52 protein-coding genes (2 of these 52 cut by a window edge) are annotated in these 57671 nt (G+C 53.2%); 34 read left to right on the forward strand and 18 right to left on the reverse strand.

The genetic code is table 11. From position 1 onward, the window contains the following. Nucleotides 1-169 carry the end of an ECF transporter S component gene (locus tag NXS13_RS04855; protein ID WP_259078151.1) on the forward strand. The gene continues 413 nt to the left of window position 1, outside the view, so 169 of the gene's 582 nt are visible here — the last part of the coding sequence; its start codon lies beyond the left edge, outside the window; it ends in the stop codon at nt 167-169. Between the two features lie 10 nt (nt 170-179). Here NXS13_RS04855 and NXS13_RS04860 read toward each other — a convergent pair whose 3' ends face one another. Next, nucleotides 180-1307, reverse strand: coding sequence for a chloride channel protein (locus NXS13_RS04860; RefSeq protein ID WP_259078148.1), 1128 nt, complete (start codon nt 1305-1307; stop codon nt 180-182). 18 nt (nt 1308-1325) lie between these two features. On the opposite strand from NXS13_RS04860, the gene NXS13_RS04865 reads away from it, so the two are divergent. The 7 genes from NXS13_RS04865 to NXS13_RS04895 all read left to right on the forward strand — a co-directional run bounded on the left by NXS13_RS04865 (nt 1326) and on the right by NXS13_RS04895 (nt 9652). Next, a complete protein-coding gene (locus tag NXS13_RS04865; RefSeq protein WP_259078146.1) occupies nt 1326-2732 on the forward strand; it encodes an ABC transporter ATP-binding protein in 1407 nt (468 codons plus the stop codon). Continuing rightward, nucleotides 2729-3511, forward strand: coding sequence for an energy-coupling factor transporter transmembrane protein EcfT (locus NXS13_RS04870; RefSeq protein WP_259078144.1), 783 nt, complete (start codon nt 2729-2731; stop codon nt 3509-3511). The genes NXS13_RS04865 and NXS13_RS04870 overlap by 4 nt, the downstream gene beginning before the upstream one ends. Next, nucleotides 3508-4026: a hypothetical protein gene (locus NXS13_RS04875; protein WP_259078143.1), complete on the forward strand. Its 519-nt coding sequence runs from the start codon at nt 3508-3510 to the stop codon at nt 4024-4026. Before NXS13_RS04870 ends, NXS13_RS04875 begins: the two co-directional genes overlap by 4 nt. Before the next feature lie 342 nt (nt 4027-4368). Beyond that, nucleotides 4369-5967: an ABC transporter substrate-binding protein gene (locus NXS13_RS04880; RefSeq protein WP_259158303.1), complete on the forward strand. Its 1599-nt coding sequence runs from the start codon at nt 4369-4371 to the stop codon at nt 5965-5967. Between the two features lie 105 nt (nt 5968-6072). Beyond that, nucleotides 6073-6999 (forward strand): ABC transporter permease, encoded by a 927-nt coding sequence (locus NXS13_RS04885; protein ID WP_259078133.1) that lies wholly within the window; start codon nt 6073-6075, stop codon nt 6997-6999. Continuing rightward, nucleotides 6992-7951 carry an ABC transporter permease gene (locus tag NXS13_RS04890; RefSeq protein ID WP_259078131.1) on the forward strand — a complete coding sequence of 320 codons (960 nt, stop codon included), beginning with the start codon at nt 6992-6994 and terminating at the stop codon, nt 7949-7951. Before NXS13_RS04885 ends, NXS13_RS04890 begins: the two co-directional genes overlap by 8 nt. Nucleotides 7952-7963: 12 nt before the next feature. Beyond that, nucleotides 7964-9652: an ABC transporter ATP-binding protein gene (locus tag NXS13_RS04895; RefSeq protein ID WP_259078129.1), complete on the forward strand. Its 1689-nt coding sequence runs from the start codon at nt 7964-7966 to the stop codon at nt 9650-9652. Nucleotides 9653-9706: 54 nt separating this feature from the next. Here NXS13_RS04895 and NXS13_RS04900 read toward each other — a convergent pair whose 3' ends face one another. From NXS13_RS04900 to NXS13_RS04910, 3 genes are all read right to left on the reverse strand, one after another. Then, entirely contained in the window at nt 9707-10531 is an 825-nt protein-coding gene (locus NXS13_RS04900) for a trypsin-like serine protease (RefSeq protein WP_259078127.1), read from the reverse strand. 399 nt (nt 10532-10930) lie between these two features. Further along, nucleotides 10931-11470 carry a DUF402 domain-containing protein gene (locus tag NXS13_RS04905; protein WP_259289443.1) on the reverse strand — a complete coding sequence of 180 codons (540 nt, stop codon included), beginning with the start codon at nt 11468-11470 and terminating at the stop codon, nt 10931-10933. Beyond that, nucleotides 11470-12195: a hypothetical protein gene (locus NXS13_RS04910; protein WP_259289444.1), complete on the reverse strand. Its 726-nt coding sequence runs from the start codon at nt 12193-12195 to the stop codon at nt 11470-11472. The genes NXS13_RS04905 and NXS13_RS04910 overlap by 1 nt, the downstream gene beginning before the upstream one ends. A 349-nt stretch (nt 12196-12544) precedes the next feature. Here NXS13_RS04910 and typA point away from each other — a divergent pair, with 349 nt between their 5' ends. The 8 genes from typA to NXS13_RS04950 all read left to right on the forward strand — a co-directional run bounded on the left by typA (nt 12545) and on the right by NXS13_RS04950 (nt 22791). Continuing rightward, on the forward strand, nt 12545-14458 hold the full coding sequence (gene typA, locus NXS13_RS04915; RefSeq protein ID WP_259078113.1) for a translational GTPase TypA: 1914 nt from the start codon (nt 12545-12547) through the stop codon (nt 14456-14458). 180 nt (nt 14459-14638) lie between these two features. Continuing rightward, nucleotides 14639-17263, forward strand: a complete 2625-nt coding sequence (locus NXS13_RS04920) for a hypothetical protein (RefSeq protein WP_259289445.1) — start codon at nt 14639-14641, stop codon at nt 17261-17263. Nucleotides 17264-17387: 124 nt separating this feature from the next. Beyond that, nucleotides 17388-18992, forward strand: coding sequence for an ABC transporter family substrate-binding protein (locus tag NXS13_RS04925; RefSeq protein ID WP_259289446.1), 1605 nt, complete (start codon nt 17388-17390; stop codon nt 18990-18992). After that, entirely contained in the window at nt 18985-19860 is an 876-nt protein-coding gene (gene mshB, locus NXS13_RS04930; protein ID WP_259158307.1) for an N-acetyl-1-D-myo-inositol-2-amino-2-deoxy-alpha-D-glucopyranoside deacetylase, read from the forward strand. Before NXS13_RS04925 ends, mshB begins: the two co-directional genes overlap by 8 nt. Next, the gene (locus NXS13_RS04935) at nt 19857-20255 is read left to right on the forward strand and encodes a hypothetical protein (protein ID WP_259078102.1); all 399 of its coding nucleotides are present in this window, start codon (nt 19857-19859) and stop codon (nt 20253-20255) included. Before mshB ends, NXS13_RS04935 begins: the two co-directional genes overlap by 4 nt. A gap of 17 nt (nt 20256-20272) precedes the next feature. Continuing rightward, nucleotides 20273-20593, forward strand: a complete 321-nt coding sequence (gene fdxA / locus NXS13_RS04940) for a ferredoxin (RefSeq protein ID WP_259078099.1) — start codon at nt 20273-20275, stop codon at nt 20591-20593. Between the two features lie 111 nt (nt 20594-20704). Then, nucleotides 20705-21805 (forward strand): succinyldiaminopimelate transaminase, encoded by a 1101-nt coding sequence (gene dapC / locus NXS13_RS04945; protein WP_259289447.1) that lies wholly within the window; start codon nt 20705-20707, stop codon nt 21803-21805. A gap of 434 nt (nt 21806-22239) precedes the next feature. Further along, nucleotides 22240-22791 (forward strand): GtrA family protein, encoded by a 552-nt coding sequence (locus tag NXS13_RS04950; protein ID WP_259078444.1) that lies wholly within the window; start codon nt 22240-22242, stop codon nt 22789-22791. 32 nt (nt 22792-22823) lie between these two features. On the opposite strand, the gene dapD is transcribed toward NXS13_RS04950, so the two are convergent. From dapD to NXS13_RS04965, 3 genes are read right to left on the reverse strand one after another with little or no spacing between them, the layout of a single operon-like run. After that, complete coding sequence (gene dapD, locus NXS13_RS04955) at nt 22824-23795, reverse strand: 2,3,4,5-tetrahydropyridine-2,6-dicarboxylate N-succinyltransferase (protein WP_259078096.1); 972 nt, start codon at nt 23793-23795, stop codon at nt 22824-22826. 5 nt (nt 23796-23800) lie between these two features. Continuing rightward, nucleotides 23801-25189, reverse strand: a complete 1389-nt coding sequence (locus tag NXS13_RS04960; RefSeq protein ID WP_259158310.1) for an amino acid permease — start codon at nt 25187-25189, stop codon at nt 23801-23803. Between the two features lie 59 nt (nt 25190-25248). Beyond that, nucleotides 25249-26163: a DapH/DapD/GlmU-related protein gene (locus tag NXS13_RS04965; protein WP_259078093.1), complete on the reverse strand. Its 915-nt coding sequence runs from the start codon at nt 26161-26163 to the stop codon at nt 25249-25251. Between the two features lie 82 nt (nt 26164-26245). Between NXS13_RS04965 and dapE the strand changes: the two genes are divergently transcribed. From dapE to NXS13_RS05000, 7 genes are all read left to right on the forward strand, one after another. Further along, nucleotides 26246-27334 (forward strand): succinyl-diaminopimelate desuccinylase, encoded by a 1089-nt coding sequence (gene dapE / locus NXS13_RS04970; protein ID WP_259078091.1) that lies wholly within the window; start codon nt 26246-26248, stop codon nt 27332-27334. 41 nt (nt 27335-27375) lie between these two features. Beyond that, on the forward strand, nt 27376-28119 hold the full coding sequence (locus NXS13_RS04975) for a TIGR00730 family Rossman fold protein (protein WP_396124736.1): 744 nt from the start codon (nt 27376-27378) through the stop codon (nt 28117-28119). 72 nt (nt 28120-28191) lie between these two features. Continuing rightward, nucleotides 28192-29004, forward strand: a complete 813-nt coding sequence (gene folP / locus NXS13_RS04980) for a dihydropteroate synthase (RefSeq protein WP_259158367.1) — start codon at nt 28192-28194, stop codon at nt 29002-29004. Further along, entirely contained in the window at nt 29001-29717 is a 717-nt protein-coding gene (locus NXS13_RS04985) for a glycosyltransferase (RefSeq protein ID WP_259078089.1), read from the forward strand. Before folP ends, NXS13_RS04985 begins: the two co-directional genes overlap by 4 nt. A gap of 60 nt (nt 29718-29777) precedes the next feature. Then, the gene (locus NXS13_RS04990; protein WP_259289448.1) at nt 29778-30110 is read left to right on the forward strand and encodes a hypothetical protein; all 333 of its coding nucleotides are present in this window, start codon (nt 29778-29780) and stop codon (nt 30108-30110) included. A gap of 108 nt (nt 30111-30218) precedes the next feature. Then, entirely contained in the window at nt 30219-30386 is a 168-nt protein-coding gene (locus NXS13_RS04995; protein ID WP_259078086.1) for a DUF3117 domain-containing protein, read from the forward strand. 85 nt (nt 30387-30471) lie between these two features. Then, the gene (locus NXS13_RS05000) at nt 30472-31335 is read left to right on the forward strand and encodes a methyltransferase domain-containing protein (RefSeq protein ID WP_259078084.1); all 864 of its coding nucleotides are present in this window, start codon (nt 30472-30474) and stop codon (nt 31333-31335) included. Here NXS13_RS05000 and NXS13_RS05005 read toward each other — a convergent pair. Both NXS13_RS05005 and glgA read right to left on the reverse strand, forming a co-directional pair. Then, on the reverse strand, nt 31332-32705 hold the full coding sequence (locus NXS13_RS05005) for a GH32 C-terminal domain-containing protein (RefSeq protein WP_259289449.1): 1374 nt from the start codon (nt 32703-32705) through the stop codon (nt 31332-31334). The two genes, NXS13_RS05000 and NXS13_RS05005, sit on opposite strands and share 4 nt — an antisense overlap. 84 nt (nt 32706-32789) lie before the next feature. Then, nucleotides 32790-33956, reverse strand: a complete 1167-nt coding sequence (gene glgA, locus NXS13_RS05010) for a glycogen synthase (RefSeq protein ID WP_259078082.1) — start codon at nt 33954-33956, stop codon at nt 32790-32792. A 114-nt stretch (nt 33957-34070) separates the two neighbouring features. Here glgA and glgC point away from each other — a divergent pair, with 114 nt between their 5' ends. Continuing rightward, nucleotides 34071-35288, forward strand: a complete 1218-nt coding sequence (gene glgC, locus NXS13_RS05015; protein ID WP_259078080.1) for a glucose-1-phosphate adenylyltransferase — start codon at nt 34071-34073, stop codon at nt 35286-35288. A 63-nt stretch (nt 35289-35351) separates the two neighbouring features. On the opposite strand, the gene NXS13_RS05020 is transcribed toward glgC, so the two are convergent. Then, nucleotides 35352-35987 (reverse strand): O-methyltransferase, encoded by a 636-nt coding sequence (locus tag NXS13_RS05020; RefSeq protein WP_259289450.1) that lies wholly within the window; start codon nt 35985-35987, stop codon nt 35352-35354. A 186-nt stretch (nt 35988-36173) separates the two neighbouring features. Here NXS13_RS05020 and sigE point away from each other — a divergent pair, with 186 nt between their 5' ends. Together sigE and NXS13_RS05030 are read left to right on the forward strand one after the other, a co-directional pair. Then, complete coding sequence (sigE, locus tag NXS13_RS05025; RefSeq protein ID WP_259078073.1) at nt 36174-36791, forward strand: RNA polymerase sigma factor SigE; 618 nt, start codon at nt 36174-36176, stop codon at nt 36789-36791. A gap of 539 nt (nt 36792-37330) precedes the next feature. Beyond that, a complete protein-coding gene (locus NXS13_RS05030) occupies nt 37331-37771 on the forward strand; it encodes a twin-arginine translocase subunit TatB (RefSeq protein WP_259289451.1) in 441 nt (146 codons plus the stop codon). Between the two features lie 33 nt (nt 37772-37804). On the opposite strand, the gene NXS13_RS05035 is transcribed toward NXS13_RS05030, so the two are convergent. The 3 genes from NXS13_RS05035 to NXS13_RS05045 are packed head-to-tail and all read right to left on the reverse strand — an operon-like array spanning nt 37805 to nt 40840. Then, nucleotides 37805-38938, reverse strand: coding sequence for an Mrp/NBP35 family ATP-binding protein (locus NXS13_RS05035; protein ID WP_259078070.1), 1134 nt, complete (start codon nt 38936-38938; stop codon nt 37805-37807). Between the two features lie 32 nt (nt 38939-38970). Beyond that, entirely contained in the window at nt 38971-39543 is a 573-nt protein-coding gene (locus NXS13_RS05040; RefSeq protein WP_259078068.1) for a DUF1003 domain-containing protein, read from the reverse strand. Beyond that, nucleotides 39536-40840, reverse strand: coding sequence for a magnesium transporter MgtE N-terminal domain-containing protein (locus tag NXS13_RS05045; RefSeq protein ID WP_259078066.1), 1305 nt, complete (start codon nt 40838-40840; stop codon nt 39536-39538). Before NXS13_RS05045 ends, NXS13_RS05040 begins: the two co-directional genes overlap by 8 nt. 136 nt (nt 40841-40976) lie before the next feature. On the opposite strand from NXS13_RS05045, the gene NXS13_RS05050 reads away from it, so the two are divergent. After that, a complete protein-coding gene (locus tag NXS13_RS05050) occupies nt 40977-41477 on the forward strand; it encodes a general stress protein (RefSeq protein ID WP_259158315.1) in 501 nt (166 codons plus the stop codon). A gap of 15 nt (nt 41478-41492) precedes the next feature. Further along, on the forward strand, nt 41493-42185 hold the full coding sequence (locus NXS13_RS05055; protein WP_259078056.1) for a hypothetical protein: 693 nt from the start codon (nt 41493-41495) through the stop codon (nt 42183-42185). Between the two features lie 64 nt (nt 42186-42249). Here NXS13_RS05055 and NXS13_RS05060 read toward each other — a convergent pair whose 3' ends face one another. From NXS13_RS05060 to NXS13_RS05080, 5 genes are all read right to left on the reverse strand, one after another. Next, nucleotides 42250-45972, reverse strand: a complete 3723-nt coding sequence (locus NXS13_RS05060) for a multifunctional oxoglutarate decarboxylase/oxoglutarate dehydrogenase thiamine pyrophosphate-binding subunit/dihydrolipoyllysine-residue succinyltransferase subunit (protein WP_396124926.1) — start codon at nt 45970-45972, stop codon at nt 42250-42252. Nucleotides 45973-46071: 99 nt separating this feature from the next. Next, on the reverse strand, nt 46072-50004 hold the full coding sequence (locus NXS13_RS05065; RefSeq protein ID WP_259289452.1) for an ABC transporter ATP-binding protein: 3933 nt from the start codon (nt 50002-50004) through the stop codon (nt 46072-46074). Nucleotides 50005-50045: 41 nt separating this feature from the next. Then, the gene (locus tag NXS13_RS05070; RefSeq protein WP_259078051.1) at nt 50046-50774 is read right to left on the reverse strand and encodes an EcsC family protein; all 729 of its coding nucleotides are present in this window, start codon (nt 50772-50774) and stop codon (nt 50046-50048) included. 236 nt (nt 50775-51010) lie between these two features. Next, nucleotides 51011-51475 (reverse strand): GNAT family N-acetyltransferase, encoded by a 465-nt coding sequence (locus tag NXS13_RS05075; RefSeq protein WP_259078049.1) that lies wholly within the window; start codon nt 51473-51475, stop codon nt 51011-51013. Between the two features lie 281 nt (nt 51476-51756). Then, nucleotides 51757-52617, reverse strand: a complete 861-nt coding sequence (locus NXS13_RS05080; protein WP_259078047.1) for a shikimate 5-dehydrogenase — start codon at nt 52615-52617, stop codon at nt 51757-51759. A 219-nt stretch (nt 52618-52836) separates the two neighbouring features. Here NXS13_RS05080 and NXS13_RS05085 point away from each other — a divergent pair, with 219 nt between their 5' ends. From NXS13_RS05085 to NXS13_RS05110, 6 genes are all read left to right on the forward strand, one after another. Further along, complete coding sequence (locus tag NXS13_RS05085) at nt 52837-53613, forward strand: (2Fe-2S)-binding protein (protein ID WP_259078045.1); 777 nt, start codon at nt 52837-52839, stop codon at nt 53611-53613. Nucleotides 53614-53789: 176 nt separating this feature from the next. After that, entirely contained in the window at nt 53790-54677 is an 888-nt protein-coding gene (locus NXS13_RS05090; protein WP_259158318.1) for a hypothetical protein, read from the forward strand. 50 nt (nt 54678-54727) lie between these two features. Continuing rightward, a complete protein-coding gene (locus NXS13_RS05095) occupies nt 54728-55741 on the forward strand; it encodes a nucleoside hydrolase (protein WP_259078041.1) in 1014 nt (337 codons plus the stop codon). 84 nt (nt 55742-55825) lie between these two features. After that, entirely contained in the window at nt 55826-56593 is a 768-nt protein-coding gene (locus tag NXS13_RS05100; protein WP_396124927.1) for an ECF transporter S component, read from the forward strand. A 5-nt stretch (nt 56594-56598) separates the two neighbouring features. Beyond that, complete coding sequence (locus tag NXS13_RS05105; RefSeq protein ID WP_259078039.1) at nt 56599-57285, forward strand: energy-coupling factor transporter transmembrane protein EcfT; 687 nt, start codon at nt 56599-56601, stop codon at nt 57283-57285. Then, nucleotides 57282-57671: the start of an AAA family ATPase gene (locus NXS13_RS05110; protein ID WP_259078038.1), read on the forward strand. Its footprint extends 639 nt past the window's final position; only the first 390 of its 1029 coding nucleotides appear in the window; it begins with the start codon at nt 57282-57284; its stop codon lies beyond the right edge, outside the window. Before NXS13_RS05105 ends, NXS13_RS05110 begins: the two co-directional genes overlap by 4 nt.

Raw genomic sequence — 57671 nt, forward strand, 5'->3', positions numbered from 1 at the left:
CGGAAACCTTGCCAAGACCTTCGAGTTCAACCTCATTTATTTGGCGTCCATGTCCGTTTCGGGTGCCATTCTCGCGGGCGTTCTGTCCTTCTATCTGGTCAAGGCCCTTGCTGCTACCGGAGCGCTGGATCGTTTCGCTGCAGGACGCGAACGCCAGAATCTCGTCTAGCTGTCCGCCATTAGCTGCTCCGATCCGGGGGAGTGGCTGATCTCGGAGGTCGGGCATATCGCTTCTTAGCGAAGGTTCCTACTGTCACTACAGTAAGGGCACTGAGTGTTATCACTGCGGAGAGTGCTAGTGAAGGTCGACTTAGTTCCAGTACAAAAATAGCCGCGAAAATCCAGCTCTGCTGGCTTATTGCCAAGGCGCAGAAAGCGCCGAATAGGGCCAAAGCCACAGGGCTGGTATTCCACAATGAGGCGGTCATAGCGCCCCCGGCAGCGCCCAAGGCTAAAGCGGGAGTGAGCACTCCGCCCCGAGCGCCCGACGATAGCATTGCTAGCGTTAGTGCAAGTTTGGCGATAATTAATATCAGAGCATATGTGGGGTCGAGACCGAGTAAGGCTTGTTCCACAATGAGCTGCCCGTTACCGGTTACCGGGGGAATATAGGTTGCTGTTATCCACACAGTTGCGCAAGCTAGTGGGATGCTCAGGAGCGTGATGGAGCTGGTGGCACGGAGTGACCTCGAGCCTAATTCACGCAATAACAATCCCAGCGTCATAGCCATCAGTGCGGTGAAAAGATATGCTCCCAGGTCTTCGGTGCTGATTGGAGATTCGGTAACTGAATAGATGGTTCCTACATCAAGAACTAGCCACGAGGTTAGGGTGGCTACGCCAGCCATCAGAGCGCATACCAGAAAATTCCGCACGGTTCGGGTTATAGGGAGCAACAAAAACGCGTAGAGTGCTCCAGCTAGTGGCACATTGTAGACTGCTGCCAAACCACCTCCAGCGGCGCCAGCGATGACGACCCTGTCCATACGTGAGCTCAGCGCGGCTGCTACCTGCCGAGGCGCCTGTTCGCGACCCAATGACGCACCGAGACCAACAAGAAGGAGTTGCATGGTCGCATCGATAAGAGTGGGCACTACTGGCAGCGGCCCTCCAGTAGTTATCGCTGAAGCTACACTAATACTCCAACGGCGGCTGATCATCAGCCACGCACCCGCCGCCACCACCCCGGCGGGAAGAAGCAAGATCGGGTTAAGGCACGCGATATTCTCGATGAGGAGGCTGGTGGCCGCTCCAACCAAACCAGCGGTAACTCCGAAGAAAAGCGCAGATAGTAAAAGTGAGAACATCCTTGAGGACCAGTAGTAGTGAATATACAGATTAAACTCGATCGCTTTAGTTTCCGTCACGCAAGCCGAAAAAAGCCAGCGCTTAACCAATTAAGTCTCAGCATAAAGGCTGGCGAGAAGATCCTGCTACTTGGGGCCTCTGGGTCGGGAAAATCGACCCTTCTGGCAGCCCTAGCCGGGGTACTCGGTGCTGATGAAGGGGATACAAGTGGCCACCTTGAGGTATCAGGGATCGTAGGCATGGTGCTCCAAGATCCAGATTCACAAGTTATCGCCTCCAAGGTCGGAGACGATATTGCCTTTGGATGCGAGAATTTGCAGGTTCCAGCCGAGGAGATTTGGCCTCGAGTGCGCCAGTCCCTCGATATGGTTGGCCTAGATCTTCCCTTAGACCACCCTACGGCTGAGTTATCGGGCGGGCAAAAGCAGCGTCTGGCCTTAGCAGCTGTTCTTGCCATGGGCGCAGATATCATCCTCCTCGATGAGCCCACCGCGAATCTTGACCCCGAGGGAGTGGAGGAGGTCGTGCGTGCTGTCGATCAGGTCATCGCGGAAACCGGCGCCACCCTCATCATTGTCGAACATCGCGTGCACACCTGGGCGCGAACTGTCGATCGAGCGCTCGTGCTTGTCGACGGTATCCTGCAAGCTGATGCACCACTTCACGAAATTTCTACCTCTCATGGGCGCATGCTCGCCGAGCAAGGGGTATGGATGCCAGGACACGACCCACAGCTGCCACCAGCACAAAGCCCCTGCACCTTCGATAAACAGGAATGGGCGATAAAGACCTCAGGTCTCGTCACTGGATGGGATCGTCCACTCTCACAGCGCGATGTTCGTATACGCCTAGGGTCATCAACAGTGATTACCGGCCCTAATGGAGCTGGGAAGTCGACCCTCATGCTCACTCTCGCCGGACTTCTCAAACCCTTGGGTGGAACGATCAGTTTTCATGAGCAAATTGCTCGCGGCCTGAAAAAGCAGCCTATTCAGTGGAGTTCAGAACAACTATCACAACGCATTGGCTGCGTCTTCCAAGACCCAGAGCACCAATTCGTTGCCCGATCCGTGCGCGAAGAACTCCTCGTGGGAGCAGGCAACGGTAAGGGTAAAGATATTAGTCAGGCTGAGTATGATCGAGCCGACGAGATTCTGCAACGCTTACGCTTAGATCACCTTGCTCAGGCTAATCCTTTTACGCTTTCAGGAGGACAGAAGCGACGTCTCTCGGTAGCAACAACCTTGGTCAAATCACCGCAGCTGATTTTCCTCGACGAACCGACTTTCGGCCAAGATCGCAATACTTTCATAGAGCTCGTTACTTTGCTTAGGGAACTAACGGATCACGGAGTCACCGTGGTATCAATTTCTCACGATCGACTTTTCGTTGAGGCGATGGCCGATGAAGAGGTCAAACTATGACAACCACAACCACCAAAAATCACGACACGCTGATTTCACGCTTCAACCCGGTGGCGCGTATCGCAGCTGTGGCGGTATTTACCACTCCCTTACTGCTAAGCGTTGACGTTGTTAGCGCCGCAGTGGCGCTCCTGATCACCTTGATCGCTGCGCCATTTTTGGGAGTGCCGCTACTGACTCTGCTGAAAAATGCCCGTCCCATTCTCTTCCTCACTCCCATCGCAGGTATATCGATGGCGCTATACGGAAGGCCTGAGGGTAGAGAATATTTCTCTTTCTTCTTCGCTCATGTGACCGACAACTCCCTCCAGCTCGCTGCTGCCATTATGGTGCGCGTCCTCGCGGTTGCGCTTCCTGTTTTGGTTATGATGGGTCGAATTGACCCCACGGCTTTAGGGGACTCCTTAACCCAAAACTTAAAACTGCCGCACACTTTTGTGATCGCGGCGGTCGCTGGTGGACGACTGATCAGCCTCTTCCAGCGAGATTTGGAAACGATGCGGCGCTCACGCCGTATTCGAGGCATCGATAATAGAGGGGTGCTGACAACCACGATCGCTTTAACATTCGGACTCCTCGTGCTCGCTCTTAGGCGCGGTGCTAAATTGGCAACCGCTATGGAGGCGCGCGGTTTCGGCCGCTACCCTGAGCGCACCAAGGCCCGTGTCTCCTCATGGAACCCTCGAGATACTCTGCTGCTCGTTGGATGCTTCGTTGCATCTCTTATGAGTCTCGGGGTAGCTATCTATACCGGATCCTTCCATTTTCTTGGCGCATGATTATTCTCATCGATGGTCGCAGTGGATCCGGGAAGACAACCTTAGCTGCCACATTGTCTAGAGTTTTAGATTACGAGGTTATTCACCTAGACGATTTTTACCCGGGATGGGAGGGCCTAGCGGCTGGTCGAGAGATAGTGGCACGATCAATTCTCCAAGCGAACCGCGCCGGCTACTTCCGGTGGAATTGGGAGGAGAATAAGCGCGGGGAGTGGGTACCAGTGGATATGAGCGCCTTGAAAAATCCTCGACGAGGCCTCATTGTTGAAGGGGTCGGTGCCATCAGTCTGGAAGCAATTAAAGCTGCTCGCCGTTTTTGTAGAACGCACCTTATTCTCTTGGAACTCGAGACCGAACAAAGGAAAAAGCGCGCCTTAGACCGTGATCCTGACTATGCCCCTTACTGGGATCTGTGGGCACGCCAAGAGGATGAACACTTCGAGGAGCTGGAGAAGCTCATTGCTACCTCTGCTCATGCCCAGTACTTCTCCAATCTCCAGCGCATACGGGGTTGAGAGAATAGCAGCAATGCCGGCTTCGATTTTAGCAACACGCTTTAATAAGCGGGATAGGGGGAGACGGTTATCGAGGATCCGAGACTCTCTCTAGCGTCACCTAATACCAATCGTTTGAAAGAATTTCGTCGAACAAAGATCGCCGGGGGTAGGGGTAGCATTACCCCTACTCGTTCACGATGTTTTCGCAGCACACAGCGAAATGGAAGGGGGTATAAGCTGAAATTGTTCCCTAGGTAACTTTTGATTGTTTTGCATGAGATAGATCACCCTATAGGGTTGATGATAAGCAACCGACGAAGTACGCTTCGTCTTTTTTATTTTCAACGAAAGGGCTGCTTAATGTCTCTCAAGAAAACTATCGCGGTAGGCGCAGGTACATCACTAGCGTTTATCCTTGCAGCGTGTGCTACCGACGCCGATTCAAACTCCGCATCCGACGATCAAAAGATGAGCGCCACGAATTACATCACCGCTTTTGGTACTGAGCCTCAAAACGCTCTCATCCCGGCGGATACCAGCGAAACTGGTGGAGGCCGAATAGTCGAGCTTATTTACTCGGGTCTGCTCTACTATGACGCGGCGGGTGAAACGCACAACGATATGGCTAAATCCATTGAGCTTGAAGGCGACAAGACCTATGTAGTCACTCTGAAAGACGACATCAGCTTCGCGGACGGCACTCCAGTAACTGCCCAAGATTTCGTGGATACCTGGAGCTATAGTGTGGAAAATTCTCTCCGCAACGCCTTTTTCTTCGAACCCATCAAGGGTTTTGAAGAAGGCAAGCCACTCGAGGGTTTGACAGTAGTTGATGAGAAGACCTTTAAGATCGAGTTGAATCAGCCCGAGTCCGATTTCCCCTCTCGCTTAGGTTACTCTGCTTTCTACCCACTGCCTGCCGTTGCCTTCGATGATATCGAGGCTTTCGGTGAGTCCCCCGCAGGTAATGGTCCGTATAAACTCGCGGAGTGGAATCACAACCAAGACGCCCTTCTTGTTCCTAACGAGAATTACGACGGCCCCCGTAAGGCACTAAATGACGGCATTAAATTTGTCTTCTATGCCTCCCAGGACGCGGCTTATGCTGATTTGCTGTCCGGTAACCTTGATATCTTAGACGCCATCCCCGACACCGCCTTTGCTTCCTTCGAATCCGAATTGGGCGAGCGGGCTGTCAACCAACCTGCGGCTATCTTCCAATCTGTTACCATTCCTTATAGCCTCGAGCACTTCACCGGAGAAGAGGGCGTGCTACGCCGCGAAGCGATCTCGCTGTCGATTAATCGTGAAGAAGTGACCAAAGCTATCTTCGATGGCACTCGCACTCCAGCTACCGATTATTCGTCTCCTGTCATTCCAGGCCACTCCGATTCTCTTAAAGGCTCCGAGGTGCTGGAATACAACCCAGAAAAGGCCAAGGAGCTGTGGGCCAAAGCCGATGAAATCGCACCCTATGAGGGCGAATTTACTATTGCCTACAACTCCGATGGCGGACACCAAGCATGGGTGGACGCGGTAGCTAACCAAATCAAGAATACGCTCGGTATTCAGGCGGTGGGATCCCCGTATCCAGATTTCAAATCCCTGCGTGACGATGTCACCTCTGGCAATGTCACCGGCGCTTACCGCACCGGATGGCAGGCAGATTATCCCTCACTCGCGAACTTCCTGGTTCCACTGTACGCCACGGGTGCATCGTCGAATGATGGCGGATATTCTAATCCCGAGTTCGATGCTCTCCTAACCTTAGGTAATGGGGCAGACACCGTAGAAGACGGACGGTCCTACTTCCTGGAAGCACAGGAAGTCCTGCTCCAAGACTTGCCTGTCCTGCCCCTGTGGTATTCCAACGTCACCGCTGGTTATAGCGAAGAAGTCACAGATGTTGCCTTCGGGTGGAATAGCCAGCCTGTTTACTACATGGTGAAAAAGGCCTAGATACCTTAGAGCTCCTTCGTAGCTCATGATTGTGGCCCCGTGCGTACTCACATGCGCGGGGCCAGAGTCCTTTTATAATACTTCAATTCATAAGGAACTAATCCAATGTTGCGCTATATTGGCCGCCGCGTTCTACAGATGATTCCGGTATTCTTTGGCGCCACCCTGCTGCTCTATGCCTTGGTATTTCTCATGCCTGGCGATCCCGTAGAGGCTTTAGGGGGCGAACGCGGGCTCACTGACGCCGCCCGCGAGAGAATTACCGCCGAATATAATCTGGACAAGCCCTTCATCATCCAATATTTGCTGTATATCAAGGGCGTATTCATGCTCGATTTCGGAACGACCTTCTCCGGACGTCCCGTAGCCGAAGCGATGGCAAATGCCTTTCCCGTCACTATCAAACTGGCCATGATGGCACTGATCTTTGAAGCCGTCCTCGGAGTCCTCTTCGGCGTTGTTGCTGGTATGCGCCGTGGCGGAATTTTCGATTCCACGGTTCTTGTGACCTCACTTATCGTGATTGCAGTGCCTTCCTTCGTCATAGGCTTTCTTTTTCAATTTCTCATCGGCGTCAAGTGGGGGATTCTGCCGCCCACCGTCGGCGCCCGCGAAACCTTTGTCAACCTCCTCATGCCCGCGGCGGTGCTAGGTGCCTTATCCTTCGCTTACGTTGTGCGACTCACGCGACAATCCGTGAGTGAAAACCTCCGCGCAGATTTCGTGCGTACTGCCAGGGCCAAAGGACTTGCCAGCGGTACGGTAACGCGACGTCACGTGCTGCGTAACTCGCTGATACCAGTGGCAACCTTCCTCGGCGCCGACTTAGGCGCGCTCATGGGCGGGGCCATTATCACCGAAGGCATTTTTGGAATCAACGGAGTAGGTGGAGCGATCTATCAAGCAATTTTGAAAGGCGAGCCCACGACTGTCGTTTCCTTTACCACCGTGCTGGTGATCGTATATATCATCGCTAACCTCGCCGTAGATCTTCTCTACGCTGTGCTGGACCCAAGGATTCGCTATGCATAATTCTCATAATCCCCGTACTCTTCCAGGCCAAGAGCGTTTTATTGCTCACACTGATGAGACAGGCCTTGGCGCCGTTGACGCAGTTGCCGATGAATCTGCGCCTACTTCCGTCTGGGGTGAAGCGTGGCGCTACTTGCGCCGGCGACCACTATTTTGGGTCGCGGGGTCCCTTATCCTGATAGCTCTCGCTCTCGCAGCAATCCCACAGCTTTTCACCTCAACGGATCCCACTTTCTGTCAGCTGGCTAACTCACTAGATAGTCCGCGCTCCGGACACCCCTTCGGTTTTGACCGACAGGGCTGTGATATCTATGCCCGCGTTGTCTACGGGGCGCGTGCTTCCGTGGCCGTGGGGGTTTTGACAACCTTGGCTGTCGTTGTGATCGGTACCACGGTGGGCGCCCTAGCCGGCTATTTCGGTGGAATTATTGACGCTATTTTGTCGAGAGTCACCGATATTTTCTATGCAGTACCTCTCGTTCTTGCTGCTATCGTGGTGATGCAAATGTTCAAAGAATATCGTACGATCATCACCGTCGTTTTAGTACTCACCATGTTCGGCTGGACATCAATTGGTCGTATTACCCGCGGTGCCGTTTTGGAAACTAAAAATGAGGAATTCGTGACGGCGGCGCGTGCCGTGGGAGCTTCTCGGTGGAAAATTCTCACCTCACATATCCTCCCCAACGCCGCTGCTCCCATCATTGTCTATGCCACGGTCGCCTTAGGTACCTTTATCGTGGCCGAAGCAACCCTGTCCTTTTTAGGCATAGGATTGCCGCCCACCGTTGTCTCCTGGGGCGGCGATATTGCCAAGGCACAGGCCTCATTGCGCACCCAGCCAATGGTGTTGTTCTATCCGGCTGTGGCCCTCGGGGCTACCGTCTTGAGCTTTATCATGATGGGCGATGTGGTCCGTGATGCACTCGATCCTAAAGCCCGTAATAAGTAGGACAACAAAGAGATGACCCAACCACAACCAACCCTGCCCGCCCCGTTGCTGGAATTGCAGGATCTCAAGATCTCCTTCGAGTCCACCACTGGAACAGTCGAGGCAGTGCGCGGGATCAACCTGACAATCTATCCCGGCCAATCTGTGGCCATTGTGGGAGAATCTGGTTCCGGCAAATCCACGACCGCTATGAGCATCATTGGCCTGCTACCAGGGTCAGGAAAAGTGACTGGCGGTAGCATTACATTTGAAGGTCGCGATATCACGCACCTGTCCGAGAAAGAGCTCAATGAACTCCGAGGTTCCGATATTGGCCTGGTGCCGCAGGACCCCATGAGTAACCTCAACCCAGTATGGCGCGTGGGTACTCAAATCAAAGAGTCGCTCAAAGCAAACAAAGTTGTCCCACAGGCCGAAATGGACGAGCAGGTTGCGGAGCTCTTAAAAGAGGCCGGACTCCCGGATGCGAAACGCCGCGCCAAGCAGTTTCCACACGAATTTTCTGGCGGTATGCGCCAGCGTGCGCTCATAGGCATGGGCCTAGCAGCTCGTCCTAAATTGCTGATTGCTGACGAGCCCACCTCTGCGCTTGACGTAACCGTGCAAAAACGTATCCTCGATCACCTGGGAAATCTCACCAAAGACTTAGGAACCGCCGTACTCTTTATCACCCACGACCTAGGTTTGGCTGCCGAGCGTGCGGAGCACCTCGTGGTTATGCACCGCGGTCGCGTAGTTGAATCAGGTTCTTCTATTGAGATCCTCCAGAACCCGCAGCATCCCTATACGCAGCGTTTAGTGGATGCCGCTCCGTCCCTAGCCTCAGCGCGCATCCAGTCTGCCCAAAAGCGAGGGCTCACTCCAAAGGAGCTGTTAAGGCGAAAGCGCGAGAATGACCACGAGGAGATCATCCGAGTGGAGAATCTCACGCGCGAATTCAAAGTTCGCGGCGCGCGTGGGAGTAAATCGATACTCAAAGCTGTAGATAATGTGAGCTTTGGCTTGAAAAAGGGTACGACCCTCGCCCTCGTAGGAGAGTCGGGCTCTGGGAAGTCGACAGTAGCGAATGTGGTACTCAATCTTTTAGACCCCAGCTCCGGTAAAATCTATTACAAGGGAACTGATCTTTCTACTCTCAACGAGAAGGAACTTTTCGCCATGCGCCGGAAGCTACAGGTGGTTTTCCAAAACCCCTATGGTTCCCTGGACCCCATGTACTCCATCTACCGGTGTATCGAAGAGCCTCTCATCGTGCACAAGGTAGGGAATCGACAGGAGCGGGAAAACAGAGTCGCGGAACTCCTCGACATGGTGGCAATGCCTCGATCGGCTATGCGCAGATATCCAAATGAATTGTCGGGAGGCCAGCGCCAGCGTATCGCCGTTGCTCGCGCACTCGCCCTCAATCCTGAAGTTGTGGTCCTGGACGAGGCTGTATCGGCATTGGATGTGTTGGTCCAGCATCAAATCCTACAATTACTCGCAGATTTGCAGGAAAACCTCGGCTTAAGCTATCTATTTATCACTCATGATCTCGCGGTGGTTCGCCAGACCGCTGATGAGGTGGTTGTCATGAAGAAGGGCAAAGTAGTCGAACAAGGAACCGCCGACCAACTATTCCTTAATCCACAGCAAGAATACACCCGCGATCTTATCGATTCGGTTCCGGGCTTAGGTATCGAACTAGGTGTCGATTTATAAGCCATCGCCTTGGTAGAGAAAAGCCCCTGATAAAAAGGGGCTTTCTTTCCTACTCTAACTACTCAGGATCGCACCTGGGGTGAGTACGCGGATATCGAATTGGTAATTAAGTAAACTCTCGATAGCTGAGATGCCCACCGGGGGGACCGCGGGGAGAGGAACAACAGTAGGCGACTGGCTGGCGTCGATAAGCGGGGCAGGTCGATCGATGATCACCGGAGCTGGGATGCCTGCGTGTCGGCTGATCCACGAACTATGCTCGGCCACTGGGGTAATAAAACCCACCGTGCCAGGTTCGGTCATGGCGGATTGAACACCCGCGAGTGCTCCGCTGTCGTCGAAGAGAGGTCCGCCAGAATCTCCCTGGCTAATACGTCCGCCGGTAAAGTTCGATTCTATAATTGTGACCGTATCTAGGGGCGCTGGAAGACGGTGCACACGCCGGGTGATATGGGCGTCAGCGGTTGTTGCCTGACCATTGGGGTGAGCACCGAAGCCGGTGAGGATGCCATGTTCACCAGGGAGGAGGTGGGATGATGACAGCGGGACCGCTCGCGCTGAGGTAGGGCGATGAAGCCGCAACAGAGCTAGATCATCATGAGGGTGCAGCACTGCCTCAGTGGGATAAAAATTCTCCCCCTTAATTCGGATCAACGAGGGTCCCTGATGCACACAATGCTTGGCGCTAAGTACCCACGTTGGGGCGATTACCGTGCCCGAGCATTGTGAGTGACCGAGCACGACTAAGGCTACCGATTCGTTGGGTATATAACGCCCACCCATGACCGCGTGCGCTTCTGGTACAGATCCAAGGCTAGAGCCAAATAATAGTGATATCCCCAGCATGACAGTGGTACTGAGCAAACGAATAATTTTCATGAGTAAGTATCTGCTATCTCTATCTATAGGGCAAGACAGTGCTACGCCCAGGTTGTCTGTGAAACTAGGGTGCTTTAGGAAACGAGTTCGCGCTCTAGTATTAGGTTGATGGCTTCTTCTCTGTGGCGCCCATAATCACACAGCCGAAAGAGGTAGGCTATCTTTCTCGCACTTTCGCGTGCATGTGGACGCACACGGTAGTGCTTCAACATAGGCCCAGTCGGGGTGTCGTTATGGTTAGGATCATCTTTAGTCTCGTGGAGCCGTGTGGCTCCATGTTTGTGGGGGTGGCTAAAGCTCACTCGGAATCTCGAGCGGTATAACCTTCGAATATCGGTGAGCATAGCTGGGAGTCTACCCGCGAGAGGTTCAGAAGTGAAGGAAGTGACTCCAGGGATCTTAGGAATTCGCAGCAGGGGACAAGGTAACCGCTTTGGCCCATTGAATATCTATCCCCTGGGAGTACATCCACCGTGTTGGATCATCCCCATAGCGGGTTATTCCCTCTACAGCTCTCAGCGTGGACTCGATTGCCATCTCAGCATCATCAGCGGAAATTAGCCCTGCCGACGTCGCGGCGGCGAGCTCATCAATATCAAGAACCTCGATACTATTGCCACGGATCCACATGAGATCCACGTAGAGATCGCGCGTGGTCCACGTATCCGCTTTGATATCTATGTCCACGACGTCGATATAAATATCTTCACGCTTTTTAACCGAGTCTCGGTAGTGAAATTTATTTGCCCGTAGGCCTATTTTTGGCAATAACCACGATTCTAGGTAACCAAACTGAGGGTGATCGGCGCCGCGAGCCATATACAGTCCACATGGAGTCGTGCGGTAGGAATCTACAGCGCGACTAAAACCCTTGGGGTCGATATTGATCTTGGATTCCAGATCAAATACTTCTTCCTTGATGGGATGGAGATCGACCATTATTTAACCTCGAAAGCTACGCTAGTAGGGGCAAAGGTGCAATATGTTGCACTTTCCCCTTCTATCGTGCTCATCCCTCCATCCATTACGGCTACAATGTGCCCGCGTCCCGTTGGAGCAGTGGCAGTTGCGGTCGCTGGCCCCTCTGGGTTGATACCCTTCTGGTCAAGGATGATCTCTCCGCTGGTGAGCGTGCTGAGATTAAACCACCGTACTCGCATATCAGACCGATCCAAGGTGCCAGTTCCTAATGCTGTAAAGACGAAAGCGGTCTCCCCATCAGCCACTCCCGGTAGGGGGAGCGAGGCGGGTCCTGGCACTGCGATGGCACTACCGACTGAGTCTAGCTCTCCTCCTATACAGCTACGGGCAACGGTGGGCCACCCAAACTGGAAGAAGCGGGGACCGTCAGCCGGAAGATCTACACCCGGTTTCCCCTCGCCTTTAAAGAAGCCCACCCCAGCCATGATGGCGGTGCGAAGCATATCCGGCAACGGCGCGGATTGTGCAAAGGTTGCAGCTTGGTCGAGGAGGTGAGCCTTCGGGCGCCCTAGATTATCGATGGGCCAAGCGGGATACTGGCTCAAATCAATCGCTGGAGGCACAGTGATATGTGATTGCGATGATAAGGCGGGCTCCGCGGCGTGAGCGACCGGACCCAAAGCAGCAGGGATGAGAAGGCCTGCGGTGGCAACTAGTAATGATGCAGCTTTTTTTCTGAACATAGTGGGGCCGTCTCCTGCAAGTGCCAAAGGTTGGAAGCGATAGGAAAGGTCGATCGCCTTTCCCGTGACTTAGAATATTGTGTCCGAAGAATCTTTGCTGAGCAGTGTGGGATTCACCCCTAGGCCTCTCAGATAAAGTTCTCAAATCTAATACTTTTCTAGCACAATTGTCCCACTTATAACAGGGATCGGTTGTTTTCCAGTAGCGGATTGAGGTGACTAGAGCGATCGATCATTGCAAAGTAAAGGTGCACGCTGGAACCTAAATGGGGCCGAAAGTAGCCATGATTGGCCGTGGTGGAGTAGGGTTGTACCGTTATTTTTCTTTCCTTTATAGTGGGAGCACCTCTTGAGTCATCCAGAATTTCGCAACGTTGCCATCGTCGCACACGTCGACCACGGCAAAACTACCCTCGTGAACGCCATGCTAGAGCAGTCCGGCGTTTTCGGTGACCGCGGTGAGGTCACCGATCGGGTCATGGATTCGGGTGACCTTGAGAAAGAAAAGGGCATCACCATCCTGGCAAAGAACACTGCCATTCGTCGCAAAGGATTAGGCAAAGACGGCCAAGACCTCGTTATCAACGTTATCGATACACCAGGTCACGCCGATTTCGGCGGTGAGGTCGAACGTGGCCTATCCATGGTTGACGGCGTTGTTCTCCTCGTTGATTCCTCTGAGGGGCCACTACCACAAACTCGCTTCGTGCTCGGCAAAGCGCTCGCCGCCAAAATGCCCGTCATTATCGTGGTCAATAAAACCGATCGCCCCGATGCTCGTATTGACGAAGTTGTGGAAGAGTCTCAGGATCTGCTCCTCGAGCTGGCCTCTTCTCTTGATGATCCCGAGGCTGCGCAGGCTGCCGAGCAGCTGCTCGACCTCCCGGTGCTCTATGCTTCCGGACGTGAAGGCCGCGCCTCTACCAAGAATCCTGGGAATGGAAACGTGCCAGACGCTCCAGACCTTCAAGCACTCTTCGATGTCATCTACGAGGCACTCCCAGAACCATCAGCAACCATCGATGCGCCACTCCAGGCCCACGTGACAAACTTGGATTCATCCTCCTTTTTAGGGCGTATCGGGCTCGTTCGCATTCACTCCGGCCACCTGAAAAAGGGCCAACAGGTGGCGTGGATCCATTACGACGACGAGGGTAACCAGCACGTTAAAACCGTTAAAATCGCAGAACTGTTGCGCACCGTGGGTGTGTCCCGCGAATCCACTAATGATGAGATGGTCGCTGGCGATATCGCGGCGATCTCAGGTATCGACAATATTATGATCGGTGATACCCTCGCCGATATCGAACATCCAGTTGCGCTGCCTCGCATTACCGTCGACGAGCCCGCAATCTCTATGACCATTGGTGTTAATACCTCACCACTAGCTGGTAAAGGCGGAGGCGACAAGCTCACGGCGCGTGTTGTCAAGGCACGCTTGGACCAGGAGCTCATTGGTAACGTATCCATCAAGGTACTGCCCACCGAGCGTCCAGATACCTGGGAGGTGCAGGGGCGTGGCGAAATGGCGCTATCTGTGCTGGTAGAAACCATGCGTCGGGAAGGCTTTGAGCTCACTGTGGGCAAACCCCAGGTTGTGCTGCAGCATATCGATGGCAAAATCTACGAACCCCATGATCATATGGTTATCGACACACCATCAGAGTATCAAGGCGCAGTAACTCAGTTGCTCGCAGCCCGCAAGGGGCAGATGACGTCAATGTCTAACCTGTCGGGCGATTGGGTCCGGATGGAATTCGACGTGCCCTCTCGTGGTCTCATCGGTTTCCGTACCACCTTCCTCACGGAAACCCGTGGTGCAGGCATAGCCAACTCGTACTCGATCGAAGCTCGCCCATGGGCGGGGGAAATCAAGGGTCGCGCCTCGGGCTCCCTCGTGGCCGATCGTTCCGGTCAAATTACAGCTTATGCCCTTCAGCAATTGTCCGATCGCGGCAATTTCTTCGTCGAACCTGGCATGGAAGCCTACGAGGGCATGGTCGTTGGTGCCAATAACCGCGATGAAGATATGGACATCAATATTACCAAGGAAAAGAAACTCACCAATATGCGCTCGGCAACAGCCGACGCTACGGTGACTCTGGCTAAAGCGCACGTGCTATCGCTCGATGAGGCCATGGAGTTCTGTGGTCAAGACGAGTGTGTTGAGGTTACTCCGAATATCTTGCGCGTGCGCAAGGTGAACCTCAATGCTACAGAGCGAGCTCGTTCGCGTTCTCGGGAAAAAAACCGCAATAAGTAGCTTCTCGAACCCCCCTTCCACAGCAGAGTGGAAGGGGGGTTGCTTTGTCTAGACCGATGGCAGGGAGTGGACCTTCACGGGGGTATCCGAGGGTATAGGATTTAGGCAAGGCTAAGTTGCCGAGATATGGTAACTTCGAAAATTTTATCATTTGCCGATCGATCAGGGAGATCTTCTTAGATGCACAATCCAGCCCGTTTGACCGCCCTTGGCCTAACCACAGCCCTCGCGCTGCAAGGCGTTGCAGTCACTCAGCCATCAGTTCTAGCGTTAAGTGTAGTAGCAGCTCAGGCAGCTGAGATTGCATCACTCCCCAGCGATCAGCTGCTGAACCCCCCAGCCGACGCCGCACGTTACGAAGGTGCATTCACGAGCTTCGATACCATCTACCGTGCACGGCAATATCACGCCGATTCGGCTACCGAGTGGAACGAAGACTTCTACGCTTTCGACAGTCCACGCGCTTCCTGGAAGGGACTAGGATGGGCCAAGCAACACGCTCAAATAGCCCTTGCTGCCCGCACTTTCGTGCTTCTGCAAGCCGAGGATTTCCCCGAAGCGCGGGCCCTCGATCTTACAACGCTTGGATACAAAGAAGCGACCGACCTCAAGGCTAAAGAGATCCTCTCAGAGGCGAAGAAAAAGTTTGCGGAACTCAAAGATCAACCGAATGCCGAAGCGTGGTATCAGACCCGTTATACCGACATCGTGAGATCCCTTGCGATCTTAGAAACCTACACAAATGGAATCGTCGAGGTTAAGCGCATTCCAATAGCAGCGGTCATCGACTGGGGCGTACCCGATAAATATCCCACTGACTCGGCTCAACGGGCGAAAAAAGAGGACTTCGCTGACCTCGAGATATACAAGGTAGAGTACAACGAGTCGAAAGCGGATCAGAACTTCGTTACCGAGACCGCAGAAGCGAATGCGCAGACGAATACTGGTGTCCTCGAGGCCGCCCACGGTCCCCTGCAACCAGCCGATAGTGGTGAAGTTGATTTCGACCGACAAAAGTCTGACCTCAAGGAAAAAATAGCCGATACCCTTGAGCGGGCCCAGGCCCTTGCTGATTCTCAAGAATTTGTTAGCAAAGCCGAGGAATTAACAGCTACCGTCGAAGCCATCGATTCCGAGATGAAGCTACAGCAGGCCACCGAAGAAGTCAACGCGTTTGCCCGCTCCGTCGAGAAAGCTGCTAGCGATGAACTCGCTGCACAGAAGCAAGTGTATACAACTAAGTTGCAGGAGGCTCGGGCTCAGATCACCGCGCTCTTAGCAGCGGAGATCGCCGAGAATACGCGCACTCGAATCCTAAATGAACTTGACGAACTTGAACGAGGCGTGGCAGACGCGACCGATCGAGCAGCTCTCGAGAGTTTGAGCAGCGCCATTGAAACCGCCTTATTGAATGTTTCGGTGCACACTCATCGAGCCGAGGCTCTAAGAGAACTAGCTACTACTGATGCTGCTGTACAAGCCATCGGTGATGATGCGATCTCAAACAAAGCCGAGGATATACGCAGCAGGCTACTCGATGCCGTATCTCTCGATGGAGTAACTAGGATCGCCGAGGAGATCGAGCCCTTCAAAGCCGAAGCACAGTCAAGCCTCAATCAAAAAGTAGGAGGAATCCTACGCGAAACCGTAAAAGTAGCCAACGCCACGCAGGTATACGCCCAGGGAGCAGACTCGAGCCTATTGCAGGCTAAAGCACTTCAGGCGACGCAAATGCTGGGCGCACTCTCCCAAGCTGATCTGCCAGAACTTGTGACCAAGAAAGTAGCTGCTAGCGAGCTCAAAGAAAGTGTTCTCGCAATTAAGGTTCGCGTAGAAGAAAACTATCTCGCGACTGCACAAACCTCTTTAACCGAGCGGCTGGAAGCCATCCTTGATAAAGCGACCCAGCTTGACAATCAAACGCTCAAGGGCCAAGCCGCGGATCTCCTCAACCAAGTCGGCTCTTCAACAGTGCACACTATCAAAGACCTAAAATCCAAGGTCACGGCTCTTGAGGCCCAGCTTATCGAGGCCCAGCTTGACGCTGCACGTCAACCATTGATTGTGCGTCTTGAAAGTGCAAAAGCGCAAGCGATCAAACTGAACGCTACCGAAATACTCGCTCAGATTGACACGCTTACCGATGATCTCTCTGCAGCTCAAAACTCAGAGGATCTAGCACCAATCGAAGCAAAGATCATGCAGGTGGAGCAGGATGTTCAGGATTTCTCAGCCAACCTCCGTGCCGAAAAGAGCGCTGCACTTATGAAGCGGTTGGAGGCTGCGAAGTCGGGTGCTGTGGCTGTGGGCGCTGATGCTGTGGTGGAGCAGGCTGAGGCTGTGATGGCTGAGGTTAATGCTGCTGCGAGTGTGGAGGCGCTTGAGCAGTTGGTGGCTCAGGTTGTAGAGGTTGAGCGGGCTGTTGCTGATGCTGTGGCTGAGAAGGTTGATGCTGCTCGTGCTCCGTTGGTGAAGCGGTTGGAGGCTGCGAAGTCGGGTGCTGTGGCTGTGGGCGCTGATGCTGTGGTGGAGCAGGCTGAGGCTGTGATGGCTGAAGTCAATGCAGCAGCATCAGTGAGTGCGGTGAGGGCCCTAGAGTCGCAGGTTAACGCCGTCGAGCGAGCACTTGATTCCTTTAAGAAAGAACAAGAAAAGGAAAAAGAAAAAGACACTCTCAGTACCGGTGCGATCGTAGGCATCGTAACCGCAGTTGTCGCGATACTGGGCGTCTTGCTGGCAGTGCTAGCCCAAGGAATCCCTGGAATCAACGCCTTCCTTGATTCGCTCCCTCTCCCAAGATTCTAAAACCGTATTTTCAATCTAGTGAGCTCTAGTCCTCCCGCAGGGGGCTAGAGCTCTGTTTTCGTAATTGTTTCATACACGGTTGCTTGTTTCGGTTGGAATCAGGCGACCAAGTAGACTTTGTAGTATGAAAGCTTTCGATCTCAGCTGGGGGATACTCCTCGTCGTGTCTCTGGCGGGCTGTTCGGCTTCGCCCGGCCCCCCTCCCGTTGAGGATCCGCTGGCTTCCCAGATATCTGTGGCTACCAGTACGACCACCGGCCAACCCACTCTCCAACAGACAGAACTTGTTATCGGGATCGATCAAGTGCAAACCGGATTTAATCCGCACCTACTTGTCGACGATTCGAGGTTCACCCGAACCCTCGCATCGCTTATTCTCCCCAGCGCATTCGTTGACGGAAAGCGAAATAAAGATCTGCTGACTAACGCCTACGTGCTGCCTGTACACACCTCTGCCACGAAGGCCGACCTCTTAATTCCGCGCGGTGTGGAAGAAAGAACTCAAGGCGATCTTCAGCGCGAGCGACCACTCGCATTTACTGTGCGATACGATATCGCCCCAGAAGCACAATGGAGTGATGGAACTCCAATCACTGTCGCGGATTTTGAATATTTGTGGTCTTCAATCATCGCTACTCCCGCTACCCTTAATCCCAGCGGTTATCGCGCAATTTCTGCTATCCGTTCCGCCAACGGCGGTAAGACGGTCTACGTTGATTTCGCCCAACCCTACGATGAATGGACGTCGTTATTTTCGGCTCTTTTGCCCGCTCACCTTCTACGCGGGGACCCTTTTTCCGAGGTGCTAGCAAGAGGGGTGCCCGCTGCAGCAGGGAAATTTGCGGTTCAGACGATCGATCGGCAGCGGGGTGTTTTTATCCTCAAGCGTAATGATCGGTGGTGGGGGCGTGAGCCCGCGCGCGTTGAAACACTTTCATTCAGAGAAATTCGCAGCACGGCTCAGGGCATAGAGATGCTCAATAGCGGACAAGTTAGTTTTCTGGATCTCAACCCCACCCAGACCTCGCGCGAGGCGTATGAGTTAGTTCCAGGCACCCAAGTGTGGGAACAGTCCGATGAACTGGAACTCGAAATCGTAGCTAATACAAAGCTGCAACCAGTTGTGCGGCAGGAATTGCAGTCCTTAATCGATGCGCCCACTATCGCAAGATTGGCCTACGAGCGCACGAATCACCTTGATATCGACCCTACTGAACGGACGCCGCAAACACTGCATATCAAGCATCTAATCTCGCCGGTGCGAATCGGGGTTGATCCCTCTCAAGAACTAGACTTTAATGCTGCTCAGGCGCTCATGGCTCTTCTACAGGGCCATAACATTACAGCTACGATCGTTCAAGCTGATATGACCACCCTTGTCGGAGCACTGATCCCGCAAGGTAAGGTGGATGTGGTTGTCCACCGCACGAGTGCACAGTTACCCGAGCGCTATGCCTGCCCTGCAAAAGGATTGTTGGGCTCCAATATCTCGGGTTTTTGCGACGGGGAATTGCAACAGCGGATCGATGCCTATTACGCCGGGCGTTACCCCTATGATGAACTCCTCAACGATATTGCTGCAATTGAGCGAAAAGAAACCCTGCGAACGTCCATTGCTCGGGGTACGCGTCTCGAGGTTAAGGGCAGGGGTATTGTAGGTCCTGAACCGATTGAGGGAGACGACCCTCGAGGCACAACATCTTTGGATACCTGGAGAGTATATGATTAACCTGCGCGTCGTCGCAGTGCATGCCCATCCTGACGACGAAGCCATTTGGACCGGCGGGCTCCTAGCTCATCTTGCGGCACACGGTGCAGACGTTGAAGTTATTACCTGCACCCTGGGTGAACAGGGAGAAGTTATCGGCTCTCGCTACCAGAATCTGGTCGCCGCCGACCAATTAGGCGGATTCCGCATTTCTGAACTTAGTGAGTCGTTGACGCATCTAGGAATACGCGGAGAATTTCTCCGGGCCCCGGGATACTGGCGCGATTCCGGGATGGTCGGTGATGCTGCGAATGAACACCCTAGAGCTTTTATCCACTCAGCGGATAAGGCTGTGAAACAACTCATTGAGCAACTGCGCGATCATCCGCCGCAGCTGCTGATCAGCTACGGCCCCGATGGGGGCTACGGTCACCCGGACCATATCCGAGCTCACGAGATCACCGAGGCAGCCGCTCGTTATCTAGATATCCCAGTTTTATGGTGCGTGACCCATCAAGAGCTCCTCGCCGACGGCCTAAAAGTCATATCGGCCCCAGCGGGATGGCGTATGCCTAAGGCCGGAGAGTTGGCCTGTGTCGACTACTCCGATTTTGCGCTGCGGCTCAGCGATGATGTGCTAGCGAGGAAAGTGGGCGCTATGAAAGCCCACGCTACGCAAATTTGGGTGGCTGATGGAAGCAGCTGCGCAACCCGACCAGTTGCGGCCTATGCCCCGCAATCCGATCCAGAGCGAGCGCCCTTCACTTTTTGCTTGTCTAATATGATTGCTCAGCCATTAAGCCGGTATGAGCATTATCAATTTTCTGAGTTCTCCGATCCCCGACGACTACGCGAGATTGTGAGCCTGATAGAGGGTATCGAAAGATGAGCTCCGAGAATCCTCAGCGTTATATCTATTCGAATTTCTCCAAGGCGGAGGCGGCCTTCGGGCTCATGTGGCTCGCACTCGCCTCGCTTTTGTCCGTATTCCTCGAAGTGATTTACCTAGGTGTCTGGATATTCGGGGTCCCGGTGCCTTATACCATCGTGATCGCGTTCTTTTTTAATAGAGTTCTCAGTAATACGGCCCTTTTGTGGTCAAAGAATTTAGCGATCGCTGGGATTCCACTATGGGCTTGGACGATTGGCTATTTCCTCATGCTGATGGCGCCGAACCTAACAGGGGATCAGTTGGTAGGCTCGAGTATTCGGAGTATAGTGTTGATGTTTGCGGGACTAATCGGGGGTTTTCTGCCTTTGATGAAGTCAAGAATGGTTAGTTGAGAAGAAGTTGGAAAGTAATGACTTACACTATTGCCCAGCCATGCGTTGACGTGATGGACAAAGCGTGTGTTGAAGAATGCCCAGTTGACTGCATCTACGAAGGCAAACGCTCGCTTTATATCCACCCAGATGAATGCGTGGACTGCGGGGCTTGTGAACCCGCCTGTCCCGTAGAAGCAATCTTCTATGAAGATGATGTTCCTGATGAATGGATCGACTATAACGAGGCCAATGCCGCCTTCTTCGATGATCTCGGATCACCTGGCGGGGCGATGGGTCTTGGCCCCCAAGACTTCGATCCACCGCTGGTTGAAAAATTGCCTCCACAAAACCAATAGATCGTCCGCTAAGGCCCCTGGGTTCGACCCAGGGGCCTTAGCCTTTCATCCGTTAAACTGTTGAAGTGAGAATTTTCTCGCCCCTACTCTTACCCGATCAAGGATATTCCCATGGCCCGTCAATCACTTGCTGAAGTCCTTCCAGATTTTCCTTGGAATTCATTACTCCCCGCAAAGAAGCGAGCTAGCGCCCATCCTGATGGGCTCATCAACTTATCGGTTGGATCGCCCGTCGATCCTGTGGCTCCCGGTATTCAATTAACCCTTGCTGAATCAGGTCAAGCATCCGGGTATCCTCAGACGGTGGGGACACCCCAGCTACGCGCAGCTATCAAAGAGTCTCTAGCCAGGCGTTATAATATCCCTCAAGTCGAGGGTATTTTGCCTGTCGTGGGTACTAAAGAGGCAATAGCATGGTTGCCCACTCTGCTGGGCTGTCGTGGAAAGATTGTGATTCCGACTGTTGCTTATCCCACCTACGAGGTAGGGGCGCTGCTCGCAGGAGCGCAACCAATACGCAGCGATACTCCGTGGGATGTAGACGACCCTGACACTATTGATTTGATCTTCATTAATTCGCCGTCGAATCCCACTGGCCGTGTGCTTAGCCCTGAGGAACTCCGACAGTTAATCACTTTCGCTAGAGCACACGATATTATTGTGGCCTCTGACGAATGTTACCTAGGGCTCGTGTGGGAAGGCGAGGCCATGTCCATTCTTGATGAGCGGATTTCCCATAACGATCACCGCAATCTCTTGGCCATCCATTCGCTCTCAAAAACATCGAACCTTGCAAGCTACCGCGCCGGGTTTTTAGCGGGAGCGGATAATATCATCGCGGAGCTCACCGAGACTCGCAAACATGCGGGATTGATGGTACCCGGACCCATCCAAGCTGCGATGGTAACTGCGCTTGCCGACGATGACCAAGAAGCTCTGCAAAAACTGCGCTACGCCCGTCGCCGCACAGTCTTGCTTACTGCGCTTCTTCACGCTGGGTTCCAAGTCGAGGAGTCTTCTGCTGGGCTGTACCTGTGGGCCACCCGCAGAGAGGACTGCTGGACAAGTGTCGAATGGTTTGCCGAGCGCGGCATTCTTGTAGCGCCGGGTTCTTTTTATGGCCCTACAGCCACGCCATTCGTCCGTCTTGCTTTAACTGCGACCGATCAGGATATCGACAGTGCTGCGCGGCGCTTAGATATCGCCTCCTAGCCAGTTGTGCCACTCTTATTACATTCATCGGATCGCAAACGTGGAGTCGACCCAGGCTATGGTGCCTGCGTGTGAAGCTATGTGCTGCGAATGCTCTTGAGTAGGAGAATTCTGAGTGCTCTACTGCTTCCGGCAATAAAACTAATTGGGTCTGTTTTTGCAGCTGATGTCCTAGATGCATAAGCGCGCGCTATTAGTGGGGTGGGGAAGTGGAGAGTACCCAAGAATTTCCTATATCCGTGAAATTGTCCGCGCTTTTGTGCAAACGGATATTACCGATGCATCCCGACCTCAGGCCCTTGTGATTACTGGTGTTGATGAGAGATAAACTAACGGCACGTTTTAATTCGCTTAGAAACTTTGCAGCAGAGTAGTATAGGGAAAATCTGTTTTTAACAAAGAATAAGGGAGCGTAACGTCTAGTGGCTATCACTATGAGCGAGGCTGGCTCACATCTTCGGCAATTCCTCCAGTTTGGACTGGTGGGAGGCTCGGGGATCGTAGTCAACCTGGTCGTTGTCTATATAGCCAAGAAATGCGCTGCCTATGGTTTTAATATCAGCGAGCATGATGCCTTTCTGAATCTTTTGGGCAGTCGCTACCACATTCGCTGGTACCACGTCTTTATGACGGTAGCCTTCCTTGTAGCCAATACGTGGAATTATCAACTCAATCGAATGTGGACCTTTAAATCAGACCGGTTATCCAAGTGGTGGAGGGGATTTTTTGCTTTTCTCGCCACCGGCCTTTTGGCATTTCTGGTCAGCCAAGTGGTGGCCACCTTATTGATGAATCCTCTGAGCCCTGTGGCTCTTCCCACCGAGATTTTCGATGATTCCTCCGGGCTGCGGACCAAGTTCTACTGGGCGCTGATCATCGCTATCGGTTTGAGCATGCCAGTTAACTTCGTCGTTAACAAGCTCTGGACTTTTAAGCCCAAACCAATAACGATCATCAAGGACGTTGACCCCCAAGCTTTGAATTAAAAAATATCCTCTCGTTGTGAGAGGATATTTTTTTAATTGGCATGCAGTGCGGCGTTGAGCTCAATAGGATTTTTACCGTGGGCTACCGCTTCAATCGCGCCACTCAGGGAATTTCTGCGATATAAGATATTGCTGGCTCCCGATAATTCGACGGCTTTAATGGTATCGCCGTCGGCAAGCTCGAGGGCACGAGCCACGTCGCCGCGCACGATAATCTTGGCGCCGGCTGTAATATAAAGGCCCGCCTCAATAACACAGTCATTGCCAAGAGAGATTCCTAGTCCCGCATTGGCACCCAGCAGACATCTCTGAGCAATCGAGATGACCTGCTTGCCACCGCCCGAGAGGGTACCCATAATCGAGGCTCCACCACCGATATCAGAGCCATCTGCAACAACAACCCCAGCCGATATACGGCCCTCCACCATAGAGGCGCCGAGTGTGCCAGCATTAAAGTTCACAAAGCCCTCGTGCATGACGGTAGTACCTTCGGCTAGATGAGCGCCGAGGCGGATACGGTTGGCATCGCCGATGCGTACACCGCTGGGCATCACATAATCGACCATACGGGGGAACTTATCCACCGAGAACACTGTGACGGGGCCGCGCAGGGAGAGTAATTGCCTTGTCATTTCAAAATTCTCTGGAGAACAAGGGCCAAAATTAGTCCACACCACATTGGCCAGGAGACCGAAAATGCCATCAAGGTTTTGTCCGTGCGGTTTAACTAAACGGTGGGAGAGCAGATGCAGGCGCAGATAGGCATCATAGGCATCGATTGGTGCCTCGTCGAGGTTCTCAATCGTCGTACGGATAGCTACTCGGGTGGTACGACGATCTGGATCAAAAACAAGAAGATTAGTAAATTCATCCGGGGCATCAGCAAGCTGGACCGTACCCGGTGACTCAGGTGTGTCGGTCATGGTTGGGTTGGGGAACCAAGCATCTAAGACGGTTCCGTCTTCATAGATGGTGGCTAAACCAGTAGCGGTGAATGCAGTCATGGGTGCTAGAGTCCTTTCGATGCTGATGATTTTTTAGTGATAAAGCTCGCGAGGACTGTCAGCGCAAAGATAATAGCGACGGACCAAATTTGTCCTCGTGCGCTTTCGTCTATCAGCATTAATCCTACGAGTGTGGCTAGCATGGCCAGGCAGATAATCGCACTCCACGGGTGGCCTAGCATCCGCACTTTGGTGATTTCATTATTTCGAACTAGTTCGGGGTGCAGTTTCATCCAGCTGGCTGCGATCATGACCCAGAGGACGATCAAGCAGCCACCTACGGCATTGAGCAGGAATGTGAGCAATCCTGGCGGGTTCCAGAACTGCAAACCGACAGAGCCAAAGGCGAAGAACATTGAGAGGATCACCGCGTTCATCGGCACCCCTTGTTTACTGATAACACCAAGGATTCGAGGTGCATTGCCGCGTTCCGCGAGGGAGAAGATGAGGCGGGAGGTCCCATAGATTTGCGCATTAAAGGCACTCAGGAGCGACAAAACGATCGTGGCCTCCATGAAACCTACAACATAGGGAATATTGGCCAGGCCCAGAATAATGGTAAATGGTGATTCGGCTGCGTTAGAAGCTCCAGTAATGCTCTCAAATGGCAATAAGGCGATGATAACGAGCACCGAGCCGAGATAGAATAACGATATACGCCAGATGACGGAGCGGACGGCGGTCGATATGGAGGAGGCGGGATCTTCGGATTCGGCCGCTGCAATTGTGATAATTTCTACTCCACCGAAAGCGAAGGCTACAGCTAGAAGGCCTGTGGCTACCCCGGCGAAGCCATTAGGCATAAAACCGTTGCCAAGTATATTGCGCATGCCCACGTACTCAGTACCAGGTAGTAACCCAAATACGAGCAGTACGCCCACAATAAGGAAAAGTATAATGACGGCGACTTTGATGAGGGCAAACCAAAATTCGAATTCACCGAATCCCTTCACGTGCGCCAAGTTGATGACAGCGAAGATAGCCACGCTGATCAGGGCAGGAATCCACGGGGCGACTCCAAACCACTCTCCCATAATTGCCGCGGCCCCGGTCATTTCTGCCCCCATAACCATGGTGAGCATAAACCAATAGAGCCACCCGGAGGAGAATCCAGCCCAGTGTCCGAAGGCTTGTTCGGCGTAGACAGAGAAGGATCCCGAGGTCGGGCGTGCGGCGGCCATCTCGCCGAGCATCTCCATGAAAAGCACAACGATGATGCCTGCAAATATATAGCCGAGAATAACCGCGGGCCCGGCGGCTTGAATTCCTACGCCGGTACCAAGAAAGAGTCCGGCACCGATTGAGGATCCTAGACCCATCATGGTTAGGTGTCGGGTTTTTAAGCCTTTACCTAAACTCTTGGTCGCTGTCGTTGTTGAAGGGGGATTTTCCATAGGGAATACTCTAGTATCCCGCTTGCTGCGGAGACTAATAAATCCGAACCGAAAATACTTTAGGAGGCGATTTTTTCCGCAAATGGTTCCCGGTAGTCCGGATGCATGGTGATCGACCAGTCGGATTGCCCGGCAATGACCTGAGCGGGTGCGATGCCACCAGTATCGGCAAAGCGGAGGAGAGTGCCAGGCTCGAGGACGACTTTATGACCTATATGGCAGCGATCGCCAAGGTCGAGACCCAGAACCGAACTGCTTACTCCGAAGGTGCAGTTTTTTCCAATGCGCATGGGCTGTGGCTTGGAGCTCATCAGAGATGACGAGAGCATTAACGTGCACCCAGCATCGATAACAGTGCCTGAGGAGATGCGCCCTTCAACGGTGCACGCGCCGAGCGTACCAGCGTTATGGGAGACAAAGCCCTCCCGCAGAACGCGAGTTCCAGGGGCCAGGTAAGCCCCCAAACGTACCCGCTCTGCCTCCGAAATTTGGATACCGGATGGCACCACATAGTCCACCATGCGCGGCAAAGGATCGATACCGTAGACGTGGATCAAACCCCGAGAGCGCAGTGAGGTGCGCATGAATTCGAAATTATCGGGCAGACACGGACCCTTGTTAGTCCACACCACCACGGAGAGCTTTTCCAAGGCCTGCGTCATATTAATCGTATTGGGTTCGACCAAGCGGTGGGAGAGTAGATGCAGCCGCAGATACACGTCATAAGGATCTTGAGGTTCTAAACTGAGATCGCGAATGACAGTGCGAACAGCTACTTGCTCAACCATGCGGTCATTATCAAGCTTCACCAGATTGAGCAGCCGCACAGGGAGATCCTGGGCTCCAAGACGTTCCGTGCCAGCGCTATAAGAAGCAGGATCGATAAGTGCCGGAGAGGGGAACCAAACATCTAAGACATCCCCATCCATCGAAATATTTGCGATACCAACGCCCGTTGCACCGTGTTTTAGCATGCGCCTAACTTTAGTGGCTGAAAGCTTGAGAAATAAAACCGTCTCAGCTGCCTCCGACTCATGACGGTCTACACTAAAACCTATGATTGATCTCAGCATGGACCCTGTCGAATTAACTGAGGCTTTGATGAATATTCCGAGCCCCAGCCATCACGAAGAAGCTCTCGCAGATGAATTAGAAGGTTCTCTCCGGAAACTGCCAGACGTTGAAGTTTTGCGCTTAGGTAACAGTCTCGTGGCACGTACCAATCGCGGTTTACCGGCGAGGGTCATCCTCGCCGGCCACATAGATACTGTGCCCCCAGCCGAGAACCTACCCGCACGAAGGGGGTTGGACTCACGCGGCCGCGATACCCTCTTTGGTTTAGGCAGTGTCGATATGAAATCGGGGCTAGCAGTGTATGCCCACACTTTTGCCACCCTCAGCCAATCACCTGATCTTAAATACGATCTGACCTTGGTCTGTTACGAAGCCGAGGAGGTAGCGGAGCGCTACAATGGCCTAAAGTTTATCGCCGAGCAGCACCCCGAATGGCTACGAGGTGATCTCGCGCTTTTGGGAGAACCATCAGAAGCCATTATTGAGGCAGGTTGCCAGGGCTCGATTCGGCTTAAGGTGAGCGCGAGAGGGGTGCGCGCGCACTCTGCACGGAGCTGGTTAGGCTTGAATGCAATGCACCTTCTAGCCCCCGTGATTGCAAATATTGCTGCCTATAAAGCCAGCGAGGTCGACGTTGATGGGTGTTACTACCACGAAGGTCTGAATATCGTGCACTGTGAGTCGGGGGTGGCTACCAATACGATCCCTGATGAAGCGTGGCTATACGTCAATTACCGATTTGCTCCGCACCGTGATCTTGATGCAGCAATGGCGCACCTCCTTGAGGTTCTAGATCTCCCAGATTCTGTGGACTACGAGATCGACGACGCCGTTCCTGGTGCACGCCCAGGTTTGGACCAGCATGTGGTCCAAGACCTTATCGCTGCCACGGGGCAAGAACCGCGCGCCAAATTCGGATGGACAGACGTTGCACGCTTTAGCGAGCTAGGGATACCCGCTGTGAATTTTGGTTCTGGCGACCCCAGTTTCTGCCACAAGAAGGATGAACAATGCCCAGTGGAGATGATTACTGAACTTGCTGAGGTGCTGAGGCGCTATTTGGTGGCCTAAGTGTGCGACAAAGTTATAAAGCCTCATCTAATCTGGACGACATGGAAAAAAAAGAACGTATGATGTGTGGCCCAGTGCTGCTGAAGAACTCCATGAACCAGCCTGGTTCTACCTATGATCAGCGGCTCCTTGAGGTCGGGGCAAATCACGACTGGAAACACGCCGATCCGTGGCGGGTCTTGCGTATCCAGAGTGAATTCATCACTGGTTTCGATGTCCTTAGTGAGCTTCCCCGGGCAGTAGCTGTATTTGGTTCTGCACGGATGCAGGCCGAGCATCCGTGGTACCGCCTGGGCGAAGAAGTTGGCCAGGAATTAGTAGAGGCCGGCTATGCCGTCATCACTGGTGGCGGCCCAGGCCTCATGGAGGCAGCCAATAAGGGTGCCAGTGACGCCGAGGGTCTATCCGTGGGCTTGGGTATCGAGCTTCCCCATGAGCAGGGCATGAATGACTATGTAGATATGGGTGTTCATTTTAGGTACTTCTTCGCCCGCAAAACTATGTTTCTGAAGTACTCTGAAGGATTTGTATGCCTGCCAGGCGGTTTGGGAACAATGGATGAGCTTTTTGAAGTTCTATGCATGGTGCAGACTGGCAAGGTAACGAACTATCCTATTGTGCTACTCGGGACGGAATTTTGGGCTGGTTTAGTGGACTGGATGCGTAGCCGCATGGTTGATGCAGGAGTCATTAGTGAATCGGATATGGATCTCTTCCTAGTAACGGATTCGGTTGCTGAAGCTGTCGCTCATATCCGTGCATACCACGCTGCTGCGGAGCAGTAAATTGTGATTTCGGCTTCTCGACCTCCAATACGCAGTGCTTTTGCGCCCCGCGATTCGTCCATCGCCATTGTCATGGCCATCATTAATCGCACCCCCGATTCTTTTTATGATGCAGGAGCAACTCACGATGTTGATCGTGCCTTTGATCGTGCCCTTATGGTGGTCGACCAGGGTGCGCGCATTGTGGATATAGGGGGAGTCAAGGCGGGGCCAGGGGAGGTGATCAGTCCTGCTGAAGAGATTGACCGCGTGGTACCGCTTATTGCGAGGATTCATGACCGGTTTCCAGATATCACCATATCCGTGGATACGTGGCGAGCTGAGGTGGCTGCGGTTGCGATCGAAAATGGGGCTACTTTGGTCAACGATACGTGGGCGGGCCACGACCCTGAGTTGATCGAGGTGGCAGGCCACTTTCGAGTAGGTTATATATGCTCCCATACAGGTGGGGCTATCCCGCGCACGCGCCCTCACCGCGTGCACTTTGATGAGCTTGTATCCGATGTCATCGCTGAAACTACCTCGCTGGCAACGAGGGCAGTAGATTTAGGGGTTCCCGAGGACAAAATTTTTATCGACCCCACGCATGATTTCGGTAAAAATACTTATCACGGCCTGGAGCTACTACGCCGCATTGATGAGCTCGTGGCAACAGGCTGGCCGGTACTTATGGCTTTGAGTAATAAAGATTTTGTTGGAGAAACTCTAGATCGCCCTGTTAAACAGCGAGTCGCTGGGACTCTAGCTGCAACAGCATGGGCTGCAGAGCGGGGAGTAGCCTGCTTTCGGGCCCATGAGGTAGCTGAAACCATTGATACTATACGTATGACCGCAGCCATTGCGGGCATACAGCCGCCGTTACGCGCGACGAGAGGCCTGGTATGAGTGACTTTGATGTAGTAATTCCCGCCCTGAATGAGCAAGATACCATTGCTGATGTGGTGGGTGCTGCCCTCGGCTCGCAGGCTTGCAATGTATTCGTCATTGACTCAGATTCCACCGATGAGACCGCCCAGCGTGCGCGGATAGCTGGTGCGCAGGTGATAAATTGGCGTGAGGTTCTCAGCGATATCCCACCGCGGCCAGGCAAGGGGGAGGCTTTATGGCGTGGGGTGGCGGCCGCCTTAAGTCCTGTCATCGTTTTTGTCGATGCCGATGTCCGAGGACTCACCTCAGAATCAGTGAACTCGCTAGCTAAACCTTTCGCCGATCCATCAGTAGACCTCGTTAAGGCCAACTATCAGCGTACTTACCTCGGTTATTCTACCGGGGGAGGCCGGGTAACGGAACTGTGTGCAAAACCTTTGATGCGTATCCTTTTCCCGCATCTAGCTCATATTGCCCAGCCGTTGGCCGGGGAGTACGCGGTGCGGCGGGACTTTGTCCGCCGAGTTTCCTTTATTTCAGGCTACGGGGTGGAGATAGGCCTGCTTATAGACGCTTCCCATATCGTTGAAGTAGCCTTGCCTCCGCGCGTTCATCGAAACCGCCCCTTGGAGCAAGTGCAAGGTGTAGCTGAGGACGTGGCACAGGCTATTTTGGCCAAGGCAGGACTCTGTGAGGTGGATATGCGTCCCCCTCTCAATGATTATGATTAAGCCTCTGTGGCTGTAGACACGTTATGCGAACTGGCAGGGCACGAGGGGTAGGATATAACTATGAACTTGGTTGCTGTTACCACCGTTATTATCATGGTTGCACTGCTGCTGGTCCTGACTATTGCCGCCTCGGGAATCATATATCTGGTTCTGAAAAAACGCGACGGCGCAGCCTTTAAGCCGCAACCTATTGAAGTTGATGTTGATGTCACTGCAGTAAATAAGCGCGCTATTGGCGAGCGTAATCCTGCAGGTCTTCAGTTCCACGATGGGGTTCCGGGCTACGACAAGCGTGAGGTTGACGCGGTATTACGGGAGCTATTTGACCAGCTATCTCACACTTCTTCCTTAACAGAGCTCCCGCAGGCAACCGATAAAGATATACCAGAGTAATTTAAACCTGCTCTTTACTCCGTATTTTCATGTGAGATCTGTATTTTGTATTGACCTTTAAGGTAGACTTAAATACTAGGACTGAAATAAAAAAGAATGAGAGAGAATATGGCAGCCATGAAACCCCGTACGGGTAATGGTCCGATGGAAGTAGTCAAAGAAAATCGCAAGATTGTCATGCGAATTCCCACCGATGGTGGTGGGCGTCTTGTTATCGAGCTCAATGACAGTGAGGCTGCAGAGCTCGCTGAACATCTAGCCGCAGTAGGTAGCTAGACCATCCCACCTAGAGGTTCCGCTAACAGGGGAAGCGGAACCTCATTTCTTTAGCAACATTCTCTTATTCAGACTGGATACTGCAATGCTCTCCCATATCGTCGACGTTCTCGCCGATCCAGAAGATGGAACCAGACTATTTCTTAGCGAAAACGGTCGCTACTTATCATCAGAGAGCGGACACACGTATGATGTGGCCAAACAAGGCTATGTTTCCTTAGTTGGAGGATCTGGTCTTCGACACCATGGAGACGATCTAGCGATGGTGCGAGCCCGTGAAAGCTTTCTCGCGTTAGGCCATTTCGCTCCTTTCGTCGAGACGGTGTCGACCGGGATCGACGAAGCCCTATCCGGAGTTGAAGCTCGTGAACCAGTCATTCTCGAGATTGGAGCGGGTACCGGTTATTACCTTTCCCATATCTTAGATTCGATCCCCGACTCCCGAGGGGTGGGTCTCGATATTTCCACCCCCGCGGCTAAGGCACTGGCGAAGAGTCACCCTCGCGTTGGTGCCGTCGTGGCTGATGCTTGGAAAACTCTGCCTATCAGACCACAGAGTATTGACGCTATCGCCGTTGTTTTTGCGCCGCGTAACCCCCAGGAGTTCTCGCGTGTACTTAAGACTAACGGTGAAGTAGTGATTTTAAGCCCTAACCCGAATCATTTGCAGGAACTGCGAGAACCGCTCGGGATTTTGCGAGTGGAAAAAGATAAAATCCATCGGATGCTCGAACAGTCAGCTAAATATTTTGACGTGGCGGATGAAGGCCACGAGGTCGAATTCTCGATGCGTCTAGACCAGGAGTGCATCGCTGCCCAGATTGGTATGAGTCCATCAGCACGTCATATTCCACCCGCAGATTTAGAAGCGCGCATCTCCTCTTTAGACCCGGTCATGATGGTTACAGCAAGCGCAACCATCACACGGCTTCGAAAAATACAGCCCTAAGCCGGAAAGATCTCTGGCAAGGGTTTAATAAGGGTGGATCTCTCAACCTCTACCTGCTCCGAGTTGTGGAGAACGAATCGCATGGTGGGTCCGTCAAAGTAAACTCGGCTAGCCATGGCTACTTGTCCACCGTTGCCGAATACTTCCACTGTTGAGCCATCAATGATGACTGTCATCGAGCTCGTTGCATCATAAAGAAGAGGTGCGCTAGCGACTGCATCGCCCGCGTGGTTCGGATTCATCGAGCGATCTAAGGTGATGTGATCACCATAATGAGTGATCGTGCATATAATCTGATCGTTAATATCTAGAACGGTGATGGTTTGATGTTCGCCACGAGGAATCTCGCTAATACCCGTCCACATAGAGGCACGATCTGATTCCTCAATGGCAGCGATGATGCCGCTCGTAGGGGTCTGGTAAATATGGCCCCCCTGAAGGGTAATCTCGCGCGCGAGGCTGAGGCAGTTCGCCCACCCTTCAGCGCGGAAACTCAGGTGCGCGCTCCCGTCATCCTGGCGGGAGGCACTATTAAGAAGGCCAAAGATCACAGTGTGCTCTTTATTGTCGGCATCGGGTGCCCAGTTTACAGTTCGGGGGCGTCCGAAATCGTGTCCATAATCCATGCGCTGGAAAGGCTTCGCCACCTCGAACGAGGTACCATTGAGCTTTCCCACAAGACAGCCCGCAATATCCCTGCCGTTCTCGTCGATCGTGACGAGCAGGATATCGTACAGATGCTGATCTATTTCATCGCGAAGTTGGAAAATACGAGGCGCCACCACAAATGTGGAAGCAATGCCAGAATCGCCGTGAATCGTCAACGGCCCGCGCATCTTAAAGTGTTGGCCATCAGCGGAATCTAGAACGACGAGTACAGGATCTGAGGATGAACCCGCCACCGCGACCATCAGATATCCACTATCCACCGGAATCACGCAGGGTGAACGAAAACGTGACAACCCTTCCTGGTTAGCGACAACTGTTCCTATATCAACAATATGCTCGTCCAGGATGAGGTCATCATCATCTAAGTCCGCGATTGTTTCGCCTAGGTCATCGACTCGGGCGGCCTTAATAGTGCGCTCATTGCCCACCACGTGAGTGTAGTAGAAGGTGGTGGAATCGCCCGTTGTTACTACCGAGCCAGCCCGGATGGATTCGTGGTCTTTGGTGGAGGCGAGTACATCGGTGCAGATTTCGAAATCGAAAGCTGTGGCGGAAGAAACTAAGTGGGCCCACCTAGAGGGTTGGGTGGGATCTGGACGGTATTGGTTGAAAAGATGCCAGTAGGTGCCGTCGTACAGCGCTCCAGCGGGGGCGTCCAGAATGCCGTGATCAGGGTGGATATGCAGTTCGGGGCGATACATAATTGTTGTGGGCTCCTGCCAGTTGACGAAGGCTGTTATGCCTCCCAGCGTAGTAGCAAAAGCCCACGACTGCAGATATCGACACTAAAGGAGGGAGCGATAGATTTCCACCGTCTGCGTGGCTATCTTGTCCCAAGAAAAAAGCTCCACGGCGCGTGTACGCCCCGCCAGGCCGAAGGCTTTGACCCGCTCTTGGTCGGCTATGAGTGCATTAACTTCTGCGGCGAGATCGCGCTCGAAGGCCGTGGTATCGGCTGGATCGTAATGCACTAAGAGGCCTGTCTGACCATCGGCTACGACTTCGGGGATGCCGCCGACATCTGAGGCCACCACGGCGGTACCGCAGGCCATCGCCTCAAGATTAACAATTCCCAAGGGTTCATAGATGGAGGGACAAATAAAGGCGTCAGCAGCGCTTAGAATTTCCTGAATTTTAGGTTTGTCCAGCATTTCCTGCACCCAAAATACTCCAGCTCGTTGGTGCTGTAATTCAGTGACCAGAGTGGAAATCCGGCTGGCTATCTCGGGGGTGTCGGGGGCACCGGCACAGAGTACCAGCTGAATCTCGGGGTCAAAGTGGGCCGCCGCCCGCACGAGATGTTCCACCCCCTTTTGCCGCGTTATGCGCCCCACAAAGGCGACGATCGGGCGAGTAGGATCGACACCCAAGGAGTGTAGAACAGAAGTACCCTCAAAGGCTGGGCGCGGCTGCCACACAGTGGTATCGATTCCGTTAAGAACCACGTGAACCTTGGCGGCATCGACACGCGGATACGCTTCGAGGACAGCTTCTTTCATCTTCTGTGACACCGCAATGACTGCATCAGCATACTCCATCGCATTACGTTCGGACCACAACGAAATATCATATCCACCATTGAGTTGTTCGCGTTTCCACGGGCGATCGGGCTCGAGTGAGTGAGCCGTGACAACGTGGGGAATATTGTGTAGCTGGGAAGCGAGATGTCCTCCTAAACCCGTGTACCAGGTGTGAGTATGTACGACCTGAGCATCGCGGCAGGCTTCGGCCATATAGAGACCTGTTGAAAGGGTCTGGATAGCCGGATTCGCATCACGCAGGCCAGGATCGGCGCTGTGGACGAAAACATTGTCCTCGTCACGGGGTGCCCCCATGCAGTGTACGTCTACGGGTACGATCTCTCGCATATAGCGAGTGAGCTCTGCTACGTGGACGCCAGCACCTCCATAAATCTCCGGTGGATATTCTTTAGTTAATAGTGCGACTTTCATAAAGATAACGGTAGTGGCAATGAGGCTAGGGCGCTGAGTATTTGAAAGGTGGCGTGGATCGCATTTTTCTCAATACCCTAACGGTGGTAGAACTTTCGCATTAAATTAGACACTGTGAAAAGTCAAAATAATGTCCTTGCCATCGTCTTGGCCGGCGGAGAAGGGAAACGTCTCTTCCCTCTGACTGAAGACCGCGCTAAGCCTGCCGTTCCCTTCGGCGGCACTTACCGATTGATCGATTTTGTTTTGTCCAATTTGGTCAATGCCGGTTATATGAAGATCTGTATTCTTACTCAATACAAATCTCATTCGCTAGATCGTCACATCTCACAAGCGTGGCAATTTTATGGCCCGACCGCTCAGTATATTGCGTCGGTGCCGGCGCAGCAGCGTCGAGGCAAGCACTGGTACCGGGGCTCAGCGGACGCAATTTTGCAGTCACTGAATCTCATCTACGATGAACGCCCTAATTATGTGCTGGTATTTGGCGCTGATCACGTTTATCGCATGGATCCGGAGCAAATGGTCGACGAGCATATCGCCTCCGGCAAAGCTGTATCTGTAGCTGGTATCAGGGTGCCCCGATCTGAGGCCAGTGCTTTTGGCTGCATTCAAGCCGATGAGGCAGGAAATATTACGGAATTTCTGGAAAAGCCCGAGAACCCTCCAGCTGTACCCGACGATCCAGACGTCACCTTTGCCTCAATGGGCAATTATGTATTCACTACGGACGCCCTCGTTGAAGCTCTACGGGAGGACGGTATCAACGAAAATTCCGAGCATGATATGGGCGGGGATATCATTCCGTATTTTGTTGAGCGCGGAGATGCACACGTTTATGACTTTACGAACAATATAGTTCCAGGATCCACGGATCGTGATCGGGGATACTGGCGTGACGTGGGTACCATCGATGCCTTCTACGAGGCTCATATGGATCTGATCTCGGTTCACCCGATCTTTAACCTGTATAACCAGCAGTGGCCGATCCGCTCAACTGACCTGACGGAATTACCTCCAGCTAAATTTGTGCAAGGCGGCATCGCGCAATCCTCGATGGTGGCCCAGGGCTCCATTATTTCGGCCTCTACGGTTCGCAACTCGGTGCTATCGACCGGTGTCATAGTCGAGGAGGGAGCCACGGTGGAGGGTTCGGTTCTAATGCCGGGAGTTCGCATCGGTAAGGGGGCTGTCGTGCGCCATGCTATCCTCGACAAGAACGTGGTAGTTACGGACGGAACGCTCATTGGTGTGGACCATCAGCGGGATGCAGAGCGCTTCGCCATTAGTCCCGGCGGGGTTGTTGTTGTAGGAAAGAATGTAGTCGTTTAAAGATCACATGAGAAGAGGAATCTCGCCCCACTCAAAAATTATTTGGGGGGCGGGATTTTTTGACTACTGCACAGTCACGATGACTAGGCCGGCACCTAGGGGAAGCCTGGTGACCTGAACTGACTCCAGCGAATTGAGGTAGTCCTGCAGGTCGCGGGCAGCTACAGTTTCTCGGTCGCGTCGCGTCTGGTCGCTGGGGGTACCGTCGAGCAGGATATCGGGGATGATTACACTCCCACCTGCACTTAAAAGGGGGAGCGAGGCACTAATAAGAGCTCTCGCATCAATGGGGGATACTTCTCCGTAAATAATTTGATAAGACTTTTTAGCTAGGCGCCCCATGACATCGAGAGGGCGGGATGGTAAAAAGCGCACTCTAGTGGGGGAGAAGGATGCGTTACGGAAGATCTCGGCGGAGCGCCGGTGATATTCAGGCTCCGGGTCGATGCAGGTGAGAGTGCCCTGAGAATTCATTCCCTGCAGCAAGAAGTAACCGACGACCGCGCTCGCGGGGGTAATAGCGATGGCCCCTTGAGCTTTACTCGTGGCTGCTAGGGTGCTCAATAATTGACCGGTGTGGATATCGGGCGCACTGAGCCCAAATTCCTCGGCCGTCTCGTAGGCTAGCTCGAGAGTAGTATCGGCAGGGCTAATGGCTTCGATATAGGAGCGTAGTTCTTCAGTCACACCTTTAAGCATAGAGTTTCTCGACTGTTTTATCCTTCGCAAAACACCGATACTCTATAGTTCAACTTCCCCTCGGAGCTTCGATGGAGTGTTGATATAGTCACCCCCTTTCTCCACATCCTAGATATTCTCGCTCTCCCAGCTAATTCACAGAGTTCTTTCTGGCTTTTTGAAGACAGTTCGGGAACAATAGTCCACATGACCACAACGCCTCGCCCGACTGATGCCGGCGCTTATGCTGCGGACCTTTCCGGAACCGCGGCCTTTGATGCAGGCGTAGGTTCCATGCCAGATTGGAGCGATCTCGTTTCTGAGCATGCGGACAGCGTATACCGGCTCGCCTTTCGACTCAGTGGCAATCAACATGATGCTGAGGATCTCACCCAAGAAACCTTTATGCGAGTCTTCCGTTCCCTGGATAAATATCAACCTGGTACCTTTGAGGGCTGGTTGCACCGTATTACTACTAACCTCTTTTTAGATATGGTGCGGCGCCGCACGAAAATCCGCATGGAAGCTCTACCAGAGGACTACGAGCGAGTTCCGGGAACCGATATGACCCCTGAACAAGCCTATAACGTGGCCAACCTTGACCCAGCTTTGCAGGAAGCGCTCGACGCACTGGCCCCCGATTTTCGAGTGGCAGTAGTGCTCTGCGACGTGGTGGGTATGAGCTACGAGGAGATAGCCGCAACTTTGGGCGTCAAGATGGGCACTGTGCGTTCGCGTATCCACCGGGGCAGGAGTCAGTTGCGAGCGATGCTGGAGGCGAAGGCTGAAGTTGACGCTGATGCGCAATTGCTCATTCGCAGCTAATACTAAACACTAAATTCGAAACACTGACTCGCCACAACCATATGGCGAGTCTTTCTCTTATAGTGGACAGTGGGGAACTAACGGCATATGCGGTTCGTTCCACTTATGACCTCTAGGTTATATACCTGTGATTCGAATCGAGAAAGCTGGTGGGCTATGGCGCAACGAGACAAGCCGCAGCGTTCCAGAACATTTGATATTTCCTCCCAAGTCCGAAAGTTATCAGCGATTGACCATCTCAATCCTGAGGCCATAGCTGCCTTGGCAGATAACGAGTTGTGTCCCGCTGCCACACACCGAGCCCATATACATCTAGTTCACTGCCACGAGTGTCGTCTCGAGGTAGAGAAACAACGGCTAGCATCGCAGCGCCTACGCAATTCTTGTTGCCAATCATTGGAAGCCAGCTCGGAGCTAATGAGACGCCTGCATCAAATTGCTGACTGTGTAGAGTCGGATCAGCATCCCTTGCGATCGAAGGTGTCAAAGATTCGGCTGATGAGATGGAAATAGCGCACATGCAGGGTAAGGTTATTTAAGTGTTTAGCTCAATTGGTTGGGGAGAAATTTTCTGGATTCTCATCCTCGCTATGATTTTCATTGGCCCCGAAAAGCTCCCAGGCGTCATTGAGGATGCCCGTGCTGCTATTTTTGCTGCTCGCCGCGCCATCAATAATGCTAAAGCTGAACTAAATGGGGAGTACCTGGAGGAATTCGAAGATTTCCGTGCTCCCATTAACCAGATCGCTGGTTTGCAGCGAATGGGTCCCAAAGCCGCATTAACTAAAGTGCTCTTTGACGGAGATACTGAGGCCATCGATTCTCTCGACCTGAAGAAACAGCTCGGTGAGCTTGATTCGCCAACTAGTGCCGCACGCACCGAACTTAGTCCCGACCGTCAAGCCTCCCAGGCCGATATACCCAATAACGCGGTATCCGGCCCGAGAAACCGGGATTTTAGCTGGGATGACGTCCTATAGCCCCTATCCAATCAGGCAGGGGATAGGAGATTTCTAGTCGTGCCGAGTCACCCCAAGGCCTAAGGGCTTACCGGCAAGTGATTCAGGTCGAAGAACGAGCTGATCTGCAATAGCCTTGATCGCTACCGCAGTGGGGGACTCAGGGTGGGCAAGCACAATGGGGGTGCCGTGATCGCCTCCCTCGCGAAGCTGAGGATCTAACGGAACCGATCCGAGAAGCGGAACCTTCGTTCCAGTAAGCGTCGAGATGCGCTGCGAGACCTCTTCGCCTCCACCTGAGCCAAAGACTTCTAACGTCGATCCATCGGGCAAAATCATGGCACTCATATTCTCGATGACACCCGCGAGCTTCTGCTGGGTTTGCAACGAGATAGTCCCGGCGCGCTCGGCCACCTCAGCCGCGGCGCTCTGTGGGGTCGTCACCACGAGGAGCTCGGCATTGGGGAGGAGTTGGGCTACCGAAATGGCGATATCGCCAGTTCCAGGGGGAAGGTCGAGAAGCAAAATATCGAGGTCACCCCAGAATACATCTCCAAGGAACTGCTGAATGGCGCGGTGTAACATCGGGCCGCGCCACACCACAGGGGCATTACCTTCAACAAAGTGTGCAATCGAAATGAGTTTTATGCCATGAGCCATGGGCGGCATGATCATCTCGTCTACGGCATGAGGACGATCGGTGCACCCGAGCATGCCCGGTATTGAGTGCCCGTATATATCGGCATCAAGCACCCCGACCCGCAATCCGCGAGCAGCTAGTGCGGCTGCAAGGTTAACGGTCATCGAGGATTTGCCCACGCCCCCCTTGCCAGAAGAGACGGCAAAGACTCTGGTTGTGGAGTTAGGTTGGCTAAAGGGAATCACCGGCTCGTGGGTATCGCCGCGTAACTGCTGCCGCAGGCTCTTGCGCTGTTCATCATCCATGACATCGGTAGTCACGGTGATCTCACCAACGCCCGGGAGATCTGCGATGGCAGCGCGTGAGTTTTCCACCAACAGGTTTTTCATCGGACACCCAGCAATCGTGAGGTATATTTCTACCTCAACATCTACGCCACTGAGGGCGATAGATTTCACCATGCCGAGTTCTGTTAACGGCTTACCAATTTCTGGATCTTCTACGCGCGAGAGCGCCTGCCGCACGTCATGCTCAGTAATAGTGGTCATTATTTTTCTAAGTACTTCCCCTCGTATTTTGCTTAACGACGCTCACTCGTGCGCCCCTGAATCGGGTCACTAAGATCGTGGTGTGCGTCATCGAGTCCCTGCTGATGGCGGTATGCAGTCCGTTCAGCGGCTTCATCGTCCAGCTTAGCTTCAATGCGTTCGATCATGGTGTGAAGATCTTCCAATTCGTGCCGCAGATAATCACGAGTGACCATATCACCCAGCGCTAGACGCAAGCCAGCGAGCTCGCGGGTAATATATTCGGTATTCGATTTGGTTTCAAAAGCACGGCGGCGATCTTCATTGAGAGAAACACGATCACGATCTTCTTGTCGGTTCTGTGCCAGCAAGATCAGCGGCGCCGCGTAGGCTGCCTGTGTGGAAAATGCCAGGTTCAGCAAGATGAAGGGATAGGGATCCCACTGCCACCAGAAGGCGCCGAGGTTCAGCACGATCCAGATAGCGACGAAAACCGTCTGCCACATCAGGTAACTGCCGGTACCAAAAAAGCGGGCGACCTGCTCAGCGTAGGCGCCAATGGAATCGTCATCAAGTCTGAAAAGCCTCTTTTTCCCGGGCAGCCGTGGGGTATCTAACTCAGCCATGCGCTAGGTCTCCTTTCACAATGGTCGAATCGGGGCGGATACCCGAATCACGCCAATCTTCCGGCAATAAGTGATCGAGAAGGTCATCAACTGCCACCGCTCCCAGTAGGTGGTTATCGTTATCCAGCACGGGTCCGCAGACCAAGTTATAGGTAGCAAAATAGCGCGCCGCAGTTTCCTGGGAATCATCAGCATAAAGGGGCGGTAGATCCGGATCTAAAATGCCAGAAACGAGCATCGACGGGGGTTCACGGAGCAGCCGCTGCAAATGCACAGACCCTAAATAAGTCCCCGTCGGGGTGGCGGTGGGCGGTCGCACCACAAAGACCATAGAGGATAGGGAGGTAGGAAGATCAGGGTTGCGGGCTTGGGCGAGCGCCTCAGCGACGGTCGTTTGAGGGCTGAGGATCAAAGGTTCTGGAGTCATCAGCGCACCTACCGTGTCGGGGCTAAAGCTCATTAAGCGCCGCACTGGGGCTGATTCCTCAGGATCCATGAGTTCGAGCAAGACATCGGCTTTTTCATCGTCGAGCTCAGAAAGCAGATCGGCAGCATCATCAGGATCCATTTCCTCGAGCACATCAGCTGCACGTTCGATGTCAAGAGTTTCTAATAGCTCGGCCTGGCGATCCTCACTCATCTCTTGGAGAATATCGGCGAGGCGCTCATCGTCCAGCTCGGTAGCGACCGTGGTGCGCTGGTTCTCGGGCAAGTCATAGAGCACCGAGGCGATATCTGCCGGACGCATATCCTCGAACTCCGCCAACAACTCAGCAAAGGCATCAGACATACCAACACCCGCAGCGCTAATACCATGGACGTGCTTCCACGGCACCACAAACAGTTCCGGCCGGCGAGCAAAAGTGGCACGTTCCTTGAGCACGGCCACCGCAGAGATGGCCCAGTCGCGAGTGCGGGTACGCTCTAATTCCACATCGGCAATCTCGACCGGCTTAGAGTGCAGCTGCTCCAATTCAGGATCATCCACGTGGACCTTCGCCCCGATCACATCGCCGACGATAGCGAGTTCACCGGCCCTAGGCTTATACGATCGCAGTGAGACCGAACCAGAGACCAGCATAATCTCATGAGGATCGATGGAGGCCACCCGGAGCATGGGAAGAAAAATGCGGCGCTTATTGGTCATTTCAACCACGAGACCAAGCACTCGGGAGGTATGTCCGTAGGGCCGGATATTAACAATGACATCACGCACGCGACCGATTGCATCAGTCTCGGGACCGCGAACAATCATGCCCGCTAGGCGCCCAGCATAAACTCGGGTAACTTCACTCATAATTGATAAGTGTAGCTGTTTCTCCAGGGCACTCCCTAACACTTATCCTGGCGCTGAACAACTGCGATATAGTGAACAGTATTTGAGTGTTGCGCAAGCCACTCTAGACCTGAACGAATTGACAAGGAACACAGGTATGACTTTTTTCTCGAGGCCCAACCCTGAGCTGAATGGGCGGCAAAGAACTATCCCCGAGGGGTGGCCAGTCGGCTCCTTTAGCACCTATGCGCAGGCACAGGCAGCCGTCGATATGCTCTCGGATAAAGAGTTCGATGTCAGTGCAGTCTCAATCGTCGGCGTTGATTTAATGGAGTGCGAAAACGTGCTGGGGCGCCTGACATGGCCGAAAGTTTTATTGAGCGGTCTTGCCTCAGGTGGCTGGGTGGGCCTATTTATGGGAACGCTTCTCGGAGTGGTCACGGGCGATTGGTCGAGCTCGCTAATCTTCGGCGTCCTCCTAGGTTCAGTGTTCTATACCAGCGCGGCAGCCATCCAGTACGCGGCCTCAAGGGGCAAACGTGACTTTGCGTCTACCACCCAAATAGTAGCCAGCAGATACGATATCCTATGCGATCCGGCAACAGCCCCCCAAGCACGTGATCTCATCAGCGAATTCACTCATAAGCGCCCGAACTAGGGAAAGGACCCCATCGTGCCCTCTGCAGCTCTTAAGCGTGGGATTGCGGCCATCGCGGCGCTCAGCACCCTAGGCGCAGGATATGTGGTCGGTAATGGTTACCTCGATCCCTTTGACTTTACGAATAATAAGGCTGCGAGCCCCGATCGGGTGATTATCGTTGCCGTCCAGCCCCACACCACTGAGGCACTGGTCTTGGCAGAATTATACGAACAAGCCCTCGAACGGGCCGGCCATCAGGCGATCCTCAGCTTGGATCAGTCGGGTTATTATAGTGGCGTAGATCGACTCAGCTATGGCTCAGCAGACCTCGTGATTAGTTGTACTGGAACATTAGTCCAGGCGCGGAATTCAGGTCTAGCAGAGGATTTACGGCAGCGTTTCGCGCGGGATATAACTGACCCTCACGAGCAGCGGGAAATAGTTTACGCCGCAGCCATGTCTACCTTGCTTGATAATACAACTGCCACAGACCCCTCCAATGCGCTCGGATGTGTCGACTCCGACTCGGGTCTGCCCGAGCACATTATGCCGATCTACCGAACCTCGGACTTAGATCGTCGCAGTAGGCGAGCAATCAATACAGTTTCTGGGGTCCTCACAACCGATTCTTTGCAGGACATCATCGAGCGCGCCCAGAAGGTTGGTTCTGCTCACCAAGCGGCTGAGGAATTTCTAGATAGATATAGCGGCGACTTCAACTTATAAAAATCCATTCAAAAAGGTGAGGGTGCCGCTTATTACGGCACCCTCACCTTAATTACTGACGGATCTATTCGCTGAAGGCTGAGTCAACGAGTTCCTGTTGTTCTACCTGGTGCACCTTTGACAAGCCCGTGGCGGTCGATGCCTGTGCGCGCCTCGATACTCGTTTCAAGGGCAACATTCCTGGGATAAGGTCAGGTAAGTGGGCACTAAGGAAGGGCCATGGCCCCTGGTTGGCGGGTTCATCTTGGCAGAAGCGAATCTCAGTCGCATTAGGATAAGCGTCGAAAGCTTCTTTGAGACGGTTGAATGGGATGGGATGGAGCATCTCCAAACGTATAATAGCGACGTCATTGCGGCTCTCTTTCTCAGCTCGCTTCGCCAGCTCATAGTAGAGCTTTCCGGATACCAGCAAGATCGTCTTCACACTCGAGGTGTCACCGACTGTTGATCCGGACTTATCAAAGAAACGTGGGTCGTTGATGACTGACTTAAAAGTGGTGATCTCGGTGAACTCAGAAACCTCAGAGGTTGCAGCCTTCATGCGCAGCATCGACTTGGGAGTGAATACAACGAGCGGGCGTTTGAGTCCACCCAAGGCGTGGCGCCTTAATAGATGGAAGTAGTTAGCGGGAGTCGATGGTTGGGCCACGGTCATGGAGCCCTCAGCGCACAATTGCAGGTAGCGTTCAATCCGGCCAGACGAATGGTCTGGCCCCTGACCTTCATAGCCGTGGGGCAACAGCAGGATCACAGAGGAAGTCTGTCCCCACTTTGTTTCGCCAGATGAGACATATTCGTCGATGATGGTCTGCGCGCCGTTGGCAAAATCACCGAACTGCGCCTCCCAAGCCACGACGGCCTCTTGGTTGCCAACCGAGTAGCCATATTCAAAACCCATGCCAGCATACTCGGTGAGCGCAGAGTTATAGACGAGGAATTTACCGCCGTTGCCTTTGGATTCTGCCAATTCATGCAGAGGATTAAATTCCGCGGCGGTCCGGGGATCGTAAACCACCGCGTGTCGCTGGGTGAAAGTGCCGCGCCTAGTATCTTCACCTGCTAGACGGACTAATTTGCCGGAGTTAGCCAAGGAGGAGAAGGCAATGAGTTCGCCCCAACCCCAGTCGATGCCACCGGTTGAGATAGATTCCACGCGCTTGTGGGCTACCGGCGCCACTCGAGGGTGCAGGGTGAAGCCTTCAGGGAGGCGCCCGTAGGCTTCTGCTATCTCGGCAAATTCTGCCTTGGAGATATTAGTAGTTAACCCGCGAGGGAGTTCCTGGGCCTTGGTAATGCCCTCCTGCTGAGTAAAGACCTTCTTCTCGGCCACTTTGACCTCATTGAAGACCGATTCCATTTGGTCGTGGAAGTCGCGGGAGACTTTCTCGGCATCTTCTTTTGATAGTTCACCGCGGCCGAGCAGATCCTCGATATATTGATCGCGCACGGTCTTGCGGCCGTCGATGAGCTCGTACATCTTTGGCTGAGTCATTGATGGATCATCAGCTTCATTATGGCCTCGGCGGCGATAGGCTATGAGGTCAATGAAGACATCTTTTCCGAATCGACGCCGGTATTCCGTCGCGAGGGTACCGACCCACACCACAGCCTCTGGATCGTCGCCGTTAACGTGAAAGACTGGGCAACCAAAGGCTTTAGCCATATCGGTTGAATAGAGGCAGGAGCGGCCGGAATCTGGGGTAGTGGTGAAGCCGATCTGGTTATTGACCACAATATGCACGGTGCCACCGACGGTGTAGCCGCGAAGCTGCGCTAAGTTGATGGTTTCTGGCACAATGCCCAAGCCTGCAAAAGCAGCATCGCCGTGGAGAAGCAGCGGCATAACCGTGTACCCTTGATCCCCCTTATCGAGCAAATCTTGCTTAGCGCGCGCAATACCCTCCATCACGGGGTTAACGGCTTCAAGGTGGGAAGGATTGGCAGTCAAGGTTACCTTGATCTCGCCATCGCCGAACATTTGTAAGTGTGTGCCCTCGGCTCCCAGGTGATACTTCACATCGCCGGAACCTCCAGCTGCTTTGGCCTCGATATCTCCTTCAAATTCGGAGAAGATAGTTTCTAATGGCTTGCCTACAATATTAAAGAGCACATTCAACCGGCCGCGGTGCGGCATGCCAATAACCACTTCGTCGAGATTCTGGCCCGCAGCGGTATCGATGGCGGAATCCATAAGCGGAATCAACGCCTCGGCGCCCTCGAGGGAGAAGCGTTTCTGGCCTACATATTTAGTTTGCAGGAAATTCTCAAATGCTTCGGCGGCATTGAGCTGCTGCATAATATATTTTTGCTCTGCACTAGTGGGTTTAGGCATACCCTTTTCCAAGCGTTCTTGCAACCAAGTACGCTCGTCACGGTCCAAGATATGGGTATACTCCGCACCGACCTTTAGAGTGTAGGCCTTGCGCAACTTCGAGAGCACTTCGCGCAGAGTCATGGATTCCTGACCCGAGAAGCCGCCTACGTGGAAAGTACGATCAAGATCCCAAATAGTTAGACCGTGGGATTCCATGACAAGATCACTATGATCTGGCACGGGGATACCAGGCTGTGACCAGTGCAGGGGATTTGTATCGGCGATAAGGTGTCCACGTGAACGGTAGGCTTCGATCAACTGCATCACGCGGGTATTTTTATCCACCCCAGTATTGGGTAGATCTTGGGCCCAGCGCATAGGGGTATATGGGATGTGGAGGGAGAAGAAAACCTCATCCCAGAACGAATCATCGATAAAGAGCTGGCTCATGGTCTTGAGGAAGTGACCAGACTCGGCGCCCTGAATAATGCGGTGATCATAGGTAGAGGTGATGGTCACTAATTTGCCAACACCCAATTCCGCAAGCCTATCTACGGATGCGCCTGCGAATTCTGCTGGATAGTCCATCGAGCCGACACCGATAATGGAGCCTTGACCTTGCGTGAGGCGAGGGACGGAGTGTCGAGTGCCAATACCGCCTGGGTTTGTGAGGGAAACGGTGACTCCCGAAAAATCATCCATCCCTAACTTATTTGTTCGGCTTCGCTTGACAATATCTTCGTATTTTTCCACGAAGGTGGAAAAATCAAGCTTTTCGCATTCCTTGATGGCTGCGACCACAAGTGCGCGGGAACCGTCCTTTTGGGGCAGATCTATAGCTAGACCGAGATTAATATGCTCCGGGGTGACAACGGTGGGTTTCCCATTGATCTCAGCATAGGAGTTATTCATATCAGGGTGAGCCATAATCGCCTTCACGAGGGCATAACCGATGATATGGGTAAACGAAACCTTGCCGCCGTGGGTGCGCTGCAGGTGCTCGTTGATGATCGCGCGATTCTCGAACATCAACTTCACAGGCATATCGCGTACCGATGTGGCAGTGGGAATCGTTAGAGATTCATCCATATTTTTTGCAATCGCTTTGAATATGCCCTTGAGGGTTCTCTCTCCCGCTGTAGGCATCTCAGCGGCGCGCGCTAGTGGGGATTGAGAGCGCTTCTTTGCGGTGGCCTTATCCTTAGCCTCTTTACTTACCTCCGCTTCGCGGTGCTGATCAGCTTTCGTCGCTACTGAATCAGGTGTATCGGGTGCGGTCACCTTCGATTGGTCGGAGGTACGCTGCGAACTTGAAGCGGTCTGAGGGCGGGGGCCACCCTGTTTGGTAAATAGTTCACGCCATTCCTTATCAACTGACTCTGGGTCGTGTTGGAACTGCTGGAACATATCATCGACCAGCCATTGATTCTGGCCAAAAGTACTAGCGCTGCTCACGGCAGGTACTCGCCTCATTTCTGTGGGAAGTTCTTTTAGTTAAGGAATTCTTAGGGGTATTGTCCACGTTCGTCACTGTAACTGGAACGTATTTAATAGACGATAGCTATTTTTTTCTTACAATGTGCGCGGTTTCACTTTCGGGGTTAGTGGGGGCTCACTCTGAGAACGCGCAACCTTCCAAAGTGTGGCATAGGTACCCCCAGATGAGCGGAGTTCGTTATGGCTCCCGTCTTCTACGATACGCCCCTTATCCACCACAAGGATTCGATCGGCATTCTCCGCAGTTGCAAGCCGGTGAGCTACCACAAAAGCAGTGCGGGTATGCGCCACATGGTGCGAGGCTTCGACGATGACCTTCTCGGTGGCTGGATCTAAGGTGGCTGTAGCTTCATCGAGGACGAGGATCGAGGGCTGGACTAGTTCTGCTCGTGCCAGAGCCACTAATTGGCGTTGCCCGGAGCTCAGGCCCTGACCGTGCTCGCGCACCGGGGTAGCAAGACCATCAGGAAGAGCGGCAAAGATCTTCAAGGCGCCAACATTTTTCACTGCCTGAGTGATGTCCGCGCGACTGGCCTGTGGCTTGCCGTAGGCGATATTGGAGGCAATGGTCCCGTGGAATAGATAGGTTTCCTGCGGCACAAAACCGATCGTCTCGCGCCACAATCCCACGGGTAAATCACTAAGCGGCTGGGCTCCCGCCTTGATCCTCCCGGAGATAGGATCATAGAAGCGAAGAAGCAATTTAATCAGAGTTGATTTGCCCGACCCCGTCGGCCCCACGATGGCAACGGTGGTTCCAGGCTCGATATGGAGATTGATATCGCTAAGTGCGGCCTCGTCAACATCGCGGTAGTGGAAATTCACCTGCTCAAAATCGATTGCCTCGCGAGCCAGACGGCGGATATCTGTACTCGAGTACGATCGCTGTACCTGGAGGGTACGGTGAGCATCAGTCGTCTCTTCTTGCTGCTCGGCCGCATCGGAGTTTTCGGTGGACAAGAGATCAGAAATACGACGGAAACCCACCGCCGCTTGTTGATAAGCATCAAATACTTGCGAGAGATGCTGAACGGGGCCGAAAAGGCGCTCCAAGTACAGCAGAAAAGCAACGAGGACACCAGCTGAGAGCGTTTGATCGGCAACCATGAGAGCCCCCACGCCAAGGACGCTCGCACTGAGGATCTCAGTGGTGGCGTTAATACCTGGAAAATAAACGGCTACCGCAGTCTGGGCTTTGATGCGAGTACGCCGATAGTGAGCGGCCTGGCGTTCGAAATCCTTTAAAACTTCAGCTTCTTGATTAAAAAGCTGGGCGGTGCGCAACCCTGACATCGACTCATGGAAATGCGCATTTACCGTCGACACTTCCTCCCGTGCTTGGGTGTACAGCTTGGACGAGATGGAACGAAAAACCACAGTCGCTACCGCAATAAGTGGAATACCAATAGCGGCAATCAGCGAGAGTTTGACCGATGTGGCCACGAGCAAAATAACAATACCGGCGATTGTGCTCAAAGAGACGACGAAGACGGTGAAGCCATTCTGCAGGAATCCATTGAGGGCATCGATATCAGTAGTCATTCGAGTAATGATGGCTCCCGACATGACCTTCTCGTAGAACCCAAGCGAAAGCCTCTGGAGGTGGCTGTAACTGCGGATTCTCAATTCGTACAATAAGCTTTCGCCGGTACGAGCGCTGAGAAATTCGGATGCTATCGTGGCTAGCCAGCTCATCACCACCGCCAGGAGACCGATCCCGGTGAGGGTTAATAAGGTGGAGACATTATTTTGCTTAATGCCCTCGTCGATAGCTCGCCCGATCAGGGTAGGGATAGCGAGGCTCGCAATAACCCCGAGGATATACAGGGCGATGAGTACCATAAGGTAGTAGCGGACTGAGAAGAAGAGAGTGCGAGCATTAACGACGCGCATCTTCTTCCGGAAAGAATCTGCTCCGCCTCGGGGAGGCAGATCCTTGATTGAAGGAAGCCGATCGACCCGTGCGAGGAGATTTTTAGTCGCAGGAGTGGCTCCAGCCATGGCCGCAAAAGCAGCGCCGTGACTCATCCCCTTAGCGCCGGCAAGAGAGGCCGCGGCTTTTAAAGCCCCGCTAGTGGTAGTTCGGTTAGAGCTTTCTTTTTCATCATAAGACCGACTCGACCACAAAAGCTCCTCCAATTCTGTGTCGCTAAGAGAATCGAGACCGGTGGTTTCCTCTGTCTCGCTCAATTGAGGTGATCGTATCGCTTCGGCGATAAGTCCTTCAGGAGGGGCAGTTAGCTGAGGCGTCGCGCTTAGATCAAGGTCGTTGGTGTCCAATTCCACGTCCATAAGTTCCGAGAATTGAGGATTGTCCGCAATACGCTCGGGGGAGTCAATAGCCACCATATGGCCCTTGTGAATCAAGCCCACATAATCCGAATGGGCGAGGGTGGAATGGCGGTGAGTAATAGCCAGGACCGTGGTATGAGGAAAGTGCTCGCGCAGATTGGCGTAGATGCGTGCCTCGGTGGCACTGTCGATAGCAGAGGTGGTGTCGTCGAGGAGTAGCACCTTAGGGTGAGCGACTAGAGCCCGCGCGAGAGCGACCCGTTGCCGTTGCCCTCCCGAAAGGGTCAGCCCGCGTTCGCCGATGAGACTATCCAGACCGTTGGGTGCGCGCTCAATGAAATCATCGATACAGGCCATACGGCAGGCACATAGAATCTCCTCATCGCTGAGATGTCGGCCAGCATCAATATTCTCCCTGATCGTGGCGTGGGAGAGGAAAGGTTCATCGAATACACAAGCAATAGAGGAGCGAATGCTAGATAGAGAAAGGTCAGTATAGTTACGAGTAGCAGGGTTAGGCCCTTCCTCTATCAGGGAAATTTTGCCGCTATCTGGTTGATAGAAACCCGCCAAAAGCTGAATGAGCATGGATTTACCAGAGCCGGCAGGACCAACCAAACTGGTATAGCTTCGAGGCGCTAGGTCGAGGTCGAGCCCGTTGAGGACATCTGAGTAATGAAGATTGCTTATGCGTAGGCCTAAAGCCTGAGCATGAGGGTTAAGCTCTTGAGGTTTTTCAGGCTCTGTATATTCAGGTCGAAGCTCTAAAACTTCGAATATCCTATCGGCGCTCGATAGGCCCATGTGGACTTGAACGGACATGGCGGCGAGCATGGAGATCACACTGGAGAGTGCGGAGAGGTAGACACTCGCGGCAAGAAATTCCCCGATGGTAATGGCACCGTTGAGACTGAGTAGACCACCGATACCAATGCTGAGGACGAGGGTAACGGTCGGGATATTTTGGAGCAGGGGTTTAAAGCGGGCGCTTAACCGAGCGACACGAAGCTTGTGACCGTATACCTCGGTGGCTTGCTGCTGTAGGGTATCAATTTCGCGATTTTCTTGGTGAAAGGCTTTGACTATCCGAACTCCCTGGATCGTCTCCTCGATATGAGTGCTCATATCGGCGATCTTCTGCTGCGCCGCCCACGTGGCCGCGAAGAGAGTTTTGCGAGATTTTTGTCCTAGCCAGACCAAAATTGGAATCGTGATAAGAGCCAACACGCTGAGTACGGGGGAGATCCACATGAGGATGCCGGTGAAAAGGATGACCTTAAAGGCTTGGCCGATCATCAGCGGCAGCATGGCAATCATGATCTGTACCGTGTTCAGATCAGAAATGGTTCTGGAAACCACCTGGCCGGTACGGAGGCGATCGTGGGCGGGGCCGTCGAGGTGAAGCAGGTTTTCTAATATACCGACCCGCAGGCGGTGCTGAAGGTGGTTGGAGATATAACCGGCAAAAAACCGCCGCCCAAATTGAAACAGGTAGCGACCCAGGCTCACCACGACCAAGGTGATGATGATAGCGGATATACCGCTTCGATCGGAGGCGATTGCCTGGTCGATCGCGGAGCCAGTCAGGAGGGGAATAGCGGCGTCGAAAAGCGTAATAAGAAACGTACAGCTTAGAGTGAGCACTAAGGCGACGGGCGTGTGCCAGAGCGTTGCAATGAGCTTGTAGGAGGGGGAATCTTTAAACTTCATCCGCATGAATACGCTCCTTGTCGCTTTGCTAGCCTGAGGCTCAAGGCTTAGATGGTGCCTAGGGTACTTTCGACGTGGGTGATGACTTTGCGCCCTAGCTTGCGGTTAGCCACTGAACCAATCATGGCGCCGACACCTAAGGGGAGCAGTTTCCCGATCCACGAAAATAGAGCTGACTTCCGGAGCCTCTTTACAGCGCTGCGCATCATAATCTTATTGAGGTAGCCCATATTCTGAGCATTGGCACCCTTAATTACCTGGGTAATAGAGGCCCCGCCGAACGTAGCATCGGTGAGGGCATTGCCTTCCGAACCGAGAACCGCGGCCAAAATTATCGCTTGCCGACGCTCGGGTGAATCGATATCGATACCGCGCACATAAGCCGATGAGAGAGCGTAGGAGGCCGCAAAATCTAGGAAAAGGAAGCTCTCGGCCCCAATCGCAGCCGACCCCACCACTAAACCAACACCCGGGATCGCGGAGGCCATACCAGCGCTCGCGCCACTGCCAGTAACCGCTCGCAAGAAGTTCTTATCCAATGCTTTCTGAATATCGTGGTTGTTAAACTCCGGGTTCTTTTCGCGGAGATTATCCACATAATTCGTCAGCACTCCGCTGGTCATTCCGGAAACTTTTTCGAGAACTGTCACCAACACAGTGGCCATGGGGCCGCGATCGGCTTCAGAGAGATCGCTGAGTAACTCGTGGGTGGAATCCGCAGAATCGGATGTTCTATCGAGATCGCGGTCGTGGGTGTGTTGTAATTCGGGAGACATATATTTACAGGTGATCCTTTCAAGACCATTCGGGGTTGTATCTACCTCTCGCCCAGAAATGCTGGTATCGCTTTTCGCAGCGATATTTGAGGGGCACAATACCTCTGCGGCAGAGTAGACAAACTAAGAGCTATTGATGTGTTCGCAATTTTAGTATGAAGCTATCCATCGCGCTCAATTGCCCGTATATTCGCAGTAAATGCTCGCGCTTATGTCGCGCCTACCAGACTCGGTTATCACTTTTCCAGCACGAGCTCTAGCACCATGAACTCATCGTCATGATCAACTTCTACGAAACCGAGGGAGGTGTAAAGCCCGCGGGCGATAATATTATTGGTACCCGTTTCAATTCTCACGCTATAGGCACCCTGAGCAGTGGCGACGTGGATGACGCGGTCGACGAGCTTGCGCCCCGATTCGTTATTGCGGTACTGCGGATCAACGAATAGATCATTCAGCGTTAAAATTGTGCGGAGTTGGAGGGAAGAAAAGTGATAGAACACTTGGGCAAAACCGCACACCGTGGTGTCATCTTCGGCTACGAGAATGAGTGAATCGCCACGCTCAAAGCGTTCGGTCATAAATGAGCGCGCCTGCTCCTTATCGTCGCAGCGCCGATAAAAAGCGCGATAGGCAATAAAAAGCTCGGTGACGCGCTCAAGATCGGCGCTGGTCGCTTGACGGATATGAGTCGAGGGCATCTGAACCTGTCTCCCTAATAGGATGATCAATATTGTCTTATAGTACCTCCGCTCAGCTGCCTCATCGCTAGGCCTACAGACCATTGTCATCCCGCTTAAACGATGCGAAGCTTGGGATAGGCCCATAGCACAATCTTCGGCCCAATACCGTTCGTGGTGCAGCCCTGAGGGAGTGTAGAGGTGAACCAAGATCCGCGGAGCACAAAATCTTTTAGATTGAGCACCTCCGCTACAATTATTCTGGGGTACGTTCATCCTACGAGCCCAGAAAATCTACGAGGCTATATAGTGGGGCTATTTTTTCCACGAGCAAAAGCTTCGGCTTCGTTAACCAGCTTGGGATCGAGAGTTACCCCAGTATAGAGTGTGAATTGCGCCGCCGCCTGCAAGGCAATGACCTCGTCGCCGGTTATAACCGTCCGCGGAGATATTGGGCTCGACCCGCGAGCTGCCCGAATAAGGGGTGTCTCACTAGGATGAGCCACGACATCGAAAATCACTGCCGCCCGAGCTATATCGGAGTGGTCGAAGGCAGACTGTTGGCGGTGCGGGCCTTCCATGCCCAGGGGAGTGGCATTGATGAGCATATCCTGATCCCTCGGGACCCTCGTAGCGTAAGACCACCGATATTTCTCGGCCAGCTCCTTGGCTTTTTCAGCACGCCTAGCGACCACAGTGCACCGTGAAGCCTCGAATCCGTGGTCAGCCAGAGCCGCTACGACAGCTTTGGCCATCCCGCCGGCTCCGCAGATACTCACCTTCAGGCTGGGATCCACGTGGTGGGTGCGAAGCAGCTGAGAGACCGCAAGATAATCGGTGTTATAGCCACGCAGATGCCCATTTGTATTAACGATGGTATTGACTGCCGCAATACGTTCGGCTGATGGGTCGAGGGAATCAATGAGGTCAATTACAGCCTGCTTATACGGCATAGATATCCCAGCTCCACGGATATTAAGCCCACGAATTCCTGCCACTGCGTGATCAATATCTTGAGGAGCAATGGCATGATAAGAAAAATTCAATCCGAGTCGACGGTAAAGGTAATTATGAAAACGCACACCGTGGTTGGATGGGCGTGCTGCTAGGGAGATACACAAGGTAGTTTCACGGTTGACTGTCAATGTACGAGTGGAATCCATACGTCCACTGTAGGTGATATCGACTCGAGAGTTCCTTAAAGATAAGGCTCCCAGAAATCAGCGGATAAAAGTAAGGCGAAGTCGAGGACACTGCGGTTTTTGGAGTCCTCGACTAGGATTTTTACGAAGGATAATGATGAGGCATCTCTGATTTTTTAGGTCGTTGGCCACGAGTGCTTTGTTCTTATCAAGAGCCTCGTAATTCTAAAGGAGAAACCTGTGAGTGTAGCTGGATCTCTGGCCCAGGTAGTCTCGGCTACCCCACGCTATGCCATTAGTGTAGAGCCGTCTGACGAAGCACTAATTATGAGCCCAGATGATCTGTGCGATGAGTCGATTATTACCGCAGCGATCTCTCAAAGCGAGCAGGAATATGGGGTGGCTAAGCACTCTCATGCTGCTAGGATCTGGCTCTTTTCCCTCATGGGATCGGTGTGTAATCCAGCAGTTGCAGCGATGATCCACGGCGACGATATCATTGATCTTGATTTGAGGACCGGCACACTTTTTAGACGCGAAGATTCAACGTATTGGTTTGGTTTCCGACCCCAGAACCCAGCAGAGTCCTACGCTGCTTCCGCCCGTCACTTAGCGAGCAATCTCAAACCCTTAATTAACAAGCTCTGTGAAGTTTATGCAATGCGGCCAGCGCCCTTATGGGCGATCGTTGCAGATGGTCTTGTGCAACCAGCCATGAGCGCCGGTAATGAAGAGTTTGAGCAATTAAAGGCACTGCATATCGCCCGAGAACTCCACCGAGGTATATGCGAAGTTGCTGAGGTGAAAATTCCGAGACCCCACTTTGTTGACGTTGTTGACGAGGACGTTGTCCCGTTGGATCTCACCACCAAACAGGAGCCCGAATTTCTTGCTGCATATCGCAGTAGCTGCTGCATGATCTATCGCTCCCCGCATTCTGACTATTGCGTATCGTGCCCTAAGAGACCTCGAGCGCAACGCGATGCCGCCATCGTTGCAAGTGCGCAGTTCTTCTAACCGTCGACCCTTAAAAGGGGCAGAAAAGGCATCAGTGGTGCAGGCTGAGCCGCAGATCACTCTAGCTGGCGCTCAAAATATGCAGACTTTTGGCGGCTAAGATGCCTGTTTAGCGCTAATCTGGAGGTGGGTGCCGCTCACCCTTTTCGAGTTAATCGAGGTAAAGGACAAAATCGTTGAGATTTTTTGAAGATATCGCAGCTGCACTTGACGCTGAAGGCATTGAGTCCAGGGTCCACAATGACATCCTATTCGTTCCTATCTCCTCGGAGCTAGAAGTTCAGTTTGTGGAGATCGATCCCCATATGCCCGCCGCCAATGTTTATATAGCCACCGCCGATGACCATGATGACTTTGACGCTGTGCTCACTTCCGTAGTGTTCTCCGTCGAGGATGCTGTGGACACTATCGCTCAAAACGTTGCGACGGATAGTATCATCACCGTAATGCGCGACCTTATGGAGGGTGCGGATGAGCGCGTACAAGATATCGAATTCGAACAAGACCCCGAGGAAGAGAACGCTGTTTGGGCTCCTCTGACAGACGGTGGATTGGTGCGCGTCGATTTCTCTGTTGAAGGCGGCCTTCCCTCAGCTGCCGTGGCCTTTATCACTGTGGGTGCCGGATTTGGCAATACTCTCGACCACGCCACTAATTCTTTCCTCGAATTTGCCGAAAACTCAGATCTTCCCGAACATGAAATCTCCAGACTCCTCGAAGATTACCTCGACGCGGTAGTTGATCAGCATAAAGAAGTGTTGGAACTGGGGTCCTTCGTGGACTTCGATCGACTATTCGACGTTATCTCGCTTGCCGCCGATCAAGCTGAGGCTTGGGAAGAGCAACTAGGAGCTCTCGAAGGCGAGGACGACGAGCCAGAGGTCTACGATCTTTTCGGCGAAGACGACGATGATAATGATGATTTCTTCTATGAATACGACGAGGATGAACTGGGAGAAGACGACACTACTGATCCAGTCGACGATGTAGATGACGATGATATCGAAGCAGAAGTAGAAGCAGAGGTTGAAGATATCGACGATCCCGACGCTCCCAACTACTAGGATTCATACTTTCCTTGTGAGCTAGAACGTGTAGGCCATAGGCTTAAGGTATGAATTACGCGCTCAGATCTGTTCCTCGGGTTCTCCTTGATTGTGATACTGGTATCGATGATGCTCTAGCGTTGATCTATCTCGGAGCTTTACACCGAGCAGGTGAGATCGAATTGCAGGCAGTGACCACCACTGCCGGTAATGCAGAGGCTGACCTATGTGCTGAAAATAGCGCGTATATTTTGTCCCGCGTGGGAGTCGAAGGGGTCGACATAGCGGTTGGGCAGCATCAACCCGTGGTAGTTGATTTGGTCACCACCCCAGAAACGCATGGTCCCCGCGGGCTTGGATACATCACAGATGTTTCGGAGACCTCGAAGCCCGCGGAGTCGTCCTACCCAGGGATATCCCTCGAAAATGCTCCCGCTGCGTGGAGAAAGTTGTGGCAAAAGGCGGTCGATTCTTGTGCGCATGTGATTGTGACTGGTCCTGCGACGAATCTTGCTACGTGGTTGGCCGATCGTCCATGGCCGAGCACGGTGACGATTATGGGCGGGGCGTATTTTTATCCTGGTAATACGACTCCTACTGCTGAGTGGAATACCTGGGTTGATCCGCATGCTGCTAAAGATGTTTTTGCTCTGGCCCCCGGAGACCAGCGGGTGACTGTGTGTTCGCTTGGTGTCACTGAGCAGATGGTTATTACCCCGCAGCGACTGGATCGCTATGGTGAGATTGTGGGTTCGCACCCCATTGCCAAGGTGCTGAGAGAGGCCTTGCGTTTCTATTTCGAATTTCACGAGGCTCAGGGTGAGGGGTATCTGGCTCAGGTCCACGATCTGCTCACTGTGATGGTTGCCCTAGGTAAGGTGGAAACCACTTGGAGGCTGAGCACTGTGGATGTTGAGTGTGAGGGCATGATGCGGGGGACAACGGTAGCGGATCTACGTGGGCATTGGGGGAGAGATCCGTCGGTTCGCCTTGTCGAAAGCGTGGATATTGATGCTGCGCACGAAGAGTTTGAGCGAGTGTTGACGGTATTGGCTAAGTTGTCGAAACCTGCGCTAGGATAAGGTCGTTCTTTCTATCCCTGCGAGGTGACATAGCAGGGATCCACTGGTCTGTCTTCTATGAAGGCAGAGGGACTAAGGATTTTCATGTCACCTATGCAATCGGCGTTAGCGGCCCCGCGTTCATCTCTTCTTTTAGGCACCCTTGGGGGTGGGATTATTGGGGCCACGTGGTTATTTTTGGTTCTTGCCCGTCCGACGCAGTGGGATTCGGTATTTGGTTCCTCTCCGGCTCTTATAACCTTTGTGGCTTATGTGTGTGGTGCTTTTCTCCTCCTTGCGGCATCTATTCCGCGACTGAGCTCACGAACCTTAGCGCTGATCCCCATGGCCTTGGCGCTCAATATCATTACCGGTCAACTTCTCGGTGCTGTAGGTATCCCACTCTACTTAGACTCTATTGGGACGGTCATGGTCGCCATCCTTGCAGGTCCCGTAGCGGGACTCGCTACGGGGGTTCTCAGCAGCGTTGTCTGGGCGCTTATTAATCCCGCAGCTTTACCTTTCGCTGCAGTATCAGGACTCATTGGTTTACTTGCGGGGTTAGCCTTCGCTAGAGGGATAGGGAACCATAGTGTCAAGGTTACAATTTCCGGCGTCGGGGTCGGCATCATCTCTGCGACACTCGCCGCACCAGTGGCGGCCGTTGTTTATGGTGGCACTGCGGGCGTGGGTACAGGGGCAGTAGTAGCATTGTTCCGGGAAATGGGGAATTCCCTCCTTGCAGCCGTGACGTGGCAATCTTTTCTTTCTGATCCACTCGATAAGGCGCTCGTTTTTCTTATCGCCTGGCGTTGCGTCAAGCGTCTGCCAGCCTCCGCTCTCACGCCATCCATTTCCCCGACACTTCGGTAGGTTCCATGATTAATCCACTTACCACTCTCAGCTTCGCCGCAGCTACGTGGATTTTTGTCTTGGGGGGCAATGACCTAAGAATTTCTCTTCTTGTCTGTGCTATCGCTCTTACTGCTGCGTGCCTAAAAACCGTGAGTCTCAGACCCCTCGGGGCTGTCCTCACAATCGTGACCCCAGTAGCTTTATCCATCGCAATAATTCATATTCCGTTTGGTGAGCAGTCCATAGCACCGTTGATCACCCGCGACGGTGGGGCTATCGCTCTTCATCTTAGTGTGCGTTTTGCCGCTCTTATGGCTAGCGCCGTGGCGGCTTTTAGTTTCTTTACCCCAGCTCGCCTGAACAAGGCCATGCAGCTCACACGTATTCACCACTCGGTTACTTTCCTTATCACGCAGTCCCTCCAATTCTTACCATTCGCCCGCCACGTACTGGAGACGGTGATAACCACCAACACTTTGGCAGGCCGCAGAGCTTCGTGGCGGCACCCGTTTATGGTGGTTGAATTCTATATTTTCCCCCTCATTATGCAGCTTCTTCACCGCGCTGGGGAGAGAGAAGTTGCCCTTCACGCACTCGGTGTGGATCTAGCAGGCAGACGCAGTGTTTATTGCCCTGAGCGGGATCCATGGTGGGAAAAGATCGCCCGTCCTTCAGTTATCATCGCAGCAATGATCGGAGGGGTCCTATGAGCGTGATTGAACATCACAAGGGCTCTGCTCTGAATCACTACCGGCCAGATGGAACTATGGGGATTATTCAAAGCGAGGCTTCAACTCACCTTAGTCTGCTGCGCGAAAGTGTAGAGGAAGAGATCGCTTTTCCGCTGGAGCAGCGAGGAATTGATCGGGCATCCATGCGGGCTCGGGTCGATGAGGTCATCGCGGCTCTGCGGCTTGAGCTGCTTCGATTGCGAAATCCAGCTGATCTTTCCCCGGGTCAAGTGCGGCTTGTCGTTATCGCAAGCACTTTAGCTCTGCGGTTTCCTACCATCCTTATTGAATCCCCCTACCGCGGTCTCGACCACAAAGCCCGCACGCTCTTAGAACAGTATCTGCACTCATACCCAGGGCAAGTG

It is taken from the genome of Corynebacterium sp. ES2730-CONJ, from assembly GCF_024834055.1.
In the GTDB taxonomy this organism is placed as follows: Bacteria; Actinomycetota; Actinomycetes; order Mycobacteriales; family Mycobacteriaceae; genus Corynebacterium.

What these genes read in the sequence shown, in the direction of transcription:
- NXS13_RS04860 (WP_259078148.1), bottom strand. Translation starts at nt 1,307, where the DNA reads ATGTTCTCACTTTTACTATCTGCGCTTTTCTTCGGAGTTACCGCTGGT.
- NXS13_RS04870 (WP_259078144.1), top strand. Translation starts at nt 2,729, where the DNA reads ATGACAACCACAACCACCAAAAATCACGACACGCTGATTTCACGCTTC.
- NXS13_RS04875 (WP_259078143.1), top strand. Translation starts at nt 3,508, where the DNA reads ATGATTATTCTCATCGATGGTCGCAGTGGATCCGGGAAGACAACCTTA.
- NXS13_RS04880 (WP_259158303.1), top strand. Translation starts at nt 4,369, where the DNA reads ATGTCTCTCAAGAAAACTATCGCGGTAGGCGCAGGTACATCACTAGCG.
- NXS13_RS04885 (WP_259078133.1), top strand. Translation starts at nt 6,073, where the DNA reads ATGTTGCGCTATATTGGCCGCCGCGTTCTACAGATGATTCCGGTATTC.
- NXS13_RS04890 (WP_259078131.1), top strand. Translation starts at nt 6,992, where the DNA reads ATGCATAATTCTCATAATCCCCGTACTCTTCCAGGCCAAGAGCGTTTT.
- NXS13_RS04895 (WP_259078129.1), top strand. Translation starts at nt 7,964, where the DNA reads ATGACCCAACCACAACCAACCCTGCCCGCCCCGTTGCTGGAATTGCAG.
- NXS13_RS04900 (WP_259078127.1), bottom strand. Translation starts at nt 10,531, where the DNA reads ATGAAAATTATTCGTTTGCTCAGTACCACTGTCATGCTGGGGATATCA.
- NXS13_RS04905 (WP_259289443.1), bottom strand. Translation starts at nt 11,470, where the DNA reads ATGGTCGATCTCCATCCCATCAAGGAAGAAGTATTTGATCTGGAATCC.
- NXS13_RS04910 (WP_259289444.1), bottom strand. Translation starts at nt 12,195, where the DNA reads ATGTTCAGAAAAAAAGCTGCATCATTACTAGTTGCCACCGCAGGCCTT.
- NXS13_RS04920 (WP_259289445.1), top strand. Translation starts at nt 14,639, where the DNA reads ATGCACAATCCAGCCCGTTTGACCGCCCTTGGCCTAACCACAGCCCTC.
- NXS13_RS04925 (WP_259289446.1), top strand. Translation starts at nt 17,388, where the DNA reads ATGAAAGCTTTCGATCTCAGCTGGGGGATACTCCTCGTCGTGTCTCTG.
- mshB (WP_259158307.1), top strand. Translation starts at nt 18,985, where the DNA reads ATGATTAACCTGCGCGTCGTCGCAGTGCATGCCCATCCTGACGACGAA.
- NXS13_RS04935 (WP_259078102.1), top strand. Translation starts at nt 19,857, where the DNA reads ATGAGCTCCGAGAATCCTCAGCGTTATATCTATTCGAATTTCTCCAAG.
- fdxA (WP_259078099.1), top strand. Translation starts at nt 20,273, where the DNA reads ATGACTTACACTATTGCCCAGCCATGCGTTGACGTGATGGACAAAGCG.
- dapC (WP_259289447.1), top strand. Translation starts at nt 20,705, where the DNA reads ATGGCCCGTCAATCACTTGCTGAAGTCCTTCCAGATTTTCCTTGGAAT.
- NXS13_RS04950 (WP_259078444.1), top strand. Translation starts at nt 22,240, where the DNA reads ATGAGCGAGGCTGGCTCACATCTTCGGCAATTCCTCCAGTTTGGACTG.
- dapD (WP_259078096.1), bottom strand. Translation starts at nt 23,795, where the DNA reads ATGACTGCATTCACCGCTACTGGTTTAGCCACCATCTATGAAGACGGA.
- NXS13_RS04960 (WP_259158310.1), bottom strand. Translation starts at nt 25,189, where the DNA reads ATGGAAAATCCCCCTTCAACAACGACAGCGACCAAGAGTTTAGGTAAA.
- NXS13_RS04965 (WP_259078093.1), bottom strand. Translation starts at nt 26,163, where the DNA reads ATGCTAAAACACGGTGCAACGGGCGTTGGTATCGCAAATATTTCGATG.
- dapE (WP_259078091.1), top strand. Translation starts at nt 26,246, where the DNA reads ATGATTGATCTCAGCATGGACCCTGTCGAATTAACTGAGGCTTTGATG.
- NXS13_RS04975 (WP_396124736.1), top strand. Translation starts at nt 27,376, where the DNA reads ATGGAAAAAAAAGAACGTATGATGTGTGGCCCAGTGCTGCTGAAGAAC.
- folP (WP_259158367.1), top strand. Translation starts at nt 28,192, where the DNA reads ATGGCCATCATTAATCGCACCCCCGATTCTTTTTATGATGCAGGAGCA.
- NXS13_RS04985 (WP_259078089.1), top strand. Translation starts at nt 29,001, where the DNA reads ATGAGTGACTTTGATGTAGTAATTCCCGCCCTGAATGAGCAAGATACC.
- NXS13_RS04990 (WP_259289448.1), top strand. Translation starts at nt 29,778, where the DNA reads ATGAACTTGGTTGCTGTTACCACCGTTATTATCATGGTTGCACTGCTG.
- NXS13_RS04995 (WP_259078086.1), top strand. Translation starts at nt 30,219, where the DNA reads ATGGCAGCCATGAAACCCCGTACGGGTAATGGTCCGATGGAAGTAGTC.
- NXS13_RS05000 (WP_259078084.1), top strand. Translation starts at nt 30,472, where the DNA reads ATGCTCTCCCATATCGTCGACGTTCTCGCCGATCCAGAAGATGGAACC.
- NXS13_RS05005 (WP_259289449.1), bottom strand. Translation starts at nt 32,705, where the DNA reads ATGTATCGCCCCGAACTGCATATCCACCCTGATCACGGCATTCTGGAC.
- glgA (WP_259078082.1), bottom strand. Translation starts at nt 33,956, where the DNA reads ATGAAAGTCGCACTATTAACTAAAGAATATCCACCGGAGATTTATGGA.
- NXS13_RS05020 (WP_259289450.1), bottom strand. Translation starts at nt 35,987, where the DNA reads ATGCTTAAAGGTGTGACTGAAGAACTACGCTCCTATATCGAAGCCATT.
- sigE (WP_259078073.1), top strand. Translation starts at nt 36,174, where the DNA reads ATGACCACAACGCCTCGCCCGACTGATGCCGGCGCTTATGCTGCGGAC.
- NXS13_RS05035 (WP_259078070.1), bottom strand. Translation starts at nt 38,938, where the DNA reads ATGACCACTATTACTGAGCATGACGTGCGGCAGGCGCTCTCGCGCGTA.
- NXS13_RS05040 (WP_259078068.1), bottom strand. Translation starts at nt 39,543, where the DNA reads ATGGCTGAGTTAGATACCCCACGGCTGCCCGGGAAAAAGAGGCTTTTC.
- NXS13_RS05045 (WP_259078066.1), bottom strand. Translation starts at nt 40,840, where the DNA reads ATGAGTGAAGTTACCCGAGTTTATGCTGGGCGCCTAGCGGGCATGATT.
- NXS13_RS05050 (WP_259158315.1), top strand. Translation starts at nt 40,977, where the DNA reads ATGACTTTTTTCTCGAGGCCCAACCCTGAGCTGAATGGGCGGCAAAGA.
- NXS13_RS05060 (WP_396124926.1), bottom strand. Translation starts at nt 45,972, where the DNA reads ATGAGGCGAGTACCTGCCGTGAGCAGCGCTAGTACTTTTGGCCAGAAT.
- NXS13_RS05065 (WP_259289452.1), bottom strand. Translation starts at nt 50,004, where the DNA reads ATGCGGATGAAGTTTAAAGATTCCCCCTCCTACAAGCTCATTGCAACG.
- NXS13_RS05070 (WP_259078051.1), bottom strand. Translation starts at nt 50,774, where the DNA reads ATGTCTCCCGAATTACAACACACCCACGACCGCGATCTCGATAGAACA.
- NXS13_RS05075 (WP_259078049.1), bottom strand. Translation starts at nt 51,475, where the DNA reads ATGCCCTCGACTCATATCCGTCAAGCGACCAGCGCCGATCTTGAGCGC.
- NXS13_RS05080 (WP_259078047.1), bottom strand. Translation starts at nt 52,617, where the DNA reads ATGGATTCCACTCGTACATTGACAGTCAACCGTGAAACTACCTTGTGT.
- NXS13_RS05095 (WP_259078041.1), top strand. Translation starts at nt 54,728, where the DNA reads ATGAATTACGCGCTCAGATCTGTTCCTCGGGTTCTCCTTGATTGTGAT.
- NXS13_RS05100 (WP_396124927.1), top strand. Translation starts at nt 55,826, where the DNA reads ATGTCACCTATGCAATCGGCGTTAGCGGCCCCGCGTTCATCTCTTCTT.
- NXS13_RS05105 (WP_259078039.1), top strand. Translation starts at nt 56,599, where the DNA reads ATGATTAATCCACTTACCACTCTCAGCTTCGCCGCAGCTACGTGGATT.